The sequence below is a fragment of the Serratia sp. HNCC26DJ206 genome (genome assembly GCF_057180605.1).
In genome coordinates, this window is sequence record NZ_JBXUGP010000030.1 from 1 (window position 1) to 57,671 (window position 57,671).

General features: G+C 53.7%; 54 protein-coding genes, 1 pseudogene and 1 riboswitch (1 of these 56 running past the window's edge). Of the genes and pseudogenes, 24 read left to right on the top strand and 31 right to left on the bottom strand.

Translation table 11 applies throughout. From position 1 onward, the window contains the following. Positions 1-312: 312 nt before the first annotated feature. Both murI and btuB read right to left on the bottom strand, forming a co-directional pair. The gene (murI, locus tag AC2A1E_RS18900; protein ID WP_459400516.1) at positions 313-1,176 is read right to left on the bottom strand and encodes a glutamate racemase; all 864 of its coding nucleotides are present in this window, start codon (positions 1,174-1,176) and stop codon (positions 313-315) included. Continuing rightward, positions 1,121-3,013: a TonB-dependent vitamin B12 receptor BtuB gene (btuB, locus tag AC2A1E_RS18905; RefSeq protein WP_484385031.1), complete on the bottom strand. Its 1,893-nt coding sequence runs from the start codon at positions 3,011-3,013 to the stop codon at positions 1,121-1,123. Before btuB ends, murI begins: the two co-directional genes overlap by 56 nt. Before the next feature lie 69 nt (positions 3,014-3,082). Next, a riboswitch (cobalamin riboswitch) is annotated at positions 3,083-3,293 on the bottom strand. Positions 3,294-3,409: 116 nt separating this feature from the next. Here btuB and trmA point away from each other — a divergent pair. Beyond that, the gene (gene trmA / locus AC2A1E_RS18910; RefSeq protein ID WP_484385032.1) at positions 3,410-4,510 is read left to right on the top strand and encodes a tRNA (uridine(54)-C5)-methyltransferase TrmA; all 1,101 of its coding nucleotides are present in this window, start codon (positions 3,410-3,412) and stop codon (positions 4,508-4,510) included. Positions 4,511-4,558: 48 nt separating this feature from the next. Here trmA and AC2A1E_RS18915 read toward each other — a convergent pair whose 3' ends face one another. From AC2A1E_RS18915 to ampC, 3 genes are all read right to left on the bottom strand, one after another. Further along, a complete protein-coding gene (locus AC2A1E_RS18915; RefSeq protein ID WP_473189391.1) occupies positions 4,559-4,915 on the bottom strand; it encodes a YijD family membrane protein in 357 nt (118 codons plus the stop codon). Positions 4,916-4,928: 13 nt separating this feature from the next. Further along, a complete protein-coding gene (gene fabR, locus AC2A1E_RS18920) occupies positions 4,929-5,561 on the bottom strand; it encodes an HTH-type transcriptional repressor FabR (RefSeq protein WP_459402896.1) in 633 nt (210 codons plus the stop codon). A gap of 321 nt (positions 5,562-5,882) precedes the next feature. After that, the gene (gene ampC, locus AC2A1E_RS18925) at positions 5,883-6,968 is read right to left on the bottom strand and encodes a class C beta-lactamase (protein WP_484385033.1); all 1,086 of its coding nucleotides are present in this window, start codon (positions 6,966-6,968) and stop codon (positions 5,883-5,885) included. A 164-nt stretch (positions 6,969-7,132) separates the two neighbouring features. On the opposite strand from ampC, the gene ampR reads away from it, so the two are divergent. Together ampR and sthA are read left to right on the top strand one after the other, a co-directional pair. Then, positions 7,133-8,011 carry a LysR family transcriptional regulator AmpR gene (ampR, locus tag AC2A1E_RS18930; protein WP_484385034.1) on the top strand — a complete coding sequence of 293 codons (879 nt, stop codon included), beginning with the start codon at positions 7,133-7,135 and terminating at the stop codon, positions 8,009-8,011. A gap of 199 nt (positions 8,012-8,210) precedes the next feature. Then, positions 8,211-9,608 (top strand): Si-specific NAD(P)(+) transhydrogenase, encoded by a 1,398-nt coding sequence (sthA, locus tag AC2A1E_RS18935; RefSeq protein ID WP_484385035.1) that lies wholly within the window; start codon positions 8,211-8,213, stop codon positions 9,606-9,608. On the opposite strand, the gene oxyR is transcribed toward sthA, so the two are convergent. After that, positions 9,591-10,508 carry a DNA-binding transcriptional regulator OxyR gene (gene oxyR, locus AC2A1E_RS18940; RefSeq protein WP_459400521.1) on the bottom strand — a complete coding sequence of 306 codons (918 nt, stop codon included), beginning with the start codon at positions 10,506-10,508 and terminating at the stop codon, positions 9,591-9,593. The two genes, sthA and oxyR, sit on opposite strands and share 18 nt — an antisense overlap. A gap of 150 nt (positions 10,509-10,658) precedes the next feature. Here oxyR and AC2A1E_RS18945 point away from each other — a divergent pair, with 150 nt between their 5' ends. From AC2A1E_RS18945 to AC2A1E_RS18955, 3 genes are all read left to right on the top strand, one after another. Next, positions 10,659-11,390 (top strand): glutathione peroxidase, encoded by a 732-nt coding sequence (locus AC2A1E_RS18945; protein ID WP_484385036.1) that lies wholly within the window; start codon positions 10,659-10,661, stop codon positions 11,388-11,390. Between the two features lie 135 nt (positions 11,391-11,525). Then, positions 11,526-12,974 carry a dihydrolipoyl dehydrogenase gene (locus AC2A1E_RS18950; protein ID WP_484385037.1) on the top strand — a complete coding sequence of 483 codons (1,449 nt, stop codon included), beginning with the start codon at positions 11,526-11,528 and terminating at the stop codon, positions 12,972-12,974. A gap of 679 nt (positions 12,975-13,653) precedes the next feature. Beyond that, complete coding sequence (locus AC2A1E_RS18955; protein WP_484385038.1) at positions 13,654-13,980, top strand: type II toxin-antitoxin system HicB family antitoxin; 327 nt, start codon at positions 13,654-13,656, stop codon at positions 13,978-13,980. A 37-nt stretch (positions 13,981-14,017) separates the two neighbouring features. Here AC2A1E_RS18955 and argH read toward each other — a convergent pair whose 3' ends face one another. The 4 genes from argH to argC all read right to left on the bottom strand — a co-directional run bounded on the left by argH (position 14,018) and on the right by argC (position 18,503). Beyond that, positions 14,018-15,391 carry an argininosuccinate lyase gene (argH, locus tag AC2A1E_RS18960; RefSeq protein WP_484385039.1) on the bottom strand — a complete coding sequence of 458 codons (1,374 nt, stop codon included), beginning with the start codon at positions 15,389-15,391 and terminating at the stop codon, positions 14,018-14,020. A gap of 71 nt (positions 15,392-15,462) precedes the next feature. Further along, positions 15,463-16,680 (bottom strand): argininosuccinate synthase, encoded by a 1,218-nt coding sequence (locus AC2A1E_RS18965; RefSeq protein ID WP_459400527.1) that lies wholly within the window; start codon positions 16,678-16,680, stop codon positions 15,463-15,465. 26 nt (positions 16,681-16,706) lie between these two features. Beyond that, positions 16,707-17,480, bottom strand: coding sequence for an acetylglutamate kinase (gene argB, locus AC2A1E_RS18970; protein ID WP_459400528.1), 774 nt, complete (start codon positions 17,478-17,480; stop codon positions 16,707-16,709). A gap of 18 nt (positions 17,481-17,498) precedes the next feature. Then, positions 17,499-18,503, bottom strand: a complete 1,005-nt coding sequence (argC, locus tag AC2A1E_RS18975) for an N-acetyl-gamma-glutamyl-phosphate reductase (protein WP_484385040.1) — start codon at positions 18,501-18,503, stop codon at positions 17,499-17,501. 215 nt (positions 18,504-18,718) lie between these two features. Here argC and argE point away from each other — a divergent pair, with 215 nt between their 5' ends. After that, positions 18,719-19,864, top strand: coding sequence for an acetylornithine deacetylase (gene argE, locus AC2A1E_RS18980; protein ID WP_484385041.1), 1,146 nt, complete (start codon positions 18,719-18,721; stop codon positions 19,862-19,864). 305 nt (positions 19,865-20,169) lie between these two features. After that, the gene (gene ppc, locus AC2A1E_RS18985) at positions 20,170-22,806 is read left to right on the top strand and encodes a phosphoenolpyruvate carboxylase (protein ID WP_484385042.1); all 2,637 of its coding nucleotides are present in this window, start codon (positions 20,170-20,172) and stop codon (positions 22,804-22,806) included. A gap of 117 nt (positions 22,807-22,923) precedes the next feature. Here ppc and metF read toward each other — a convergent pair whose 3' ends face one another. From metF to metB, 3 genes are all read right to left on the bottom strand, one after another. Beyond that, the gene (gene metF, locus AC2A1E_RS18990; protein ID WP_484385043.1) at positions 22,924-23,817 is read right to left on the bottom strand and encodes a methylenetetrahydrofolate reductase; all 894 of its coding nucleotides are present in this window, start codon (positions 23,815-23,817) and stop codon (positions 22,924-22,926) included. A 214-nt stretch (positions 23,818-24,031) separates the two neighbouring features. Further along, positions 24,032-26,467, bottom strand: coding sequence for a bifunctional aspartate kinase/homoserine dehydrogenase II (locus AC2A1E_RS18995; protein ID WP_484385044.1), 2,436 nt, complete (start codon positions 26,465-26,467; stop codon positions 24,032-24,034). Between the two features lie 2 nt (positions 26,468-26,469). Next, entirely contained in the window at positions 26,470-27,630 is a 1,161-nt protein-coding gene (gene metB, locus AC2A1E_RS19000) for a cystathionine gamma-synthase (protein WP_484385045.1), read from the bottom strand. Between the two features lie 319 nt (positions 27,631-27,949). On the opposite strand from metB, the gene metJ reads away from it, so the two are divergent. After that, positions 27,950-28,267 carry a met regulon transcriptional regulator MetJ gene (gene metJ / locus AC2A1E_RS19005; RefSeq protein ID WP_024913974.1) on the top strand — a complete coding sequence of 106 codons (318 nt, stop codon included), beginning with the start codon at positions 27,950-27,952 and terminating at the stop codon, positions 28,265-28,267. A 76-nt stretch (positions 28,268-28,343) separates the two neighbouring features. Here the strand turns inward: metJ and rpmE are convergent, their stop codons facing one another. Next, positions 28,344-28,559, bottom strand: coding sequence for a 50S ribosomal protein L31 (rpmE, locus tag AC2A1E_RS19010; RefSeq protein ID WP_012147462.1), 216 nt, complete (start codon positions 28,557-28,559; stop codon positions 28,344-28,346). A 195-nt stretch (positions 28,560-28,754) separates the two neighbouring features. Here rpmE and priA point away from each other — a divergent pair, with 195 nt between their 5' ends. From priA to rraA, 7 genes are all read left to right on the top strand, one after another. Then, complete coding sequence (priA, locus tag AC2A1E_RS19015; RefSeq protein WP_484385046.1) at positions 28,755-30,950, top strand: primosomal protein N'; 2,196 nt, start codon at positions 28,755-28,757, stop codon at positions 30,948-30,950. A gap of 258 nt (positions 30,951-31,208) precedes the next feature. Further along, complete coding sequence (gene cytR / locus AC2A1E_RS19020) at positions 31,209-32,237, top strand: DNA-binding transcriptional regulator CytR (protein WP_484385047.1); 1,029 nt, start codon at positions 31,209-31,211, stop codon at positions 32,235-32,237. A gap of 153 nt (positions 32,238-32,390) precedes the next feature. Further along, positions 32,391-33,317: a cell division protein FtsN gene (ftsN, locus tag AC2A1E_RS19025; RefSeq protein WP_484385048.1), complete on the top strand. Its 927-nt coding sequence runs from the start codon at positions 32,391-32,393 to the stop codon at positions 33,315-33,317. A 102-nt stretch (positions 33,318-33,419) separates the two neighbouring features. After that, on the top strand, positions 33,420-33,950 hold the full coding sequence (gene hslV / locus AC2A1E_RS19030; RefSeq protein WP_459400538.1) for an ATP-dependent protease subunit HslV: 531 nt from the start codon (positions 33,420-33,422) through the stop codon (positions 33,948-33,950). Between the two features lie 12 nt (positions 33,951-33,962). Further along, positions 33,963-35,297, top strand: coding sequence for an ATP-dependent protease ATPase subunit HslU (gene hslU, locus AC2A1E_RS19035; protein ID WP_459400539.1), 1,335 nt, complete (start codon positions 33,963-33,965; stop codon positions 35,295-35,297). A gap of 222 nt (positions 35,298-35,519) precedes the next feature. Continuing rightward, complete coding sequence (locus AC2A1E_RS19040; RefSeq protein ID WP_484385049.1) at positions 35,520-36,437, top strand: 1,4-dihydroxy-2-naphthoate polyprenyltransferase; 918 nt, start codon at positions 35,520-35,522, stop codon at positions 36,435-36,437. A gap of 75 nt (positions 36,438-36,512) precedes the next feature. Next, on the top strand, positions 36,513-36,998 hold the full coding sequence (gene rraA / locus AC2A1E_RS19045) for a ribonuclease E activity regulator RraA (protein WP_484385050.1): 486 nt from the start codon (positions 36,513-36,515) through the stop codon (positions 36,996-36,998). A 61-nt stretch (positions 36,999-37,059) separates the two neighbouring features. Here rraA and zapB read toward each other — a convergent pair whose 3' ends face one another. Next, entirely contained in the window at positions 37,060-37,299 is a 240-nt protein-coding gene (zapB, locus tag AC2A1E_RS19050; RefSeq protein WP_459400541.1) for a septal ring assembly protein ZapB, read from the bottom strand. 515 nt (positions 37,300-37,814) lie between these two features. On the opposite strand from zapB, the gene AC2A1E_RS19055 reads away from it, so the two are divergent. The 5 genes from AC2A1E_RS19055 (at position 37,815) to fpr (ending at position 43,292) form a co-directional block, all read left to right on the top strand. Beyond that, positions 37,815-38,660 (top strand): MIP/aquaporin family protein, encoded by an 846-nt coding sequence (locus AC2A1E_RS19055; protein WP_459400542.1) that lies wholly within the window; start codon positions 37,815-37,817, stop codon positions 38,658-38,660. A 241-nt stretch (positions 38,661-38,901) separates the two neighbouring features. Further along, positions 38,902-40,410 (top strand): glycerol kinase GlpK, encoded by a 1,509-nt coding sequence (glpK, locus tag AC2A1E_RS19060; RefSeq protein ID WP_484385051.1) that lies wholly within the window; start codon positions 38,902-38,904, stop codon positions 40,408-40,410. 131 nt (positions 40,411-40,541) lie between these two features. Continuing rightward, positions 40,542-41,552 carry a class II fructose-bisphosphatase gene (glpX, locus tag AC2A1E_RS19065; RefSeq protein ID WP_484385052.1) on the top strand — a complete coding sequence of 337 codons (1,011 nt, stop codon included), beginning with the start codon at positions 40,542-40,544 and terminating at the stop codon, positions 41,550-41,552. Positions 41,553-41,916: 364 nt separating this feature from the next. After that, entirely contained in the window at positions 41,917-42,540 is a 624-nt protein-coding gene (locus AC2A1E_RS19070; RefSeq protein WP_484385053.1) for a helix-turn-helix transcriptional regulator, read from the top strand. Between the two features lie 5 nt (positions 42,541-42,545). Beyond that, the gene (fpr, locus tag AC2A1E_RS19075; RefSeq protein WP_484385054.1) at positions 42,546-43,292 is read left to right on the top strand and encodes a ferredoxin--NADP(+) reductase; all 747 of its coding nucleotides are present in this window, start codon (positions 42,546-42,548) and stop codon (positions 43,290-43,292) included. Position 43,293: 1 nt separating this feature from the next. Here the strand turns inward: fpr and AC2A1E_RS19080 are convergent, their stop codons facing one another. After that, on the bottom strand, positions 43,294-43,713 hold the full coding sequence (locus AC2A1E_RS19080; RefSeq protein WP_459400547.1) for a DUF805 domain-containing protein: 420 nt from the start codon (positions 43,711-43,713) through the stop codon (positions 43,294-43,296). Between the two features lie 167 nt (positions 43,714-43,880). Here AC2A1E_RS19080 and AC2A1E_RS19085 point away from each other — a divergent pair, with 167 nt between their 5' ends. Further along, positions 43,881-44,468 carry a DUF1454 family protein gene (locus AC2A1E_RS19085; RefSeq protein ID WP_484385055.1) on the top strand — a complete coding sequence of 196 codons (588 nt, stop codon included), beginning with the start codon at positions 43,881-43,883 and terminating at the stop codon, positions 44,466-44,468. A gap of 127 nt (positions 44,469-44,595) precedes the next feature. After that, complete coding sequence (gene tpiA, locus AC2A1E_RS19090) at positions 44,596-45,363, top strand: triose-phosphate isomerase (protein WP_484385056.1); 768 nt, start codon at positions 44,596-44,598, stop codon at positions 45,361-45,363. Between the two features lie 65 nt (positions 45,364-45,428). Here tpiA and AC2A1E_RS19095 read toward each other — a convergent pair whose 3' ends face one another. From AC2A1E_RS19095 to fieF, 3 genes are all read right to left on the bottom strand, one after another. Continuing rightward, positions 45,429-46,418, bottom strand: coding sequence for a sulfate ABC transporter substrate-binding protein (locus AC2A1E_RS19095; RefSeq protein WP_484385057.1), 990 nt, complete (start codon positions 46,416-46,418; stop codon positions 45,429-45,431). 309 nt (positions 46,419-46,727) lie between these two features. Continuing rightward, the gene (pfkA, locus tag AC2A1E_RS19100; protein WP_484385058.1) at positions 46,728-47,690 is read right to left on the bottom strand and encodes a 6-phosphofructokinase; all 963 of its coding nucleotides are present in this window, start codon (positions 47,688-47,690) and stop codon (positions 46,728-46,730) included. A 221-nt stretch (positions 47,691-47,911) separates the two neighbouring features. After that, entirely contained in the window at positions 47,912-48,814 is a 903-nt protein-coding gene (gene fieF, locus AC2A1E_RS19105; protein ID WP_484385059.1) for a CDF family cation-efflux transporter FieF, read from the bottom strand. Between the two features lie 279 nt (positions 48,815-49,093). On the opposite strand from fieF, the pseudogene AC2A1E_RS19110 reads away from it, so the two are divergent. Next, positions 49,094-49,233, top strand: a pseudogene (locus tag AC2A1E_RS19110) (IS5 family transposase); the annotation flags it as partial. A gap of 219 nt (positions 49,234-49,452) precedes the next feature. On the opposite strand, the gene AC2A1E_RS19115 reads toward AC2A1E_RS19110, so the two are convergent. The 12 genes from AC2A1E_RS19115 to AC2A1E_RS19170 form a co-directional block, all read right to left on the bottom strand. Further along, on the bottom strand, positions 49,453-50,481 hold the full coding sequence (locus AC2A1E_RS19115; RefSeq protein ID WP_484385060.1) for a virulence RhuM family protein: 1,029 nt from the start codon (positions 50,479-50,481) through the stop codon (positions 49,453-49,455). A 392-nt stretch (positions 50,482-50,873) separates the two neighbouring features. Next, the gene (locus AC2A1E_RS19120) at positions 50,874-51,689 is read right to left on the bottom strand and encodes a hypothetical protein (protein ID WP_484385061.1); all 816 of its coding nucleotides are present in this window, start codon (positions 51,687-51,689) and stop codon (positions 50,874-50,876) included. 330 nt (positions 51,690-52,019) lie between these two features. Continuing rightward, the gene (locus AC2A1E_RS19125) at positions 52,020-52,571 is read right to left on the bottom strand and encodes a hypothetical protein (RefSeq protein ID WP_484385062.1); all 552 of its coding nucleotides are present in this window, start codon (positions 52,569-52,571) and stop codon (positions 52,020-52,022) included. A gap of 331 nt (positions 52,572-52,902) precedes the next feature. Beyond that, the gene (locus AC2A1E_RS19130; RefSeq protein ID WP_484385063.1) at positions 52,903-53,757 is read right to left on the bottom strand and encodes a DUF4942 domain-containing protein; all 855 of its coding nucleotides are present in this window, start codon (positions 53,755-53,757) and stop codon (positions 52,903-52,905) included. Between the two features lie 77 nt (positions 53,758-53,834). After that, positions 53,835-54,035 carry a hypothetical protein gene (locus AC2A1E_RS19135; protein ID WP_484385078.1) on the bottom strand — a complete coding sequence of 67 codons (201 nt, stop codon included), beginning with the start codon at positions 54,033-54,035 and terminating at the stop codon, positions 53,835-53,837. Beyond that, positions 54,019-54,423, bottom strand: coding sequence for a type IV toxin-antitoxin system YeeU family antitoxin (locus AC2A1E_RS19140; protein ID WP_484385064.1), 405 nt, complete (start codon positions 54,421-54,423; stop codon positions 54,019-54,021). Before AC2A1E_RS19140 ends, AC2A1E_RS19135 begins: the two co-directional genes overlap by 17 nt. A gap of 80 nt (positions 54,424-54,503) precedes the next feature. After that, a complete protein-coding gene (locus AC2A1E_RS19145; protein WP_484385065.1) occupies positions 54,504-54,839 on the bottom strand; it encodes a TA system toxin CbtA family protein in 336 nt (111 codons plus the stop codon). A 223-nt stretch (positions 54,840-55,062) separates the two neighbouring features. Next, positions 55,063-55,380, bottom strand: coding sequence for a DUF5983 family protein (locus AC2A1E_RS19150; RefSeq protein ID WP_484385066.1), 318 nt, complete (start codon positions 55,378-55,380; stop codon positions 55,063-55,065). Next, a complete protein-coding gene (locus AC2A1E_RS19155) occupies positions 55,380-55,757 on the bottom strand; it encodes a hypothetical protein (protein ID WP_484385067.1) in 378 nt (125 codons plus the stop codon). The genes AC2A1E_RS19150 and AC2A1E_RS19155 overlap by 1 nt, the downstream gene beginning before the upstream one ends. Before the next feature lie 33 nt (positions 55,758-55,790). Further along, on the bottom strand, positions 55,791-56,276 hold the full coding sequence (gene radC, locus AC2A1E_RS19160) for a RadC family protein (protein ID WP_484385068.1): 486 nt from the start codon (positions 56,274-56,276) through the stop codon (positions 55,791-55,793). 19 nt (positions 56,277-56,295) lie between these two features. Beyond that, on the bottom strand, positions 56,296-56,742 hold the full coding sequence (locus AC2A1E_RS19165) for an antirestriction protein (protein WP_484385079.1): 447 nt from the start codon (positions 56,740-56,742) through the stop codon (positions 56,296-56,298). A 570-nt stretch (positions 56,743-57,312) separates the two neighbouring features. Continuing rightward, positions 57,313-57,671, bottom strand: the 3' portion of a protein-coding gene (locus tag AC2A1E_RS19170; protein ID WP_484385069.1) for a hypothetical protein. 268 nt of this gene lie beyond the right edge of the window; only the last 359 of its 627 coding nucleotides appear in the window; the start codon falls outside the window, past its right edge — the gene reads right to left on this strand; it ends in the stop codon at positions 57,313-57,315.

The following is a 57,671-nucleotide window of genomic DNA, read 5'->3' on the forward strand; positions in this document are numbered from 1 at the left end:
AAGTGGCTGGATATCGTCTTGTGAGTGCCCACACAGATTGTCTGATAAATTGTTAAAGAGCGTTGGTTACCGGCATGTTTCTCGGTAACGCGGGAGGTGCATATTACGCTTTCCCGCTGAAGAGTCAACCTTTTTTCTCTGCTGAGATGCGGTGTTTTCACCGGGTTGCTTCTTCCTGACTGGGCGACATTCTTTGCTATAAAGAGTTCGTTGTTCCCGGTCAGTGGAGGCGCATTATAGGGAGTTCTCAGAGCGCCGCAACCCCTAAATTCACTTTTTCTGCCGACCGTTGAATGTTTAATCAAAATGTATTTAAAGTGGCAATTTTTTCAACGATTTAAAGCCGTAGCCCTGTAAAACGGGCAACAATGCGTCAGTATCTTCATTCAGTGCCATGCAATAGGCCAGATTCTCTTCCTGGGTTGAGACCAAACCTTCTTGCGCCGAGATAAGCCAGGCAGCACGACGGGCAATGGCCGCACCGGAATCCACCAGCCGCGTTCCCTCTGGCAGGACCTGCATCAGTTCTTCAGATAAAAGAGGAAAATGGGTACATCCCAACACCACCGTATCCGGTGGCTCACGCATATTCAGCCACGGCTGCAGGATTTTCTTCAGCGCAGCCAGTGGCACTTCTTCGCCATGCAGCTTGGCTTCTGCCAGTTCCACCAGTTCCGAAGAACCCAGCAATTCGATTTTGCAATCGGTCGCGAAACGGGAAATCAGCTCATGAGTATAAGAGCGCTGAACAGTGCCACGTGTCGCCAGCAAACCAACGATGCCATTTGCCGTCAGTTTAGCCGCAGGCTTGATCGCAGGCACCACACCAACCACCGGGAAAGTAAAGCGTTCACGTAGCGCAGGCAGGCAGGCAATACTGGCGGTATTGCAGGCGATGATGACAATCGCCAGAGGATGGCGCTGCTGAACGGCACTGACGATCTCCAGCACACGTTCCACGATGAACTCTTCGGATTTCTCACCATAGGGAAATGCCACGTTATCGAAGGCATAAATATAGTGGAGATCCGGCAGCAGTTGCCGAACCTCCTGATACACCGATAACCCACCAACGCCGGAATCAAATATCAGCACCGTCGGGCGCGGTGTCACGGCGCTTTTAGAAGATATAGCTTCCAGTGAGGTAATATTCTCTTCCTGGAGTAACGTAGCCATAAGCCGTCTCGTAATCTTTATCAAACAGGTTGGCAATTCTACCACGAACTGTCAGATGAGATGTGACCGGATACGAAACTGCGAGATCCCACAGGCTGACACCGCCCAGTCTGACACGCTGCTCTGGGTAGGTGCTGTAATCAGTGTCATAGCGTTCCCCCAGATATTGATAAGTGACTGCCCAGTCGAAATCCTTGATCTGCCAATCCAGTTCGTACTTGACCTGCTGCTTAGAACGACGAACCAACACCTCATTGGTTTTGGCATTGCGCGGATCAACATAGTCATAGCTGATCTGATGGGTAAATAGCCCGGTATCAAAGGAGGCAGTGGCTTCGATACCTTTAATCGTAGCCTGATCCACATTGTAATAAGCAGGAATGGAACTGCTGGAAGTATAACCAATCAGGTTATCGATATCGTTACGATACCCCGTCACACGCCAGTTTACCGGGCCAGTCAGCCCTTCAAAGCCCCCTTCCCACTGCTGGCTCTCTTCCGGTTTCAAATTCGGATTACCAGCAAAGTCGCCATATTGCTGCCCAAGAGTCGGCGCTTTAAACGCAGTACCGTAAGAAGCAATCGCACGATAGCCTTCAACAAACTCCCAAGCGGCGCTGGTTTGCCAGGTATTGTGCCAACCAAATTGTGAGTTATCGTCACCACGCACCGCCCCTTCCAGAGTAATAGCGTCAAACTGTTGTTGTGCAGTCAGATACAGGCCGGTATTGCGCTGGCTTTTGCTGTCGGTGATATAAGCGGTGCCCGGTTCGAGCTTCTGCTCCTGCCAGTCAACGCCGGTGCTGACACTGCCTTGAGCCACCTGGAAGTGATTTCCCCACTGCACATTATATTGTGTGGCGTCATCCAGGGTTGCGGAGGGGGAATAGCGACCATATTTCGGGTCATAATTATAGTCTTTGCTGTGGCTGTAGCTGGCCGTTAACTGCGTGGCATAAATCCCCTCGCGATAACGCAGGCCGCTGTCCCACGACTGGCTATAGAGCTGGCGGGTATCGGGCAAAGCATCAGGATGCAGGGGATCTTGATAGTTATAGCTACCATCATAGGCCGTGCGGTTGTCATAGCCATAGCCACGCACAAACCCACCCAACTGCTCGGTAAACTGGTGTTGCAGTTCGCCATACAGCGATTTGCTCATGAAACCATCACGATCGGGCTGCGCCGGATTGCCAAAGCTGTCCGGCAAGTTGGCCACCACGTCAAACCCTCTGGTATAGGTATAATTGCCCGCCAAGGTAGCGACGGTATTTTGCCCCAGTTGCTGTTGCGTAGCACCGTCGTAGCCCTGATAGCCATTGGAACCGACACCGGCAGAAAGTGAGGAACCCGCCTTCTCACGGGTAGTAATGATGTTGATCACCCCACCAATGGCGTCAGAACCGTAGACGGCAGAGCGAGGCCCGCGGATAAACTCGACTTTTTGCACCAGCGAAATCGGGATTTGGCTCAGATCAGAAGAGCCACTGATACCGGCCTGATTAAGGCGGATACCGTCAATCAACAGCAGCACATGTCGGGAATCGGTACCGCGTATAAAGACAGCGGAACTCTGCCCCAGGCCGCCACTTTGTGCGATATCCACCCCCGGCAATCGGCGCATTACGTCGACTACGCTCTTGGCCTGCCAGCGATCGATATCATTGCGGGTGACAACAGAGGTCGGGGCCAGCACGGAAGAAACCGGCTGCGGGAAGCGATTGGCGCTCACCACCAGGGTATCGCTGTTGTTGGTTGTGGTGTTGTCTTGCGCCCATCCAGAAACTGCCGTCACGGAAGAGACCACCGCCAGCAGTGTATTTTTTATCATTGTCATAAAGAAAAGCATCCAAACTTAATTGGCGGATGCCGCAGGATCACAGCCGATAATTCGCGACGGCCATGGATTTTGCGACGTACACCGGCAGGTTTTCGGGCTTGGGATTTGCAGATTGCCGTGGGCAACCCAGCACCGGGCGATGACTTCCCATCCAGCAGTGGACAGTGTCTGCGTAAAAACGCTATCGCCGTGACTTCCCCATACCGCTGCGCGTCAGCTCCAGATTCACACTGGATTCCCTTTTCACTCGCTGCTTGAGGCCGGACGGCCATGCTACGATCAATAAAAATAGATGTCTAGACAGCTAATAAGGTCGCGAACCTAACAAAACTGGACTTCACGGCTTGATTCCCTACAATCCACGCTGATCCAATTTGCCTGACGAGAAGAGCCATGACGCCCGAGATTTTGCCCATTGAACGCTATGACGACCAACTGGCGGAGAAAACTGCCCGTCTGAGAACGATGATGTCACCGTTCACGGCACCTGAGCCGGAAGTGTTCCGCTCGCCCGTCAGCCACTACCGTATGCGTGCGGAATTCCGTATCTGGCATGATGAAGACGAGATGTATCACATCATGTTCGATCAGCAGACCAAACAGCGCATCCGCGTCGACAGCTTCCCAGCCGCCAGCGAACTGATTAACCAGCTGATGCACGCGTTGATCGTCGCCATCAAACCCAACCCGGTGCTGCGCCATAAACTGTTCCAGATTGATTACCTGTCCACGCAAAGCGGTAAAATCATTGCCTCGCTGCTGTATCACCGCAAGCTGGATGAACAATGGCAGCAGGATGCGGCGGCACTGCGCGATGCGCTACGCGCACAGGGCTTTGATGTGCAATTGATTGGCCGCGCGTCGAAGATGAAAATCATGCTGGATCAGGATTATGTCGATGAAGTATTGCCGGTCGCCGGTCGCGACATGATTTATCGCCAGGTAGAAAACAGTTTTACCCAACCCAACGCCGCAATGAACGTGCAGATGCTGGAATGGGCGCTGGATGTCACGCAGGATTCGCAAGGCGATCTGCTGGAACTGTATTGCGGTAACGGCAATTTCTCACTGGCGCTGGCGCGCAACTTCGAACGCGTACTGGCCACTGAAATCGCCAAGCCTTCCGTTGCCGCAGCTCAGTACAACATTGCGGCCAATCAGATCGACAACGTGCAGATCATCCGCATGGCGGCGGAGGATTTCACTCAGGCAATGAACGGCGTGCGTGAATTCAACCGGCTGAAAGGGATTGATTTAGCGAGTTATAATTGCGAGACGATTTTTGTCGATCCACCACGCAGCGGGCTGGATGACGATACTCTGAAGATGGTGCAGGCTTACCCACGCATTCTGTACATTTCCTGCAACCCGGAAACGCTGTGCGCCAACCTGGAAACACTGCAGACAACCCACAAGGTCAGCCGCCTGGCGCTGTTCGATCAGTTCCCTTACACCCACCACATGGAATGCGGTGTGTTGCTGGAACGCCGCTGATAGATTATCAGGCGGGCTCGATGCCCGCCATTTCATTGGAAATAAAGCTTATTGCGCGGCAGAATCACGTCTCTTCAATTGGAATCCAATCCAGAATACCAGTGCAACACAGACAATGGATGGCAGGAAGTTAGAGCCAATCTGCGGGTATTCCACTCGGACGATCGCACTGTACCCCAGGATACCCAGCAGGAAACAGGCGGCGGCCAGCTTCGGCATCCCCTCCGGCATGGGTCGGCTCAGGTAACGTTGATGCAGGCAATACACCGCCAGCACCAAAGCAATCAACGGGAAGATCGAGAACGGCACCACCGAGCTGAACAGCGCGGCAAAAGAGCCGTTAATCGACAGACCGGCAATTAACGCCAGCAGTAAAGTACCATTCTCACGACAGGATTTTTCCATTATTTTCACCTTGTTATACGCGGGATACAGATGCTTTTTCTTGCTCGCGACGATACCAGTAATAAGCCCCTTTGGAAATCATCCGCAATTGCAACACTAACCGTTCCTCGAGCTTCCGCCGCTGTTCGATATCCACATCCAGCGCTTCCGCACCGGCACTGAACACAATGGTCACCATCGCTTCCGCCTGCGCTTCGGTAAAGCTGCGCGGCATATGGTTTTCCAGCTCGAGATAATCTGCCAGTTCGGCAATAAAATGTTGGATTTCACGCGCTACCGCCGCGCGAAATGCCGCAGAAGTCCCGGAACGCTCACGCAGCAACAGCCGGAATGCATTGGGATTGTTACCGATAAATTCCATAAACGTGGATACCGACGTGCGGATCACGCTACCGCCTTTGGCAATGCGTTGGCGTGCCTGGCGCATCAGTTGGCGCAGCATCAGGCCGCTTTCGTCGACCATGGTGAGCCCCAGTTCATCTACGTCGCGGAAGTGGCGATAGAACGAGGTCGGCGCAATCCCGGCCTCCCGCGAGACTTCACGCAGGCTCAGGCTGGCAAAACTGCGTTCGGCACTGAGCTGGCTGAAAGCCGCTTCAATGAGGGAACGGCGCGTCCGTTCTTTTTGTTGTGCTCTGACGCCAATGTGCATATTCAGATAAATTCCATCCACTCAGTCTAACGCCGCAGAATTGGCAATATAGCAAATTTATTGCAACGGCATTTATACAAACGCGCTCTGTACGGTGCCAACGGCGCTTTATAGGGAACTGCTTAGGAAACGGTAACTATCCCACGCCAACGCGTTTTTTGTAGCAAGAGTGATGTTATACCTGATTTACCCTTCTGATTCGTCAAAATACCCCGTTACGCATGCAGACAGTTCCTGGTGCTCCTACCTACGTTCACTGTCACCCATCCTGCTCACAGGAACGACGTTAGGGGCGAAAAAATCCGCCCCTCCCGATTACTGTAATGCCTTTAAAATTTGCATCGCGGCTTTTACCCGCTCGGTATTCGGATAGTTTTTATTCGCCAGCATAACGATCCCTACCTGCTTTTCAGGGATAAAAGCGACATAGGCACCAAACCCGCCGGTTGCTCCCGTCTTGTGAACCCATGATGCATCCACACGAGGATGTGATTGCACATCCAACACCTGCTGCGGCCCGATCGCGATCGGGTTATCGGCCCCCCTCACTGCCATTGCGGCCTGAGCTGGCCAGTTAAGCATCTCCCAACCCAGCCCCTGATATAAGGCCTCGGTGCGATAAAAACGCGTTTGCGCCAGATCCAAAGCTTGCTGTAACGTGTTATCTGCGACCTGTTGCGGGTCCATATTCGCCTGCATCCAGCGCGACATATCTTTTATGGGGGACTTCACGCCATAGGATTCTGCATCTAGCATGCCCGGTGATACACGTACGGGTTTGCCATCGCGATAACCCCAGGCGTAAGAATTTTTGACCGCATCCGGTACAGTAATAAAGGTGTGATTGAGCTTAAGCGGCGTGAACACGCGTTGTTGCATGGCTTGCTCAAAGGAGAGCCCGCTGGGTTTTGCCGCTAAAACCCCAAAAAGACCGATACTGCTGTTTGCATACTGACGCGTTTTTCCCGGTGACCACTGTGGTTGCCACTGTTGATAGAAGTTTACCAGCCCATTCTCGTCAGTGACTGCGTCCGGAACCTGCAACGGCAAGCCACCTGCGCTGTAAGTCGCCAATTGCAGCAGAGTGATGTCACGCCACTGCGGTGTGTTAAGTGCCGGCCAGTATTTGCTGGCCGGATCGCTAAGCGCAATCTCGCCTTTTATCACGGCGACGCCACCCAGTACCCCGGTGAAGGTTTTGCTCACAGAGCCCAGTTCAAAGAGGGTGTCTTCTGTCACCGGACGATGCTGTGCTTCATCAGCCATACCCCAGGTAAAGTAGTAAGGCTGGCCTTTAACGATCACCGCCACCGCCATGCCGGGGATACCTTGCTGCTGCATCAGCGGTTTTATTGCCTTACTCACGGTAGTTTCCACATCAGGGGCGGCTGCAATACTCATAGAGCATACCGATGCCAATGCCGTCGCTATCAACGTTCGAGAAATTAATTTCACTGTGTTTAACCTTCCGGGTTGTTGTTTCGCGTGCAGTTTGCCCAGTTTGACAGGCCGCAACAAACTGTTAATTTTAGCGTCTGATAAAAGAAAATCTTACAGGTAAAATCGTGGTTCGCCCTTACATTCCGCTCAATGCGCTCAGATCTTTCGAAGCAGCTGCGCGTCATCTAAGCTTTACTAATGCTGCGATTGAACTGCATGTCACCCATGCGGCGGTCAGCCAGCAGGTGAAATCACTAGAACAGCTACTGGGTTGCCAATTGTTTGTGCGTGTTTCGCGCGGACTGATGTTAACCACCGAAGGCGAAAGTCTGTTGCCGGTGTTAAATGACTCTTTCGATCGTATTGCCAATACTCTGGATCGCTTCTCTGCCGGGCAAGTGCGCGAAAAACTCAAAGTGGGTGTGGTGGGGAGCTTTGCTGTAGGTTTGCTGTTGCCGCGTTTGGATGATTTCAACCGCCATCATCCGCATATTGAACTGCAACTCTCCACCCACAATAATCGCGTTGATCCGGCCGCCGAAGGCCACGATTACACCATTCGCTTCGGTAGCGGAGCCTGGCACGGCACAGAGGCACGGTTTATTTGCGATGCCCCACTGTCTCCGCTGTGCACTACAGCGATTGCCCAGCAGTTACAGCAACCTGCTGACGTGCATAAATTTACGCTGCTGCGTTCTTTTCGCCGTGATGAGTGGAGCCACTGGTTGCAGAGCATTAACGAACATCCGCCTTCGCCCGCGCACCCGGTGATGATATTCGACTCTTCCTTGACCATGATCGAAGCCGCGCTTTTGGGGACGGGTATTGCGCTCGCTCCCTGTAAGATTTTCAATCACCTGCTGCAAACGGAGAGACTTGTGCGCCCTTTTCCCGCTGCAATCAACCTTGGAGGCTACTGGCTAACGCGGTTGCAATCGCGAGCCGAAAGCGCCGCCATGATGGCGTTTTCCGGCTGGCTCAGCGCACAGTTTAGGGTGGGATAACGTGATTTCGCAGGCAACGGGTTTTTAAGCCTGCTGCCACAATAATCTTAAACTGGGGCCTGGAAAATACCGGTCATAACGCGCAGTTGATAGCCGCCTGTACAAGAAACTGTCTTGAAAAGGCTACTGGTCATTGGGCACACAGCGCTATGATGTTAAGATACCGTTGTAATCTTGTATAAGAACAGGTCTATCCTACATGCAACAGCACTATCAATTTGACGCCATTGTTATTGGCTCGGGCCCTGGTGGTGAAGGCGCCGCTATGGGGCTGGTGAAACAAGGTGCCCGCGTGGCCGTGATTGAACGGTACAACAACGTGGGCGGCGGCTGTACTCATTGGGGTACCATCCCCTCAAAAGCCCTCCGCCACGCGGTCAGCCGCATCATCGAATTCAACCAGAACCCGCTTTACAATAACTCCCGCACCCTCAGTGCCACTTTCCCTGACATTTTACGCCACGCCGACAGCGTCATTAACCAGCAAACCCGCATGCGCCAAGGCTTTTATGAGCGCAACCAATGCAAACTGTTTGCCGGCGATGCTCGCTTTATCGACGCCAATACCGTCAGCGTTCGCTATAAAGACGGCACTCAGGACACCATTCGCGCCGACAATATCGTGATCGCCTGCGGTTCACGCCCTTACCGTCCGACCAGCGTTGATTTTAAACATCCACGCATTTACGACAGCGATTCCATTCTCGAGCTGAACCACGAACCACGCCACGTGATTATCTACGGTGCTGGGGTGATTGGCTGCGAATATGCGTCGATCTTCCGCGGTTTAAACGTAAAAGTGGATTTAATCAACACGCGCGATCGTCTGCTGGCGTTTCTCGATCAGGAAATGTCGGATTCGCTGTCTTATCACTTCTGGAATAACGGCGTGGTGATTCGCCACAACGAAGAGTTCGAGAAGATCGAAGGCACGGAAGATGGCGTGATTGTGCACTTGAAGTCGGGCAAAAAAGTGAAGGCCGACTGCCTGCTGTACGCCAACGGCCGCACCGGCAATACCGATTCGCTGGGGCTGGAGAATGTTGGCCTGGAGTCTGACAGCCGTGGCCTGCTGAAGGTCAACAGCATGTATCAGACGGCGGTAGCCCATATTTACGCCGTGGGTGATGTGATCGGCTACCCAAGCCTGGCCTCAGCCGCCTACGATCAAGGCCGCATCGCCGCGCAGGCGATTTCCTCCGGTGCCGCCAGCGGGCACCTGATCGAAGATATCCCAACCGGCATTTACACCATTCCGGAAATCAGCTCCGTCGGTAAAACCGAGCAGGAGTTGACCGCCATGAAGGTGCCGTATGAGGTAGGCCGCGCCCAGTTCAAACATTTGGCCCGGGCACAGATCGCCGGGATGAGCGTCGGCAGTCTGAAGATCCTGTTCCACCGCGAAACCTTGCAGATCCTGGGGATCCACTGCTTCGGTGAACGTGCGGCAGAGATCATTCACATCGGCCAGGCGATCATGGAACAGAAAGGTGAAGGCAATACTATCGAGTATTTTGTTAATACCACCTTCAACTATCCGACCATGGCCGAAGCCTATCGCGTTGCCGCGCTGAACGGTTTAAACCGCCTGTTTTAAGGCAGTGCCGAGGTAATTCTGCATGTGCTCGCGGATCGCTTCGGCTAACTGCTCATAACGGCCACGCAGCGGGGAACCGGGGCGATACACCAACGCAATGGTGCGCTTCGGTTCCGGCTTGTAGCAATCGAGATAGCAAACACCATCACGCTCGCGCTCATTGGGCACCGCCAGCGCTGGCAACAGCGTAATTCCGCTGCCCGCCGCTACCATATTGCGCAGCGTTTCCAAACTGGTGGCGCGGAAGTGGGTATCTTCATCCGCACCGGCCTGGAAGCAGAAGCCCAACGCCTGATCGCGCAGGCAATGGCCATCTTCCAGCATCAGCAGTTTTTCCCCTGCCAAATCCGGCATCGCCACGCGATCGCGCTGCGCCCAAGGGTGATCGGAATACACGGCCAGTTTCATCGACTCGTCAAATAGCGGCACTTCAATGAAGGCTTCGGTTTCTTTCACCAACGCCAGAATCGCACAGTCCAGCTTGCCGCTGTCGAGCTGCGCCAGCAGTTGATGGGTTTGCGCTTCATGCAGGTACATTTCCAGCTTGGGAAAGGTTTTATGCAGCGTTGGGATAATCTGCGGCAGCAGATAAGGCCCCACGGTGGGGATCAGGCCGATATGCAGCGGCCCGGACATGGCTTCACCCTGCTGGCTGGCCATTTCTCTCAGAACCTTGACTTCGCGCAGCACGGTACGCGCCTGCTCCACCAGCAATAAGCCCGCCTGAGTGAATAACACTTTACGGCTGGTGCGTTCGAGCAGCATCACACCGAGTTCATCTTCCAGCTTGCGGATCTGCCCACTCAGCGTGGGCTGGCTGACGTGGCATGAGTCGGCAGCACGCCGGAAATGGCGGTGCTCAGCCAAAGCAACCAGATACTCTAAATCACGAATATTCATTATTTACCTCCTAGCCATGATAGCTCATGGCGATAGATAAGATAGCAATGAGTGATTAGATCTATCAAGCCCAAGCATGAATAATGCCCCCCAACGAAGCGATACCGCGCAAGAAGCAAAAAATTATTTTCCTAATTAAGGGGTTAATTCATGTTTACCAGTCAAGAAGGCAAAAAAGTCCCTCAGGTTACTTTCCACACCCGCCAGGGCGACCAATGGATTGATGTCACCACTGATGACCTGTTTAAAGACAAAACCGTGATCCTGTTTTCTCTGCCAGGCGCATTCACTCCAACCTGCTCTTCCAGCCATCTGCCGCGCTATAACGAGCTGTCCAGCGTGTTCAAGCAGCACGGCGTTGACAGCATCCTGTGCGTTTCGGTCAACGATACCTTCGTGATGAACGCTTGGAAGGCAGACCAGCACGCAGAAAACATTACCTTTGTGCCAGACGGCAACGGCGAATTCACCAAAGGGATGAACATGCTGGTGGAGAAGGCCGATCTGGGCTTTGGCCCACGCTCATGGCGCTATTCCATGCTGGTACGTAATGGCGTAGTGGAAAAAATGTTCGTCGAACCCAACAAGCCGGGCGACCCGTTTGAGGTCTCTGATGCTGACACCATGCTGAAATACCTGGCTCCAGAGTACAAGGTGCAGGAATCCGTCTCCCTGTTCACCAAACCGGGCTGCCCATTCTGCGCCAAAGCCAAACAAATGCTGCAAGAGCGCGGCATGCAGTACGAAGAGATCGTGCTGGGTCAAGATGCCACTACCGTCAGTCTGCGCGCTGTCAGTGGCCGCGCGACCGTGCCACAGGTATTTATCGGCGGTCGCCATATCGGTGGCAGCGACGATCTGGAAGCTTTCCTGTCAGCCTAATAAGAAAAAATACCCGACGGGTTTCATTCGGTACTCAACAATGTACCGTTTGAAAAACACGTGAACTTTTGGCGGGCACTGACCCGCCTTTTTTATACCAGATGGGCTGAAAACTCAGGGTATTCAGGAGTGGATATGAAACAGTTGAATGTTGATGTAGCAGTGATCGGCGGTGGCACAGCCGGATTGGGGGCTTATCGCGCAGCCAAACTCTCTACCCCTAATGTGGTGATGATTGAAGGCGGGCCTTATGGCACCACCTGCGCTCGCGTTGGCTGTATGCCCTCCAAACTCTTGATTGCTGCGGCAGAAGCGGTGCATCAGATTGAACGCGCACCGGGTTTTGGCGTACACCCTGCGGGCAAAACCACCATCAATGGCCGCGAAGTGATGGATCGCGTCAAACGCGAGCGCGACCGCTTTGTCGGTTTTGTGCTGGAAGGCGTCGACAGCATCCCGGCAGCCGACAAAATTCAGGGTTATGCCCGCTTTATCGACGACAATACCCTGCAGGTAGATGAACATACGCGTATTGTGGCACAGCGTATCGTGATCGCGACCGGTTCACGCCCAAGTTGGCCTGCGCCGTGGAACGAGTTGGGCGATCGCCTGATCGTCAATGACGACGTATTCAACTGGGATGATTTACCGCAGTCGGTCGCCGTGTTCGGGCCGGGTGTCATCGGGTTGGAACTGGGCCAGGCGCTGCACCGCCTCGGGGTCAACACCAAAGTGTTTGGCGTTGGTGGGGGTGTTGGTCCGCTAACTGACAGCATCGTGCGTGAATATGCCGCTAAAACGCTGGGGGAAGAGTTCTATCTCGACCCAGACGTGAAGGTAGACATCATGCAGCGCGAAGGCGAAAAAGTGTTTATCCGCTACCAGGATAAACATGGCCAGGCGCAGGAAATACTGGTGGATTACGTATTGGCCGCCACCGGCCGCCGCCCGAATGTAGACAACCTCGGTCTGGAAAATACCCGCCTGGAGCTTGATGCCAAAGGCGTGCCGCAGGCCGATCGCCTGACTATGCAAACCAGCGTACCGCATATCTTCATCGCTGGTGATGCCAGTAACCAACTGCCGCTGCTGCACGAAGCCAGCGATCAGGCGCGTATTGCCGGGCAAAATGCCGGCAGTTACCCGGAAGTTAACCCAGGCCTGCGCCGTAGCGCGATTTCTGTGGTGTTCTCCGATCCGCAAATCGCCATGGTCGGCTCCACTTTCCGCGAGCTGAGCCAGAAATTTAGCGCCTGTGGCTGCTTTGAAGTGGGTGAAGTATCGTTCGAAAATCAGGGCCGTTCCCGCGTGATGCTGCGTAATAAAGGTATTCTGCACGTCTATGGTGAACAAGGTACTGGGCGCTTTTTAGGTGCCGAGATGATCGGCCCGGATGTAGAACACATAGCTCATCTGCTAGCCTGGGCGCACCAGCAACAGATGACCATCGACCAGATGCTGGATATGCCGTTTTACCATCCGGTGATTGAAGAAGGCCTGCGCACCGCACTGCGCGATCTGCAAGCCAAGCTGAAATTGGGTGAAACCGAGGCGGAACGCTGCCAACGTTGCCCTGGTGAATAAATATTCATCTCTGCAAGACACCAGACCGGGCCACTGCGCCCGGTTTTTTGCGTAATACACTCCAGATTTATTATCCCTTGGTTGCCGAAACCCTCTTCTGCCGTCATTTTTATCCGTAGATATCTTGAATGATACTATTAATGATACTATATTGAGAGTGCACGGATGAAAGAACTCAGCGACGTTATAGCCAGTCTTCGCCAACGGCAGACCAATATCAAATTTCATGAACTGGCAAAAATCTGCAACCGTTGGTTTGGTGCCCCACGGATGAGTAGTAGTAGTCACAAAGTTTACAGCATGCCATGGCCGGGTGATCCGCGAGTTAACATCCAACGTGCAGACAGCGGTATGGCAAAGGTTTATCAAGTCAGGCAGGTGATAGCGGCATTAGGCTGTGTCCCTTAATTGCACGTGCGTGCCGCTGGCGGTCATTTGAGCGCGGGGCAAGGCGTGAACCGCGAAGTTTGGTGGACCAAATCAGCGGTGAACAACGCAGCAGCGCGCTCAAATGGCCCCAGCCCACAGGGTCGCGCCCCAAAAGCCCGTCACCGGCGTTGTCGGGCTTGAGCATAGGCCCACTATGCCCTTCACCCTCCGCCTTGCTGACGGGCTTTTGGGGTTGCGACGGCATCACGGTCAATTAAGGGACACAGCCTAGTTAGATTGGAGGAAGAAAATGACACTGCATGAGCATTACACTTACCGGATCACTTGGTCAGCAGAAGACGGCGAATACGTTGGGCTATGTACAGAATTCCCTTCTCTGTCCTGGCTGGCTCCAACCCGCACCGGTGCGCTGGATGGCATTGAACAACTGGTAGCCCAGGTGGTGGCAGACATGATCGCCAACGGCGAAACGCCACCCGAAGCGCTGGCGGAGAAAAATTTCAGTGGGAAATTGGTACTGCGCCTGACGCCAGAGCAGCATCGGCGCTTGGCGATCAGCGCTATGGAGGAAGGTGTCAGCCTGAACCGTTACCTGTGTGCCCGGTTAGCAGGGTAAATAACCAGGGGCAGCCATAAGCAGCCCCTGACACAGTTTAGAACAGACGTTTCTTCGCCTCAGAAATCGCGCTCGCGACCTGCTGCGGCGAAACACCGCCCTTGGCTGCACGCTTGTCCAGGCAAGATTGCAGCGCCAAAACCGGATATACGTCGTCACCAATCACTGGGTTGAATTTTTGCAGGTCTGCCAACGGCAGATCTTCCAGCGGCTTGCCCTGACGAATCGCCTCAACCACCGCTTCACCCACAATGTGGTGCGCTTCACGGAACGGCACGCCTTTGGCCACCAGATAATCAGCCAGTTCGGTGGAGTTGGCATAACCCTGTTGCGCCGCTTCCTGGCAACGTGGGCGTTTCACCTGAATACCGTCCAGCACCAGCGCCGCCATCTGCAAGCAGTCCATCCAGGTGTCGAGTGCATCGAACAGCCCTTCTTTGTCTTCCTGCATGTCTTTGTTGTAAGCCAGCGGCAGCCCTTTCAAAGTCATCATCATGCCGGTCAGCGCACCCTGTACGCGCCCACATTTGCCACGGATCAGCTCCAGCGCATCCGGGTTTTTCTTCTGCGGCATCAGGGATGAACCCGAAGTCACGCGATCGGAAAGCTCAACAAATGCCGCTTCGCCGCTGTTGAAGAAGATCAGGTCTTCGGCAAAGCGCGATAAATGCACCATGCTGATGGCAGCGTTGGACAACAGTTCCAGCACATGGTCACGATCGGAAACGCTATCCAAGCTATTACGGGTCGCAGAGGCAAAGCCTAACCAGCCAGCCAGTTGCTCACGGTCGATCGGATAAGCCGTCCCCGCCAGCGCACCGCAGCCCAGTGGGCTGACATCCAGGCGCTTCAGCGTATCTTGCAGTCGGCTTTCATCCCGCGCCAGCATCTCTACATAAGCCAGGCACCAGTGTGCAAAAGTAACCGGCTGCGCACGTTGAAGATGGGTATACCCCGGCATCACCGCATCTTGATTAGCCTCGGCGGTTTCTACCAGCGCTTGTTGCAGTTGGATGATCGCCTGATGCAGCTCGCTGACCTGATGTTTGCACCACAGTTTCAGATCGGTAGCCACCTGATCGTTACGGCTGCGGCCGGTATGCAGCTTCTTACCCAGATCGCCGACTTTATCGATCAGCTTCTGCTCTACCCAACTGTGAATATCTTCCGCATCGCTTTTGACGATCGCCAACGGATCGGCCTGCACTTCTACCAGCAACGCATTCAGCGCCTGTTCAAGTTGTTGTTGCTCCACCGCCGTCAGTACATTGACGGTCACCAGCGCTTTTGACCAGGCTACGGAGCCAACAATGTCCTGTTCCGCCAGGCGATAATCGAAACGCAGAGAATCGTTTAATTGTTTGAACCGCTGATCCGCTGCCTGACTGAAGCGTCCGCCCCAAAGTGCCATAATCTTGCTCCTGAATAAGTATGCGAAAGGGCGCAGCATGCTGCGCCCCTCAAATTGACGCTAAACCAAGGTTACTTTTTCTTCTCGTTCAACGCGCGAATACGGGAAGAGAGCGAGAACAAGCGGATAAAGCCGCCCGCATGGCTGTGATCGTAAACTTCGTCTTCGCCGAAGGTCGCAAACTCTTCGGAGTACAGGCTGTTGGCAGATTTTTTCTGAATCGCCGTCACCTGGCCTTTATACAGTTGCAGTACCACTTCGCCGTTCACTTCTTCGGCCAACGCTTGGGCAGAAGCCTGAATGGAGCGACGCAGCGGCGCGAACCAGCGGCCATCGTACACCACGTAAGACATTTCCAGGCCCAACTGCTCACGCCACTTGAAGCTGTCGCGATCCAACACCAGTTGCTCGACGCCACGCAGCGCAGCCACCATGATGGTGCCCCCTGGGGTTTCATAGCAACCGCGGGATTTGATGCCCACCAAGCGGTTTTCTACGATGTCGATACGGCCAACGCCATGCTTGGCACCCAGCACGTTCAGGGTTTCCAGGCATTTGTACGGGCTCATCGCTTCGCCGTTCACCGCCACCACGCAGCCTTTCGCCACGGTCACCGTCACGTGCTCAGGCTGATCCGGCGCTTCCAGCGGATCTACGGTCCACACCCAGCAATCTTTGTTCGGCGCATTCCACGGGCTTTCCAGCACGCCGCCTTCGGTTGAAATGTGCCAAGCGTTTTCATCACGGCTGTAGATTTTTTCCAGCGACGCGGTGGTCGGGATATTACGTTCTTTCAGGTAATCCAGCAGCGCTTCACGGGAACGCAGGTTCCACTCACGCCATGGCGCAACCACTTTCAGATGTGGAGCCAGCGCGGTATAGGTGGTTTCGAAACGCACCTGATCGTTGCCTTTACCGGTCGCACCGTGGCACAGCGCGTCTGCACCCACTTTCAGCGCCAGCTCAACCTGGGCTTTAGCGATGATCGGGCGCGCCATGGAGGTGCCCAACAGGTAGCTGCCTTCATACAGCGCACCGGTTTGCAGCACCGGATAAACATAGTCACGGATGAATTCTTCACGCAGATCAACCACGTGACACTCAGAGGCACCGGATTGCAGAGCTTTCTGCTCAACGCCTTCCAGATCGCTGCGCTCCTGGCCGATATCTGCCACGAAAGCTACCACTTCGCAGCCGCCGTAGTTTTCTTTCAGCCATGGAATGATGGCCGAAGTATCCAAGCCGCCAGAGTACGCCAGAACGATTTTCTTGATGCCTTTGTTTTGCATTGTGTTATTCCTTTTTAATTCTAAATTTAAGCGAGGATCCGGGTGCCAATCGACACACCATTAAACAGAGCAGGAAGCTTTTCGGCATTGCGCCAGCTGGCGATATCCACCGGGCGGCCAAGGGTACGCGCTGCATCCAGTGCCGCGTTCACCTTCACTACCATACCATCAGTAATGATGCCCTGAGCAATCAGTTGTTCTGCTTTTTGCGCCGTCATTTCCGCGATGCGCTGCCCTTTACCGTCGAGAATGCCACTGACATCCGACAGCAGGATCAAATCTGCACCTAAGGTTGCGGCCAGCGCTGTGGCGGCCTGATCGGCATTCACATTCATCAGTTGGCCTTCGGCGGTAATGCCGATGGAACTGATCACCGGCAGATAGCCAGCCGCCAGCAGCGTATTGAGCAGCGCAGGCGAACCTGGCTGTGCATTGCCAACGTGGCCCAACGCCGGGTCGAGCTGGGTTACGGCAACGCTGCCGCCGTCGGCCAGGCTCAGCCCAACCGCACTGATCTTGTGTTTAACCGCCCACGCCAGCAGAGTCTTGTTGGCAGTACCGGCTAGAGCACCGGTAATGATGTCGATCTGATCGGCAGGCGTGACGCGCAGGCCGTTCTTCTTCACCACGGGCAGAGAAAGTTGCTTCATCAGTTCATCCACCACGCAACCGCCGCCGTGGACGATCACCAGCGGGCGCTGATGTTCCTGGCGATAGATATCCAGCGCGGTAAACAAGCGCTCCAGCGCTTCTTCACTGTCCAGTAACACACCACCGAGTTTGATAATTAATGGGTTCATCGCTTTGCTCACGCTGATTTAAATTAATGATTGGGTTTCCGGGAACCCAAAACGGATATTCAGGCACTGCACCGCCTGAGCGGCTGCACCTTTCAACAGATTGTCTTCCGCTGCGACGGCGATCAGATGCTCGCCCTGCACGGCAAAACCGATATCGCAGAACGGCAGGCCCACCACCGACTTCAGCGCTGGCACACCCTTGTCGTACAACCGCACCAGCGGTTTATCGTCGTAAGCCGCGTGATAGGCCGCTGCCACATCCTGCGCGGTGACGCCCGTTTTCAGGCGGCAGGTGATGGTTTCCAGAATACCCCGCGGGAAACTACCCAGATGCGGCGTAAAGATCACCGGGATGCCCAAATGCGCGGTGATTTCTGGATGGTGACGATGGTTGAACAGGCCGTAAGGTTGCAGGCTGACTTCGCAGAAGCTGGTGGTGACGCTGGCTTTACGCCCGGCACCGCTGACGCCGCTGACGGCGTTGATTACTGGCCATTGGTCCAGATTCAGCAGTTGTTTGTCGATCAGCGGTTTCAGCGTCAACTGAGCCGCGGTTGGGTAGCAACCCGGCACGGCGATCAGCTGTGCTTCTTTGATTTTTTCGCTCTGCCACTCCGCCAGACCGTATACCGCCTTGGCCAGCCAGTCAGCATGCTGATGTTCAAAGCCATAATATTGGCGATAAAAATCGGTGTCCTGCACGCGGAACGCACCTGAGAGATCGAACACCACGCAGCCTGCCGCTAAAAACTCTGGGGCAATATCGTGGCTGACTTCGTGTGCCGTTGCCAAGAACACCACGTCGATCCCTTTTGCCGCTTCCGCCACGTTCACCAGCGGCTGCAACGGCAGATCAACGATGCCTTTTAACTGCGGATGCAGCTCAGAAAGTAATTTTCCTGCATCTGCACTTTGCGCTGAAACCGCTAAAGCGGTTATGTTCATGTGTGGGTGGCGATTCAGATAAGCCGTGAGCTCCGCTCCGGCGTAACCGCTGGCTCCAACAATCAGCGTATTCAACATGTGGCCTTTCACCTTTTTGGCTTAAAGTAGAGGCACTTGCGCCCCGTCAGCAGGGCTTGGTCGCGTTGTTGCGCCGTTCACCCACGTGGTCGAGCGTTGATGTTTTATCAACATCCAGGGTTCGTATTCCCTTACGCTCCAGCTTAATGTATTTTTATTCAGAATAAATGCATGAATATTGATACTATCCTAACCAAAGGCTGTCAACAGTGAAGATGAAATTACCCCCATTTATTGAGCTGTACCGGGCGTTGATCAGAACGAAGTCGATCAGCGCCACCGATGGTGCCCTCGATCATAGTAATGAAGCATTAATCAACTTGCTGGCCGGTTGGTTCGCCGATTTAGGCTTCCGCGTTGACGTGCAGCCAGTACCGGATACGCGCAATAAATTTAACCTGCTGGCCAGCATTGGCACGGGCAGCGGCGGCCTGCTGCTGGCGGGCCATACCGACACCGTGCCTTACGATGAAGGCCGCTGGACGCGCGATCCGTTCACCCTGACCGAGCACGACAACAAACTGTACGGGCTGGGCACCGCCGACATGAAAGGCTTCTTCGCCTTTATTCTGGACGCGGTACGGGATATTGATGCCAGCAAGCTGACCAAGCCGCTGTACATTCTGGCCACCGCAGACGAAGAAACGACCATGGCCGGAGCGCGCTATTTCGCCGCCTCCACCAAAATCCGCCCGGACTTTGCCATTATCGGTGAACCAACGTCGCTGAAACCGGTGCGCGCGCACAAAGGCCATATCTCCAATGCTATCCGCATCGTGGGTCAATCGGGCCATTCGAGCGATCCGGCACGCGGCGTCAACGCAATCGATCTGATGCATGAATCCATCGGGCATTTGATGGAACTGCGCAAAACGCTGCAAGAGCGCTACAACAACCCGGCGTTTGCCGTGCCTTATCCCACCATGAACTTCGGCCATATCAGCGGTGGAGATGCGGCCAACCGTATCTGCGCCTGCTGTGAACTGCATATGGATATCCGCCCGCTGCCGGGTATGACGCTGGATAACATCAATGAACTGCTGCACGAGGCACTGGCACCAGTCAGCCAGCGCTGGCCTGGGCGCTTGTCAATTGATGAGCTGCATCCGCCGATCCCGGGCTACGAGTGCCCAACCGATCACCATATGGTGGCGGTGATTGAGAAACTGCTGGGTTCACGTACCGAAGTGGTCAACTACTGCACCGAAGCGCCATTCGTACAGGAAGTGTGCCCAACGCTGGTGCTGGGGCCGGGTTCAATCAACCAGGCGCATCAGCCAGATGAATACCTCGACACGGCGTTTATCGAACCCACCCGCAAGCTGCTGGGGCAACTGGTCGATCACTTCTGCCAGCAATAAAAACACGTTAGGAGTAGGGAGTTTCCCTACTCTTCAGGTGCAGAAAATTAAGCCGATAAGCCAGACTGATAACCAGCAGCCCGTAATTAAATTTCACAAAATGCACCGATTTTGATGTTTTTTTGCTAAAAATAGTGTCAATTAACCATTGGGCAGGAGCGTGGTGAGATAAAACCGGCAGTCTTTACCTAACACGTGAAATTTACTTACAAGATGAAAATCAGGTACCCACAGATTTCAAGTTGTGGTTAACAACACGGCAACTTGAGTGACGGAGGTATACAGAGAATTGAGCCAGGGGTTATATGAACGAACAATATTCGGCAATGCGAAGTAATGTCAGTATGCTCGGCAAATTGCTCGGCGATACCATCAAAGACGCGCTGGGCGAGCATATTCTCGATCGCGTTGAAACTATCCGTAAGCTTTCCAAATCTTCACGTGCTGGTAATGAAGCACACCGCAAGGAACTGCTGTCGACGCTGCAAAACCTGTCCAACGACGAGTTGCTGCCGGTAGCGCGCGCGTTCAGCCAGTTCCTCAATCTGACCAACGTGGCCGAGCAGTATCACAGCATTTCGCCACACGGTGAGGCGGCGAGCAATCCGGAAGCCTTGGCGCAGCTGTTTACCCGGCTGAAAGATAAACAGCTCAGCACCAAAGATCTGCAAAAGGCGGTAGACGACATCTCTATCGAGCTGGTGCTGACCGCGCATCCGACCGAAATCACCCGCCGTACCCTGATCCACAAACTGGTTGAGGTGAATACCTGCCTCAGCCAGCTCGACCATAACGATCTGGCCGACTACGAGCGCAATAAAATCATGCGCCGTTTGCGCCAGTTGGTGGCGCAATCCTGGCATACCGACGAGATGCGCAAAAACCGCCCATCGCCGGTCGACGAAGCCAAATGGGGCTTTGCGGTAGTAGAAAACAGCCTGTGGGAAGGCGTGCCAGCGTTCCTGCGTGAATTTAACGAGCAGTTGGAAAACTCCATCGACTACCGCCTGCCGGTAGAAGCCGTGCCCATTCGCTTTACCTCCTGGATGGGCGGCGACCGCGACGGCAACCCGAACGTGACGGCAGAAATCACCCGTCATGTGCTGCTTTTAAGCCGCTGGAAAGCCTGTGACCTGTTCACCCGCGATATTCAGGTGCTGGTCTCCGAGCTGTCGATGACCGAATGTACCCCAGAACTGCGTGAACTGGCTGGTGGTGACGACGTACAGGAACCCTACCGTGAGTTGATGAAGCGCCTGCGCAGCCAACTGATGAGCTCCCAAGCCTATCTGGAAGGGCGGCTGAAAGGTGAGCGCGTGCTGCGTCCGCACGATCTGCTGGTAAACAACGAACAACTGTGGGAACCGCTGTACGCCTGTTATCAATCGCTGGTGGCCTGTGGCATGGGGATTATCGCCAACGGCCAACTGCTGGATACTCTGCGCCGCGTGCGCTGTTTCGGCGTGCCGCTGGTGCGTATCGACGTGCGTCAGGAAAGCACCCGCCATACCGAAGCCATCGCCGAACTGACCCGCTATCTGGGGCTGGGCGATTACGAAAGCTGGTCTGAGGCCGATAAACAGGCCTTCCTGATCCGCGAACTGAACTCCAAGCGCCCGCTGGTGCCATTGAAGTGGGATCCGAGCGCCGATACGCAGGAAGTGCTGGAAACCTGCCGCGTCGTCGCGGAAGCACCGCAGGGTTCGATCGCCGCCTATGTGATCTCCATGGCGCGCACGCCATCCGACGTGCTGGCCGTGCACTTGCTGCTGAAAGAAGCCGGTTGCCCATTTGCGCTGCCGGTAGCACCGCTGTTCGAAACCCTCGACGACCTGAACAATGCCGATGACGTGATGACCCAGTTGCTGAATATCGACTGGTATCGCGGCTTTATTCAGGGCAAACAGATGGTGATGATTGGCTATTCCGACTCGGCGAAAGACGCTGGCGTGATGGCGGCCTCCTGGGCGCAGTACCGTGCGCAAGATGCGCTGATCAAAACCTGTGAAAAAGCCGGCGTAGTGCTGACGCTGTTCCACGGCCGTGGCGGTTCGATCGGCCGTGGTGGCGCACCGGCCCATGCCGCTCTGCTGTCACAACCGCCGGGCAGCCTGAAAGGCGGCCTACGCGTTACCGAACAGGGCGAGATGATCCGCTTCAAGTTTGGCCTGCCAGAAGTCGCCATCAGCAGCCTGGCGCTGTATACCGGCGCGGTGCTGGAAGCCAACCTGTTGCCACCGCCAGAGCCGAAAAAAGAGTGGCGCTCGCTGATGGATGAACTGTCCGAAACCTCATGCAAAATGTATCGCGGTTACGTGCGTGAAAACCCAGACTTCGTGCCCTATTTCCGCGCCGCAACGCCGGAGCAGGAACTGGGCAAGCTGCCGCTGGGTTCGCGCCCGGCCAAGCGTCGCCCGAACGGTGGCGTTGAGAGCCTGCGTGCCATTCCGTGGATCTTCGCCTGGACGCAGAACCGCCTGATGCTACCGGCCTGGCTGGGTGCGGGGGCAGGTTTGCAGGAAGCGGTGAAGGCGGGTAAGCAAGATCAGTTGGAAGCCATGTGCCGCAACTGGCCGTTCTTCTCGACCCGTATCGCCATGTTGGAAATGGTGTTTTCCAAAACCGATCTGTGGCTGGCGGAATACTACGATCAGCGCTTGGTAGATAAATCGCTGTGGCCGTTGGGCAAGCAGCTGCGCGATCAGTTGGAAAGCGATATCAAAGTAGTATTGACCATCGCCAACGACGATAACCTGATGGCAGACCTGCCGTGGATCGCCGAATCCATTGCGCTGCGTAACGTTTACACCGATCCGCTCAACGTGCTGCAAGCCGAACTGCTGCACCGTTCACGCCAGCAGGAACACCCGGACGCACGGGTTGAACAGGCGCTGATGGTGACCATTGCCGGCGTTGCCGCCGGGATGCGTAATACCGGCTAGTTATTCCACCGGTAGAGAAAAAGCACTGCAATTTGCGGTGCTTTTTTTATTGGTAAAACCCACATAAAAAAAGCGCAGTGATTACGCACCGCGCTTTTTTCAATAACAATCCCTAGATCAGGCGATTGCTGGACGAACCCCTAACGTGTGGCAGATGGCATAGCTCATTTCCGCACGATTCAGCGTATAGAAATGGAAATCCTTCACCCCTTCTCGGCTGAGGATCTTCACCATATCCATCGCGATATTGGCACCGACCATTTTGCGGGTTTCCGGATCGTCGTCCAGCCCGGCAAACATGCTGGTCATCCAGCTTGGTACTCGCACATTGGTCATCGTGGCAAAGCGCTGTAACTGTTTGAAGTTGGAAACTGGCAGGATCCCCGGCACGATTTCTACATCAATCCCGGTCGCCACGCAGCGATCGCGGAAACGCAGGTAACTTTCCACGTCAAAGAAGAACTGAGTAATTGCCCGGTTGGCACCGGCATCAATTTTGCGCTTCAGGTTGATCAAGTCTGCCTGGGCGCTTTTCGCTTCCGGATGCACTTCCGGATAGGCCGCCACAGAGATATCGAAATCGCCGACGTCTTTCAGCAGCGTGACCAGATCGGCAGCATACATTTCCGGCTTGCCGCTGCCCGGTGGCAAATCGCCGCGCAGGGCAACGATATGGCGAATACCGCTGTTCCAGTAATCGGTAGCAATATCACGCAGTTGTGCAGGGCTGGCATCGATACAGGTCAGATGCGGTGCGGCATCCAGGCCGGTACGCTCTTTAATGCCTTTGATGATGCTGTGGGTGCGATCGCGCTCGCCAGAGTTGGCACCGTAGGTCACGGAGACAAATTTGGGTTTGAGGCTGCTCAGACGATCGATCGACTGCCACAAGGTGTCTTCCATCTCGCTGGTACGCGGCGGGAAAAACTCGAACGACACATTAATCTGGCCGCTTAACTCCGCCAGATTCTGATTCAGCGCTTCCCGCTGGTTTGCGTGAAAAAAACTCATACCCTGTCCGCCTCTTATCGATCACTGTGTTTTGCTTTATTTTAGTAAGCGTCTATACGTTTAGACGTCTAGATAGAAAATGCCGTATGTGACCTAAAGAGTCAACAGGAAAGTGAGGGTAATACGATGAGTAATCCTCACACAACATGAGAGAATTTCATGATAGTACTCACGGAGAGAGAAACCGGGCGCCATCCGTTGCGCCCGTTGAGGATTAAAGCAGTTGTGCCAAGCGGTTAAGATCCGACTGGATTGCACCGGCAGTCACATCGCGCCCCGCCCCTGGCCCACGGATCACCAGCGGGTTATCACGATACCAGCGGCTCTCGATGGCAAACACGTTGTCGCACGGTAACAGCGAAGCCAGCGGATGCTCCGTGCGTACGGCTTCTACACCGACGCGCGCTTTGCCATTGGCGTCAAAACGCGCGACGTGGCGCAGCACCAATCCCATTTCGCTGGCAGCTTCGAAGCGTTGCAGCATTTGCTGGTTCAGCGCATCACCGTTTTCGAAGAACTGATCGATGGAGCCTTGATCCGCCCCGGCAGGCACCAGCGATTCCACGCGCACCTGATTCGGTTCAATGTCGTAACCCGCCTCACGCGCCAGGATCACTAACTTGCGCATCACGTCCTGCCCAGAGAGATCGACGCGCGGATCTGGCTCCGTCAAGCCCTGTTGCCAAGCCTGATCTACCAGTTCGGTGAACGGCACCGTGCCATCAAACTGTAGGAACAGCCAAGACAGCGTGCCAGAGAAAATACCGCTGAGCGCCAGAATGCTGTCGCCGCTGTCGCGCAGATCGCGCACGGTGTGGTTCACCGGTAAACCTGCGCCCACGGTGGCGTTATACAGCCAGTGGCTGCCGGTTTTGGCGAATGCATCACGAATCTGCCGATAGTTAGCGCTGCACGAAGCGCCCGCCAGTTTGTTGGCGCTGATCACATGGAAACCGTAGCTGGCAAAGTCCAGATACTGTTCTGCCAGGTTTTCACTGGCGGTGACGTCAAGCACCACCAGATCGTCAAACGGATGGGCTCGCATCCACAGGAACAGCGATTCTTCATCCAATTCCTGGGCTTCTTCTTCAAAGAACGCCAACGCGCGGCTGGTATCCAACCCATCGTAATTCAGCAGGCTGCGGCGACTGTCCACCACCCCTGCCAAGGTGAATTCAAAACCGCTGCGCGCCGAGAGGTTCTTCTGCTCGCGGGCAAACAACTCCAGCCAGCGCGAACCGATGTTGCCCTTGCCGAACAGCACCAGACCGATGCGTTTTTCCGCGCGGAACAGCGTCTGATGCAGGCCCTGAATCAGCAGGCCAGTTGGTCCCTGACGCAGCACCGCCACCAGGCTGATGCCATCCTCCGCCTGCCAGATGAATTCTACCGGCTGATCGTTCAACTGCTGGTAAAAACGGTGGCTGTGTAACGGGTTCTTGCACACGCCAGCACCGACCAGAGCCACCAGCGCCAACCCTTCACGCAGTTGCAGTTCACCCGGCAACACCGCCTCTTGCAGAACGCGCAAGACGCTGTTCACCACTTCCGAGGTATAGCACAGTTGGATCAGGTTACGGTCAGGATGGATACCCACGGCCAGCGGTTTGATCTGTGCACGCTTCAGCACCAGCTCCAGCTCTTTCTGCGCCAGCTTGAAGTCATGCCGTGGAGCCACGCTGAATTCAATCAGGCAAACATCATCATGGCTGGTCACAATTTTGGCACCGGTGCCGGAAGCCAGCACACGTTCGATGCGTGTCGAGCCCTGTTCCGGCTGATAGCTGCAACGCAGTTGCAGATCGATGTCACTGCCGGAAACCGGCTGCAACGTGCGGGTATGCAGTACCGGTGCCGCCAGGCGAGCCAGTTCGCTGGCTTCGTCCAAGCGCAACAGCGGCAGCAGGCAGGCATCTTTCACCTTACGCGGATCGGCGCTGTAAACCCCGGCCACGTCGCTCCAGATGGTGACACGCGCCACACCGGCCAACGCGCCGATCTGCGTGGCAGAATAGTCACTGCCGTTACGCCCGAGCAGCACGGTTTCACCAGCATCGTTGCGAGAAATAAAGCCGGTCACCACCAAGCGCTTGCCTGGATGTTGCGCCAGCAACTGCTGCAATAAAGGATAGGAGCGGCCTTCGTCCACCTGCGGTTGCGCCGCACGTTCAGCGCGCAGAAAATCACGCGCATCCAGCCACACCGCCTGCATATCCTGTTTGTTCAGTACGGCAGCCATCAGGCGCGCCGACCAGATTTCACCATGGCCGACCACTTCCGCATACGCCGCATCATCAACTTTACCGTCCAACAAAGCCGCCAGGCGCTCAAGATCCTGAATAAATTCGGCAATCAGCGGTTCAGCCGTTTCCGGCGGCAACAAGCCCCCGATTAATTCGCTGTGATAACGGCGCAGCGTTTGCTGCACCTGATGTGCGGAAAGACGATCACTCTGGCTCAGCTTCAACCAACTAATCAGTTGGTTAGTGGTGCTACCGGCCGCCGAAACCACCATCATGTCACCCGGCTGGCTGTACTCGGCCATAATCCCGGCCACCCGTTGATAACACTTCACATCGGCCAGACTGCTGCCACCAAATTTGTGCAGTTGACGCCCGTTAACCGCCCCTGCTACCGCAATTGCATTCATGCTTACCTCGTTGCCGCCGCCTGGAAGGCTTGTTCCAGATCGGCAATCAAATCATCACAGTCTTCAATACCCACGGAAATACGCAGCAGGCTTTCGGAAATACCGGCTGCAGCACGGGCTTCTGGCGCCATCCCGGCGTGAGTCATGGTCGCGGCATGCGAGATCAGACTTTCTACGCCACCCAATGATTCCGCCAGCGTAAACAGTTCCAGGGCCGACAGGAAACGCCGTAACAGCGCTTCGTCACCGTCCAGTTCAAAACTGAGCATGGCACCGAACCCGAGTTGCTGACGGCATGCAATCTCATGGCCAGGGTTTTCCGGCAGTGAAGGATGATACAGCTTTTTGACCAACGGTTGCTGCTGTAAATAGCTGACAATTGCCCCGGCATTGTGCTGCGCCGCCTTGATACGCGGTGACAGAGTACGGATGCCGCGCAACAGCAGATAGCTGTCGAACGCAGCCCCGGTAACGCCAATATTATTCGCCCACCACGCCAGTTCCACCGCCAGATCCTTGTCTTTAGCGATCACCGCACCGGCAACCACGTCAGAATGGCCGTTGAGGTATTTGGTGCAAGAATGCACCACCAGATCGGCACCCAGCGTGAGCGGCTGTTGCAATGCCGGGCTGAGGAAGGTGTTATCCACTACCGTCAGCGCACCTGCCTCATGCGCCGCGTGACAGATAGCCGCAATATCCACCACGCGCAGCAGCGGGTTGCTTGGGCTTTCGATCAGCACCAGCTTCGGCTTTTGCGCCAGCGCCTGTTGCAGTTCGGCTTCATTCCCCTGATCGACAAACAGCACGCGATAGGCACCGCGCTTGCTCAGGCTATCGAACAGGCGATAGCTGCCGCCGTAACAATCGTGCGGAGCCACCAGCAGATCGCCCGGTTTCAGCAGCACGGTGGTCACCAGATGGATCGCCGACATCCCGCTGCCGGTCATGACCGCGCCTGCACCGCCTTCCAACTCCGCCAGCGCACGCTGCACCACATCACGCGTCGGGTTACCACGGCGTGAATAATCATGGGCACGAGGCTGATTGAAATCGGTGAAGTTATAAGTGCTCGAAAGGTGGATCGGCGGGACGACACAGCCGTACTGTTCGTCGTCATTCAGACCGCTACGCACGGCAATGGTGGCTGGTTTACGCGTCATAGGGTGGCTCGGCTCTCGGAAAGTGGGTAAATGAGGCCTAAAGATTACTCGCAGCGGAAATAGACGTCAATACATCTGGACATCTAAACTTCTTTGCGTATAGATTGAGCAAAGCGCCAATACCCGCTAAAATTGTAGCGGTTTGTGATGACGACAAGATGTTAATGCAAAAATGCATGCACAAGGTCTACTGAAGGTCGCAATTCGGTGAGTCTTATCGCGTAAAATTGACATTTATTAGTGAGAACAGTGAAGATCGGGCATAATTAGCCGGTTTCTAGAATGATGGTAGTTTTTCTGACAAATTTTAAGGTGTCCCATGGCTGAGTGGAACGGCGAGTATGTCAGCCCTTACGCTGAACACGGTAAAAAAAGCGAGCAAGTAAAAAAAATCACGGTCTCCATTCCGCTGAAGGTCCTGAAGATCCTGACCGATGAACGGACCCGCCGCCAGGTCAACAACCTGCGCCACGCGACCAACAGCGAATTGCTGTGCGAAGCATTCCTGCACGCTTTTACTGGCCAGCCGCTGCCGAACGATGAAGATCTGCGCAAAGAACGCAGCGATGAAATCCCGGAAGCCGCGAAAGTGCTGATGCGTGAATTGGGTGTGGATCCCGATACCTGGGATTACTGATCCCAACCTGCCAATGCAGATGGCAGAAACGAAAAAAGGCGCCGAAGGCGCCTTTTTCATCTGACGGTAAGAAATCTTATTTCTTAGCGCCTGGTACGCTGAAACGCTTGTTAAAGCGGTCAACGCGGCCACCGGTAGCAACATCACGCTGCTTGCCAGTGTAGAACGGGTGGCATTCGCCACAAACGTCCAGGTTCAGATCGTGACCCACGGTAGAGCGGATTTTGATCACGTTACCGCAAGAGCAGTTAGCAGTAACTTCTTCGTATTTTGGGTGGATACCTTGTTTCATGGGAAACCTCAGTTAAGGCCGTGTCGCTATCCAGCCCTGTTCCGCCAGACACCACACGTGGTTGATAAATTTTGATATGGAATTATATCAAAGGCGGCAAATTATACAGAATTAAATAGACTGCGCAAACGGATCCGTACATTTAGCGGCCCGCAGTGTAAACTAGCCACCACTTTTTTCTAGCTGGATCGCCACATGCCCGTTGTACAGGTTGCTTTACCGGTTCCCCTCGCCCGTACCTTCGATTATCTGCTGCCAGAAGGCTTGCAGCCGGTCATCGGCGCGCGCGTGGGTGTGCCCTGGGGAAAGCAACGGGCGATCGGGATTGTTGTCGGCTGTAGCGAAACCAGCGAACTGCCGCTGGAAAAGCTGAAACCCATCGACAGCCTGCTGGATAACGCCCCCCTGTTCTCCCCCAGCCTGTGGCGCATCCTGCTGTGGGCGGTTGAATACTACCATTACCCGATTGGTGAAGTGCTGTTCCACGCGTTGCCGATCCTGCTGCGCCAAGGTAAACCCGCGGAGACAACCCCGCTGTGGCAATGGTTTGCCACCGAACAGGGGCGCGCCACGCCACCGGAAAGCCTCAAACGAGCCCCCAAGCAGCAACAGGCGCTAGCGGCACTGCTGCAACGCCCGGTTTATCGCCACCAGGTCAGCGAACTCGAACTGACCGACAGCGCATTACAGGCATTACGCGCCAAAGGGTTAGCCGATCTCCGCGCTCAGGTATTGGCAACGCAGGACTGGCGGCCCGGTTTTGAGGTCCTCGGTGAACGACTGCGGCTCAATACCGAACAGGCCACCGCAGTGGGAGCCATCCGCAGTGAAGACGATCACTTCGCCGCTTGGCTGCTGGCGGGGGTAACTGGCTCCGGCAAGACCGAAGTTTATCTCAGCGTGCTGGAAAACATTCTGGCCAAAGGTAAACAGGCGCTGGTATTGGTGCCGGAAATCGGCCTGACGCCGCAGACCATCGCCCGCTTTCGCGAACGGTTTAACGCACCGGTGGACGTGCTGCATTCCGGCCTGAACGACAGCGAACGGCTGGCCGTTTGGCTGCGCGCCCGCAGCGGTGAAGCGGCCATTGTGATCGGCACCCGTTCAGCGCTGTTCACCCCGTTTTCGCGCCTTGGGGTGATTATCATCGATGAAGAACACGACAGCTCCTATAAACAGCAGGAAGGCTGGCGTTACCATGCCCGCGACCTGGCGGTATTCCGTGCCCACGCCGAAGATATTCCGATGGTGATGGGTTCTGCCACCCCGGCGTTGGAAACGCTGCACAACGTGCAACTGGGTAAATATCGCCAGCTTAAACTGACCCAGCGCGCAGGTAATGCCAAACCGGCCAACCAGCACCTGATCGATCTGAAGGGCCTGCCGCTAAAAGTCGGGCTGTCGCAACCGCTGCTGAAAAGCATGCAGCACCACTTGAAGAACGGCAATCAGGTGATACTGTTCCTCAACCGCCGTGGCTATGCGCCTGCGCTGTTATGCCATGAATGTGGTTGGATCGCCGAGTGCCAACGTTGTGACCACTACTACACTATCCACCAGAATCAGCGCCAGCTGCGTTGCCACCACTGCGACAGCCAGCGCCCGGTACCACACCAGTGCCCGCAGTGCGGTTCCACGCATCTGGTCTCCGTCGGCGTCGGTACCGAACAGTTGGAAAATGAGCTGGCACCGCTGTTCCCGGAAACGGCCATCACCCGTATCGATCGTGATACCACCAGCCGCAAAGGCTCGCTGGAACAACATCTGGCGGATATCCACCGCGGCGGCCCACGTATTCTGATCGGCACCCAGATGCTGGCAAAAGGCCACCACTTCCCGGATGTGACGCTGGTTGCGTTGCTGGATGTCGATGGTGCCCTGTTCTCCGCCGATTTCCGCTCTGCCGAGCGCTTCGCCCAGTTGTATACCCAGGTTTCTGGCCGCGCCGGGCGCGCGGGCAAACAGGGTGAAGTGCTGTTACAAACCCATCACCCCGAACACCCTCTGTTGCAAATCCTGTTGCAACAGGGCTATGACGCCTTCGCCAAACAGACGCTGGCGGAGCGCAACAGCGTATTTCTGCCGCCTTATACCAGCCACATTATTGTGCGTTCGGAAGATCACGATAATCAGCAGGCCCCGCTGTTCTTACAGCAACTGCGCAATCTGCTGGAAGCCAGCCCGCTGAAGGATGATTCGCTGTGGGTTATGGGCCCGGTTCCAGCATTACAGTCGAAGCGCGGTGGCCGTTTCCGTTGGCAGTTACTGCTGCAACACCCTTCCCGACGCCTGCTGCAACACCTGATGAAAACCACTCTGCCGCTGATTGGTACCCTGCCACAAGCACGCAAAGTGAAATGGATGTTGGATGTTGATCCGATCGACAGTTGAACTCAGAGCAAACTGATTCAGCGCACAAAGACCCTTGAATTTGCGAGGTAACACGAAAAAACCTTCCTAACTCACACTTTTTATGAAATTTAGGTAACAAAAGCCGAGCGTAATCTGTTTAGAATGTCGGTGCAGGCAAGCAGCATGATGGAAGCTTTGAACGTGGATGGCGCTAACAATAACAACACCACCGCACGCCAGAATGTATGAGTTTACCCAGTTGTCGCGTTGGCATGGGCCAACGCAAGGAGAAAGGCGTTGGAACACAAGAAAGAACTATCCATGGCCACCATGAAAGACGTTGCTGAAATGGCCGGCGTTTCAACGGCAACCGTGTCCCGTGCGCTGATGAATCCGGAAAAGGTGTCAACGCCAACGCGTCAGAAAGTAGAACAGGCCGTGCTGGCCGTGGGTTACTCCCCTCATGCCCTCTCACGCAATATCAAACGCAATGAATCCCGCACCATCTTGGTGATCGTTCCCGATATCTGCGATCCGTTTTTTGCCGACGTGATCCAGGGGATCGAGCAAACCGCAGCGCAACAGGGATATCTGGTCCTGATCGGCGACTGTGCGCAACAGAACCAGCAGGAACGCACTTTCGTTAACCTGATTATCACCAAGCAAATTGACGGTATGCTGCTGCTCGGCTCTAACCTGCCGTTCGACGCCAGCAAGGAAGAACAACGCAACCTGCCACCAATGGTGATGGCCAACGAATTTGCACCGGAACTGGAACTGCCGACGGTGCATATCGACAACCTGACCGCCGCCTTCGAAGCCGTGCATTATCTGCATCAGCTTGGCCACAAGCAGATCGCCTGTGTGGCGGGGCCGGAACACATGCCGCTGAGCCATTATCGGTTGCAGGGTTACATTCAGGCGCTACGCCGTAATGGTATTAGCGTTGAAAGCAGTTATATTACCCGGGGTGATTTCACCTACGAAGCGGGCGCTCAAGCCCTGAAATCGCTGATGGCCCTGCCAAAACCTCCTACAGCCATCTTCTGTCACAACGACATTATGGCTATTGGCGTACTGTTTCAGGCCAAAAAACTGGGCTTGCGGGTACCGCAGGATCTCTCCGTTGTCGGCTTTGACGATATCAAGCCAGCACAGTATTGTGATCCCCCTTTAACCACGGTGGCGCAGCCTCGTTTCCTGATCGGTCAGCAAGCCATGCTGCTACTGCTGGAACAATTGCACGGGCAGACGGTGAACAGCGGATCCCGGCTTTTGGACAGTGAATTGATTATCCGTGACAGCACTGCGGCCCCGAAACGCTAGTCAAACATTTTTGGGTTAAGTAACATGGCGGACTCAAAACCTATCAGATAGGTATAATTATTGTTGTGGTCATTTCTGCCGAAGCAGCAAAGGTGGCCAATCAAACAGCCTAGAGGATAGGCTTTAACCTCATCAGGACACAGCGGAATTATAGTGGCACAGAGAGACTATGTAAGCCGCGGGCGCTCAGGGGCAGCGCGGCGCAAGACCCCCAGCCGTAAACGCAGTTCTCCGAAGGTATCCAAAACCGTGGTGGCGCTTGCCGTTGCCCTTCTGGTTGTCTTTATCGGTGGCCTCTATTTCATTACGCACCACAAACCAGACGATGCCCCGTTGCTGCCTACGCACGGCTCTCGCCCAGGTAACGGCCTGCCGCCGAAGCCGGAAGAGCGTTGGCGCTATATTAAAGAGCTGGAGAATCGTCAGATTGGCGTGCAATCACCCACCGAACCTAGGGCCGGTGGCGATGATAATACCAAAACCCAACTGACCGCCGAACAGCGCCAGTTGCTGGAACAGATGCAGGCTGACATGCAGCAGCGCCCGACGCAGTTGTCTGAAGTGCCTTATAACGATCCGTCACAGCTGCGCGGCAATGGTCGCCAGCAGCAACAGATACCACAACAGCAAATACCGCAGCAGGTGCAACAGCAGCAGCCGGTGAGCCAACCGCGTAACCCGTTCAACAACGACGCGGCACCGGTACAGCAGCACCAACAACCGGTGCAACAGCCGAAGCCACAAGCGGTCACTCCGCCGGTACCAACCCGGCAGCCGGAACCTAAGCCGAAACCGGAAGTGAAGCCCGAAGTGAAAGCGGAAACGGCCAAGCAGGAAGCCAAGCCAGAGCAGAAACAGAAGTGGATGGTGCAATGTGGTTCGTTCCGTGCCACCGATCAGGCCGAATCGGTACGCGCACAGTTGGCGTTTGAAGGCATCGAAAGCCGCATCACGGCGGGTGGTGGTTGGAACCGCGTGATGCTCGGCCCCTACAGCAACCGGGCTGCCGCCGACAAAACCCTGGCCCGCCTGAAGGGCTCCGGCATGTCGAGTTGCATTCCCCTCGCCGTCGGGGGTTGAAAAGCGTCACTTCTCCCCCAACTATACTCTCAATATGCCCCGTTGCTTCTGTGCAAGCAGAGACAACGGGGTCTTCTTTCCGTCTGCAACGAGGGTCTGCTCGTGACAACAATTGTAAGCGTACGCCGCAACGGCCAAGTAGTGATCGGTGGCGATGGCCAGGCCACACTAGGCAACACGGTCATGAAGGGCAACGTCAAGAAAGTCCGTCGCCTGTATAACGATAAAGTGATTGCCGGTTTCGCTGGTGGTACTGCTGACGCCTTCACGCTGTTCGAGTTGTTCGAGCGCAAGCTGGAGATGCACCAAGGCCACTTGGTGAAAGCCGCCGTTGAGTTGGCGAAGGATTGGCGTACCGATCGTATGCTGCGCAAACTCGAAGCGCTGCTGGCGGTAGCAGATGAAAATGCCTCGCTGATCATCACAGGTAACGGTGATGTGGTGCAGCCAGAAAATGATTTGATCGCCATCGGCTCCGGCGGTCCCTACGCCCAGTCGGCGGCCCGCGCACTGTTGGAAAATACCGAACTGAGCGCCCGCGAAATCGTTGAGAAATCCCTCAGCATCGCCGGTGACATCTGTATTTACACCAACCAGTTCCACACTATTGAAGAATTGCCTTCCAAAGCGTAAGGATCGAATACTATGTCTGAAATGACCCCGCGCGAGATCGTCAGCGAACTGGACAGCTACATCATTGGCCAGAACAAGGCCAAACGCGCTGTTGCCATTGCCCTGCGCAACCGCTGGCGCCGGATGCAGCTCAACGAGACGCTGCGTCACGAAGTCACCCCTAAAAATATCCTGATGATCGGCCCGACCGGCGTCGGTAAAACCGAGATCGCCCGTCGTTTGGCCAAACTGGCCAATGCGCCGTTTATCAAAGTGGAAGCCACCAAGTTCACCGAAGTGGGCTATGTCGGTAAAGAAGTGGATTCCATCATCCGCGATCTGACCGATGCCGCTGTGAAAATGGTGCGCTTGCAGTCGATCGAGAAAAACCGTACCCGCGCCGAAGAGATGGCCGAAGAACGGCTGCTCGACGTACTGATCCCACCGGCCAAAAACAACTGGGGCCAGGCCGAAGAGCAGCAGGAACCTTCTGCCGCCCGTCAGGTATTTCGCAAGAAATTGCGTGAAGGCCAGTTGGACGATAAAGAAATCGAAATCGATCTGGCCGCCGCACCAATGGGCGTCGAAATCATGGCCCCTCCGGGCATGGAAGAGATGACCAACCAGTTGCAGTCGATGTTCCAGAACCTCGGCGGGCAGAAACAGAAACCCCGTAAGCTGAAGATCAAAGAAGCCTTCAAACTGCTGGTGGAAGAAGAAGCCGCCAAGCTGGTGAACCCGGAAGAGCTGAAAGAGCAGGCGGTAGAAGCCGTTGAGCAGCACGGCATCGTGTTTATCGATGAGATCGACAAAATCTGTAAGCGTGGCGGCCAAAGTTCCGGCCCGGACGTTTCCCGTGAAGGCGTGCAGCGCGATCTGCTGCCGTTGGTGGAAGGTTGTACGGTATCCACCAAGCACGGCATGGTGAAAACCGATCACATCCTGTTCATCGCTTCCGGCGCTTTCCAGACCGCCAGCCCTGCCGATCTGATCCCGGAACTGCAAGGCCGCTTGCCAATCCGCGTTGAGCTACAGGCGCTGACCACGGAAGATTTCGAACGCATCCTGACCGAACCTAGCGCATCGCTGACCGAACAATATAAAGCGCTGATGGGCACCGAAGGCGTGACAATCGACTTCACTGCCGAGGGCATCCGCCGCATCGCCGAAGCCGCCTGGCAGGTGAATGAGCGCACCGAAAACATCGGCGCACGTCGTCTGCACACCGTGTTGGAGCGTCTGATGGAAGATATTTCCTATGACGCGAGTGAAATTAACGGTCAATCCATTACAATTGACGCCGATTACGTGCGCAATCACTTGGATGAACTGGTAGCGGATGAAGATCTGAGTCGTTTTATCCTATAATTGCGCTATACCCAAGTTACTTCACGTTGCAGGAAGGCGGCAACTGAACGAAGCCCCAGGAGCTTACTCAAGTAAGTGACTGGGGTGAGCGAAGGCAGCCAACACCCCTGCAGCTTGAAGGGCGACGGGTATATCAATGTCCTGTCAGTTATCGTTGTGGGAGGCATTGCCTCCCACATTTATTTCGAACGGACACCGCCTTTTGACTTACTGAAGCGAAACATGAGCTTATCAACCCCCACCACCCCGGCTAAAGCCTGGCTGGAAAGTTTACGACCGCGTACCTTGCCGTTGGCGTTTGCCTCCATCGTTGTCGGTTCTGCTATCGCCGCCTGGCAAGGCAGCCTCAAACCGGGTGTAGCCCTGTTGGCCTTGCTGACCGCTGGCCTGTTGCAGATCCTCTCCAATCTGGCCAATGACTATGGCGACGCGGTAAAAGGCAGTGACAACGAAGATCGCATCGGCCCGCTGCGCGGTATGCAGAAAGGGATGATCACTCAGGCCCAGATGAAACGGGCGTTGGTGCTGACGGTGATCCTGATTGCCATTTCCGGTTGCTGGCTGATTGCTATCGCCTGCGAAAAACCCGGTGATGTGGTCGGTTTCCTGGTGCTGGGTGGCTTGGCGATCGTCGCCGCCATTACCTATACCGTGGGTAACAAACCCTATGGCTATTTGGGATTGGGGGATATTTCGGTTCTGGTGTTTTTCGGCTGGCTCAGCGTGGCGGGCTCGCACTATCTGCAAACACACACCTTTGACAGCATCGTGATGCTGCCAGCCACTGCCTGCGGCCTGTTGGCAGCAGCGGTACTCAACATCAATAACCTGCGTGATATCGAAAGCGACCGCGTCAACGGAAAAAATACCCTGGCGGTGCGCCTCGGGCCGCAGAAAGCACGTTACTACCACGCCTTTCTGTTGATCGCCGCCGTGGTGTGCTTCGCGCTGTTTACCCTGCTCAACCTGAATAGCCTGTGGGGTTGGCTGTTTGTGCTGGCCATACCACTGCTGTTGCGCCACGGTATGCGCGTGCTGCGCGATCCCACCGTCATCGGCATGCGCCCGATGCTGGAGCACATGGTGAAGGCAGCATTACTGGTCAACCTGTTATTCGCTATCGGCGTGGTGCTCAGTTAAAAACTGATGATTTTGCCAACAGGGCGAATAAAGGGATATACTGACTATTCCAGCGGCAAACTGACGTAAAATCCTATGAAATACGATACTTCCGAACTCTGTGATATTTATCAGGAAGAGGTCAACGTGGTTGAACCTCTGTTCTCTAATTTTGGCGGGCGTACTTCATTTGGCGGGCAAATCACTACGGTGAAATGCTTCGAGGATAACGGCCTGCTGTTCGAACTGCTCGAAGAAAACGGCCGTGGCCGCGTGTTGCTGATCGACGGTGGTGGCTCTGTGCGCCGCGCGCTGATCAACGCTGAGCTGGCACGCCTGGCAACCCAGAACGAATGGGAAGGCATCGTGATTTACGGTGCGGTACGCCAGGTGGACGATCTGGAAGAGTTGGACATCGGTATTCAGGCTATGGCCGCAATCCCGGTGGGCGCTACCAGTGAAGGCATTGGTGAGAGTGATATCCGCGTTAACTTCGGGGGCGTCACCTTCTTCTCTGGCGATCATCTCTACGCCGACAATACCGGTATCATTCTTTCCGAAGATCCTCTTGATATCGAGTAACCGCAGAATATGAAAAAGGGCGCCCAGACGCCCTTTTCTCGATCTCAGCTAACGGACCAGATTAGACCTCTTCCATTTTGCCCAGCAGTGCACGCAGGCGATCTTGCCAAACATGCTGCTCTTCTTTCAGCTGCTGATTCTCACGCGCCAGCGCTTCGTGGTTACCCGCAGCGTTCTGAACGTCCTGAGACAGAGCATTATTCTTCTCTTTCAGTTCTTCAATTTCCATCTGCAACAGAGTGATGGTATCAATCGCCTGCTGAACTTTTGCTTCCAGTTTTTCAAATACTTCAAATGACATTCTTCAGTCCCCTCATGATAGCAAGGCGTACATCTATAAGTAGCGCCGCAACATCGGCTGCAGCTACTGCGAATATGCATCGCGCCAAATGACACGCACTGTTATGGAAAACGCGCGTGTCTCAATAAAACGCTTCTTTCAATAAAAACGATTGTATGTAGCCTGCCTCTCACTGTCTAGCAACATACCGGCCCAACGCGCAGTCTGTTGCAATTTTCTTACCGCCACTTTGTCGTTGTTAACAAAAGAAAATCAAACCCATGGTCAGATCACACTTTCATGGCTCATAAAAAACACTAAATAACGCGAATTCGCTCAATTTTATGACGAAGTACACACATTTTGATTTCGCTATTTCTCGTTTATGTTCGTTAACGATAAATTCACATCACGTCCTCAATCTATAAGTGGACGAGATGAAAAAACTGTACCTCAGGCCACAACGCGAAACGCGCCAAGCCTGTATACCCAGCAGGATATAAACCTATAACCATCGTCTGCAGGACAATAATATTATGAGCCAAACCACCAGTCCGACTTTAAAAGGCCAGTGTATCGCGGAGTTCCTCGGTACCGGTCTGTTGATCTTCTTTGGCGTAGGCTGCGTTGCAGCGCTGAAACTGGCCGGTGCCAGCTTCGGTCAGTGGGAAATCAGTATCATTTGGGGTCTGGGCGTTGCCATGGCCATCTATCTGACCGCCGCGATCTCCGGCGCACACCTGAACCCGGCCGTCACGCTGGCGCTGTGGTTGTTCGCTTGCTTTGATGGCCGCAAAGTCCTCCCTTACATCGTGGCGCAGGTTGCCGGGGCCTTCTGCGCCGCAGCGCTGGTCTACGGATTGTATTACAACCTGTTCTTCGACTTTGAGAGCGCCAATCAGATGGTGCGCGGCAGTGATGAAAGCCTGGCGTTGGCCGGTATCTTCTCCACCTATCCCAATGCCCATATCTCCGTCGGCCAGGCCTTCCTGGTAGAAACAGTGATCACCGCCATTCTGATGTGCCTGATTCTGGCACTGACCGACGACGGCAACGGCATTCCGCGTGGCCCACTGGCCCCGCTGTTGATCGGTATTCTGATTGCCGTCATCGGTGCCTCTATGGGACCATTAACCGGCTTCGCACTGAACCCGGCGCGTGACTTCGGCCCGAAACTGTTCGCTTATCTGGCAGGCTGGGGCAAAGTGGCCTTCACCGGCGCACGTGATATCCCTTACTTCCTGGTACCGATCTTCGGCCCTATCGTCGGTGCCGGTCTGGGTGCTTTCGGTTACCGCGCGCTGATTGGCCGCCATCTGCCTTGCGACGTTTGCGTCGAAGAAGACCAACCCGCCGCCAAGCCAGAACAGCGTAACGCGTGATTGGCACAAAGTTCTATACCCAATGGATTTCAAGATGCAGGTAGGCGGCAACGGAGTGACAAATCGGTGATTAACCGATTTGAACAGCGCTTGCGCTGGCCCGTAGGGAGAGCCTCAAGAATGAGGCTCATAATCCCGATGAGCTTACTCAAGTAAGTGATTCGGGTGAACGAGGGCGGCCAACAACCCTGCAACTTGAAAGACGACGGGTATAACGGTTAACAACAACAGGATTAAGCTCATGACAACAGAAAAAAAATACATTGTCGCTCTCGATCAGGGAACAACCAGTTCACGTGCCGTAGTGCTCGATCACGATGCCAACATTGTTGCGGTATCACAGCGTGAATTTACCCAAATCTACCCGAAGCCCGGCTGGGTGGAACACGATCCGATGGAGATCTGGTCCTCGCAGAGTTCTACGCTGGTGGAAGTGCTGGCCAAAGCGGATATCAGTTCTGACCAGATCGCCGGTATCGGTATTACCAACCAGCGTGAAACCACCATCGTCTGGGAAAAAGAGACCGGCAAGCCGATTTATAACGCCATCGTCTGGCAGTGCCGCCGTACCGCAGAAATCTGCGAAGAGCTCAAGCGTGACGGTCTGGAGGAGTACATCCGCCACAACACCGGGCTGGTGGTTGACCCGTATTTTTCGGGTACCAAGGTCAAATGGATCCTCGATCACGTCGAAGGTGCCCGCGAGCGCGCCAAGCGCGGCGAACTGTTGTTCGGCACCGTCGACACCTGGTTGGTGTGGAAAATGACCCAAGGGCGAGTGCATGTGACCGATTACACCAACGCCTCACGCACCATGATGTTCAACATCCACCAGTTGGATTGGGACGATCGTATGCTGGAAGTGCTGGATATCCCACGCGCCATGCTGCCGAAAGTCCGCCCGTCTTCAGAAGTTTACGGCCAGACCAACATTGGTGGTAAAGGCGGTACGCGTATTCCTATTGCCGGGATCGCCGGTGACCAGCAAGCGGCGCTGTACGGCCAGCTCTGCGTCCAACCGGGCATGGCGAAAAACACCTACGGTACCGGCTGCTTCCTGCTGATGAATACCGGTACTGAAGCCGTGCGCTCCAGCCATGGCCTGCTGACCACCATCGCCTGTGGCCCGCGTGGTGAAGTGAACTATGCGCTGGAAGGTGCGGTATTTATCGGTGGTGCTTCGATCCAGTGGCTGCGCGATGAGATGAAACTGATTAGCGACGCGGCCGACTCCGAATACTTTGCCACCAAGGTCAAAGACAGCAACGGAGTGTACGTAGTACCCGCCTTTACCGGCCTGGGCGCGCCATACTGGGATCCGTATGCTCGTGGTGCCATCTTTGGCCTGACGCGCGGCGTGAACAGCAACCACATTATCCGAGCTACGCTGGAATCTATCGCCTACCAGACTCGCGACGTGTTGGATGCGATGCAGGCCGATGCCAACACCCGCCTGCAATCGCTGCGTGTGGACGGTGGCGCGGTGGCCAACAACTTCCTGATGCAGTTCCAGTCCGACATCCTCGGTACCCGTGTGGAGCGCCCTGAAGTGCGTGAAGTCACAGCGTTGGGTGCGGCTTACCTGGCAGGCCTGGCGATTGGCTACTGGAACGATCTGGACGAAGTGAAGAGCAAAGCCAACATTGAACGTGAATTCCGCCCTGGTATCGAAACCACCGAGCGCAATTTCCGTTACAGCGGCTGGAAAAAAGCCGTGGCTCGTGCGCAGGCGTGGGAAGATCACGACTAAGTTCACCGGCTGCTTTTGCCCTGACAATGCGCTGCCTGCGGGCGGCGCTTTTTTTTGCCCCGCCCGACCGCCGCCGCCCTGTGATAAACTTTGTTGATATTTTCTTCCCTTTAATCACTCACAGGTTTGCCATGAAACGTGAATTAGCCATCGAATTTTCCCGCGTTACCGAAGCCGCCGCTCTGGCGGGTTACAAATGGTTGGGGCGCGGCGACAAAAATGCTGCTGACGGAGCCGCCGTCAATGCCATGCGCATTATGCTCAATAGAGTGGATATCGATGGCCGTATTGTAATCGGCGAAGGCGAGATTGATGAAGCCCCGATGCTGTACATCGGCGAGCAGGTCGGCACCGGTCAGGGTGATGCCGTGGATATCGCCGTCGATCCGATCGAAGGCACCCGGATGACGGCCATGGGCCAGTCCAACGCGCTGGCGGTGCTGGCGGTGGGCGATCGCGGCACCTTCCTGCATGCGCCAGACATGTATATGGAAAAGCTGGTGGTTGGCCCCGAGGCGCGTGGGGCTATCGATCTCAATTTGCCGCTGGCAGAAAACCTGCACAATATCGCTGCCCGCCTTGGTAAACCGCTGAGAGAACTGACAGTGATCACGCTGGCAAAACCGCGCCACGACGCGGTGATCGCCCAGATGCAGCAGCTTGGCGTGAAAGTGTTCGCCATTCCTGACGGTGACGTGGCCGCCTCTATTCTAACCTGCATGCCGGATAGCGAAGTGGATGTGATGTATGGCATCGGCGGTGCGCCAGAAGGCGTGATATCCGCCGCAGTGATCCGCGCGCTGGATGGTGACATGCAAGCCCGCTTGCTGCCACGCCATCAGGTGAAGGGCGATAGCGCAGAAAACCGTCGGATCGGTAAGCAGGAATTGGCCCGTTGCCAAGAGATGGGCATCGAAGCCGGTAAAGTGCTGATTCTTGATGACATGGCGCGCAACGATAACGTGATTTTTTCCGCCACCGGCATCACCAAAGGCGACCTGCTGGAAGGCATCACCCGCAAAGGTAATATGGCTACCACCGAAACCCTGCTGATCCGCGGTAAATCGCGTACCATCCGCCGCATCCGCTCGACCCATTATCTGGATCGCAAAGACGCTGCGCTGCACGAATTCCTGCTGTAAATATCAAGGGCACCGTATAGGGTGCCCCGCTATTCTTGTCTGGCCGCCTCACCCTTTTCTCATTATCGTTGCTAACGTGTTCACCCTTCATTACACCCATTACCACGCAAAGTGCCAGAGATAAACCTCAGGGCACCCTCTTTGTGTCGCATAAGCGAACAAATCTGATTTTTCAGTGAATTTCAGGTAGATATTGATCATCGTCATACTGGCAAAAATCACCGCCAATTTCGTAAATTAAACTGTACGAATAGCTAGAAAGAGTTAAGAATGTCAGGGGAATTGCGGCAATCCGGCTTTAGCATTTAATCGATAATTATTTTCATCAACTTGAAATAATATGACTGCCACAGGGATTTGGTTTATGAAAACACCAGAACTTATTTTATTGCAGTTGAAAACCTTAGGACCTCACTCTGCCAAAATGTTGGCCGAACGGCTTGAGATCACGCCGATGGGTATCCGTCAGCATCTGCAGTCCCTGGAAAAGCGTGAGTTGGTTTGTTACGAGGAAACGCGTACTAAAGTAGGCCGCCCGACGCGCTACTGGTCGCTCACCCAGCAGGGCCATGCCCAGTTTGCCGATAGCCATGACCGGCTGTCGAAAACGTTGCTGGAGTCAGCCCATGAGCTGTTCGGTACCGAAGGCGTAGAGAAACTGATTCTTGCACGGGAGGAAAAGCTCTTTCGCCGCTATGCTGATGAATTGGCGGAAGAGGAAAACCCGCTTGGTAAGCTTTCTCGCCTGGTGCGCCTGCGCCAGCACGACGGTTACATGGCGGAACTGCTTGAGCACCCGCAGGGTATGCTGCTGGTGGAAAACCACTGCCCCATCGGCGTGGCGGCCAATGCTTGCAGCAAACTGTGCAACTCGGAACTGCAACTGTTCCATCGCCTGCTTGGTCAGGGTTACCGGATAGAGCGCACGGCACATGCCATTTCCGGCTCACGACATTGTGCTTATTTGATTCAAACGCAGGAGCTTTAAACCGTATGGCTGAATGGGTTAATGGCAAAGTCACGCAGATCACACACTGGACAGACGGATTGTTCAGCATCACCGTCAATGCCCCAATCGACAGCTTCAGCGCCGGGCAGTTTGCCAAACTGGCGCTGGAGATCGACGGTGAACGCGTTCAGCGCGCCTATTCGTATGTTAACGCCCCCAGCGATCCCAACCTGGAGTTCTATCTGGTTACCGTGCCGGAAGGGAAACTCAGCCCAAGACTCCACCAGTTGCAACCGGGTGCCGACGTGATGGTCACCAAAGAGGCCGCCGGTTTCTTTGTGCTAGAAGAGGTGCCGGATTGCGACACGCTGTGGATGCTGGCTACCGGTACCGCCATTGGCCCTTATCTGTCGATTCTGCAACAAGGCCAGGGGCTGGATCGATTCAACAACCTGGTGCTGGTTCATGCAGCGCGCTTTGCCCGCGATCTCAGCTACCTGCCATTGATGCAGCAACTTCAACAGCGCTATCACGGCAAGTTACGCATTCAAACCATAGTCAGCCGCGAAGAAGTAACCGGATCGTTAACCGGGCGTGTGCCAGCGCTGATCGAAGATGGGCGGCTGGAAGCGGCCGTGGGGTTAACCCTCAATGCCGAAACCAGCCATGTGATGTTGTGCGGTAACCCGCAGATGGTGCGTGACACCCAGCAAACGCTGAAAGAACGCCATCAGATGCGCAAGCACCTGCGCCGCAAACCAGGGCATATCACCAGCGAGCATTACTGGTAATTCAGCGGAATTTTACCGGCTCGGCTTCCGGGCCGAATCGGTTATCCCCTGGAGTGCCGACAAAAGCGCCCAGATCGAGCGCCATCATCACCATAATCAGCGACGGGATAAACCGGCCGACGCCCCACTGCCAGATCGGTGCCAGCATCTGCCAGTTCCCCGCCGCCAGTATCCATGCCAGGATCAGCAGCAACGCCCACCAACCCGCCTTGTTGCGATCGTGAAGGCGTTTAACCAGCACCGCCGCCGTTGGCCATAGCAATACCACAATAAAAAAGGCAATCGACTGGATCGCAACCAGATGATAGTTGGCCAGCGTGAAAGCAGCAGCCATCAGCGCCAGCCAGATACCGATCCAGATCCAGAAATCACGCCGCCCGATGCGGCCCTTAAATGAGAAACACCACTGTTGTAAGGTCATTGATTCATGCACTCTTGGCCTGCCCATATTCAGCGACGCAGTGTAACATAGGCCATACCGGGTTGAGATTTCTGCCCGGCAGAAAGCGGGCCATCGCACATGCAACTTGAAGTATGACGAGTATATCGCTTTAATCGGAGTCATCCTTGTTACCGATACCGCCTATAATGCTGAGAAAAATCATCGCTATTGCCTGCCTGTTATTCGGTATCGGCAATGCTTGGGCCGATCCGCCAGATGCCGTTGCTGGTGCTCCTCCGAACGCGCCTTATCTGCTGGCCGGAGCACCGACATTTGATTTGACGGTGGTGCAATTTCGCGAAAAATATAACCGTGATAATCCGATGTTACCGATCGGCGAGTTCCGCGCGATTGCCTCCAAGGAAGACGATTCCCCGCTGTTGACCCGCGCCGCCAGTAAGCTGAACGAAAATCTGTATGCCTCTACCGCGCTGGAAAAAGGCACCGGTAAAATCAAAACGTTGCAAATCACCCATTTGCCCTTGCAGGGCAGCGAAGAAAAGGCCGCACGGGCGATCTCGGTCAACTACATGGCCGCCCTGATGCGCCAGTTCGAACCCGCGCTGACCGTAGAAGAAAGCATCATCAAGGTGAGTAATTTGCTGGAAAAAGGCAAAGGTCTGCATTTTTATCAGCATCAGATTGGCGCAATACGCTATGTGGTGGCAGATAACGGCGATCAGGGGGTCACCTTCGCGGTTGAACCGATTAAGCTGTCGCTATCTGAACCCTGATACCCCGGCAATTAATGATAAAAAGCAAAGCCTTTGCGTTTATTCATCTCTATACTGTTGGGCAGGTAAATTGCCGGTCCGGCAGTGGTTATTTCGACTCTCGCGTCCCTTTTTTGGAGAAAAACACATGCGTCATCCATTAGTTATGGGTAACTGGAAGCTTAACGGCAGCACCAATATGGTCAATGAACTGATCGCTGGCCTGCGCAAAGAACTGAGCAGCGTTGACGGTTGTGGCGTTGCCATCGCACCTCCGGTGATGTATCTGGATCAGGCCAAGCACGCGCTGGGCGGTAGCCGCATCGCGCTGGGCGCACAAAACGTTGACGTTAATCTGTCCGGCGCTTTCACCGGTGAAGTCTCTGCCGACATGCTGAAAGACATCGGTGCGCAATACATCATTATCGGCCACTCTGAGCGCCGGACTTATCACAAAGAAACTGATGCTGCGATCGCTGAGAAATTTGCCGTGCTGAAAACAGCTGGCCTGATCCCAGTGCTGTGCATCGGTGAAACCGAAGCAGAAAACGAAGCGGGTAAAACCGAAGAAGTTTGCGCACGCCAGCTCGACGCCGTGCTGAAAGCCCAAGGGGCTGAAGCCTTCAAAGGTACCGTGATCGCGTATGAGCCAGTCTGGGCCATCGGTACCGGCAAATCTGCTACCCCTGCGCAGGCACAGGCAGTACACAAATTTATCCGCGATCATATCGCCAAGCAGGATGCTGCCGTGGCCGCTGAAGTGATCATCCAGTACGGCGGTTCTGTGAACGACAAAAATGCCGCAGAACTGTTTGCTCAGCCAGATATCGATGGCGCGCTGGTTGGTGGTGCATCACTGAAGGCTGACGCTTTCGCCGTGATCGTCAAAGCCGCTGCCGCAGCGAAAAAAGCCTGATTTTTTCCGGCCTGAAATAGCAAAACCCCGGCGCGCCGGGGTTTTTTGTTTCTATCTTCAATGAATTACCGCTTACTGATCTCGTCAAACACGCCGCCGGTCGCAAAATGGACCTTCTGTGCGCTGGTCCAGCCGCCGAACGTATCATCCACGGTGAACAATTTCAGCTTCGGGAACTGCTCGGCAAATTTGGCGGCAACCGCCTCATCACGTGGGCGATAGTAATTCTTCGCGGCAATAGTCTGGCCTTCGGTAGAATACAGATATTTCAAGTAGGCATTGGCCACCTCACGGGTGCCGCGCTTATCCACCACTTTGTCGACCACCGACACGGTTGGCTCAGCCAAAACCGACTCGCTCGGGGTAATGATTTCAAATTTGTCTTTCCCCAGCTCTTTTTCCGCCAATAACGCTTCATTTTCCCAGGCGATCAGCACATCACCGATCCCACGCTCAACAAAGGTGTTGGTTGCGCCACGCGCACCGGAATCCAGCACTTCAACGTTCTTGTACAGGTTTTTGACAAATTCCTGTGCCTTGGCTTTATCGCCATTATTGTGATGCAGGGCATAGCCCCAAGCCGCCAGATAGTTCCAGCGTGCACCACCGGAGGTTTTTGGGTTCGGCGTAATCACCGATACGCCTGACTTTACCAGATCGGGCCAATCATGGATCTGCTTGGGATTGTCTTTACGCACCAGGAATACGATGGTGGAAGTATAGGGTGCTGAGTTGTCTGGCAGGCGCTTGATCCACTCTTTATCGATACGACCGCGCTCGGCAATGGCATCCACGTCATAAGCCAACGCCAGCGTCACCACATCGGCCTCAATGCCGTTGATTACCGAGGTGGCTTGCTTGCCGGAACCACCGTGTGACTGACGCACCGTGACGTTATCGCCGGTCTGCTGTTGCCAGTATTTACCAAAAGCGGTGTTGTATTCCTGATAGTACTCACGCGTTGGATCGTATGAAACGTTCAGTAATTGAATATCTTTCGCCATGGCACCGGATGCCGACAGCAGCAAAGTCACACCTACACCCCATTTACGCATTGCCTACTCCCCCAGAAAAATGACGATACCCAATGGATTTCGAGATGCAGGTAGGCGGCAAGGGAAATCATCCCGATGAGCTTACTCAAGTAAGTGATTCGGGTGAGTGAGCGCAGCCAACACCCCCTGCATCTTGAAAGACTACGGGCATACAACCTCAGTAGGTTGATTGAGCATTAGAGCCTGCCAGAAATTTCCCTCACCATTAAAGAATAAAAAATTTTCTGCTAGACCATTCTGGAATATGACGGCAACGCATAAAAAAAGCCTCCGGTAAACGAAGGCTTGTTTGCAGCAAATAAATACGTATCAGTACAGCTTTTTCGCCGTTTCCAGCCAGTCCATGTTGAACGGACGCTTCATGTTTTCGATAGCGTCGATGATGTCATGGTGCACCATCTTCTCGTTCTGAATGCCCACGCAACGGCCGCCGTAACCTTGCAGCAGCAGTTCAATGGCGTAAGCACCCATGCGAGACGCCAGGATACGGTCATAAGCCACTGGCGAACCGCCACGCTGGATATGGCCCAACACGGTCGCACGGGTTTCACGACCGGTTTCCTGCTCGATATAGCGCGCCAGTTCGTCGATATCACAGATGTGCTCGGTGATGGCCACGATGGCATGCTTTTTACCTCTGGCAATACCGGCTTTGATTTCATCAACCAGATCGTCACGGCTGAATTCGATTTCCGGCAGCACGATAAATTCACAGCCCCCGGCAATAGCAGCAGACAGCGTCAACTCACCGCAGTAACGACCCATCACTTCAACGATGGAGATACGCTGGTGTGATGAAGAGGTATCACGCAGGCGGTCAATCGCTTCCACCACGGTTTCCAGCGCGGTGAAATAACCGATGGTGTAGTCAGTGCCCGCCACATCGTTATCGATGGTGCCCGGCAGACCGATACAAGGGAAGCCCTCTTCGGTCAGGCGCTTCGCCCCCATATAGGAACCGTCACCGCCGATGACAACCAGCGCATCAATACCGCGCTTTTTCAGGTTTTCAATCGCCTTGGTACGTACGTTTTCATCTCTGAATTCAGGGAAACGCGCAGAACCCAAGAAGGTACCACCGCGGTTGATCATGTCAGACACGCTGTAGCGGTCCAATTTATCCATGCGATCTTCGTACAAACCAAGGTAGCCATCGTAAATACCAAAAACTTCCAGACCTTCTGTGAGTGCAGCACGCACAACGCCGCGAATGGCAGCGTTCATACCTGGCGCATCGCCGCCACTCGTCAGTACACCGATTTTCTTGATCATGACTACCTCTGAACTTGTAAAGAATTCTGTATTCGCCGATTACCCTGGACTCTTTCCGACTGCAGAAAACCAGCTTTACGGCTTTTATTGCTGGATATTATAACAAAAAGACTTAGCTGAATTGATTCAGGTCACGCAATATCGAGGAAAAAACCGCGTATAGCACACCGAGCTAAGGTGATATTCCCGCAATATCCACCCTATTGACCCAAATCAACTAATTATAGTTCCCAATGACCCTGCCGGCCTACTGGCACTACAGAGCAGGGATCCTGGTGGATAATCACATCCGCCCCCGGAAAACGGTGCAACAGCGCCTGCTCAACCTGCTCAGCCAGAACATGCGCCTGCATCAGCGGCAGCGAATCTTCCATTTCCAGATGCAACTGAATAAACCGCGTCGGCCCGGACTGCCGGGTACGCAAGTCGTGCGCCCCCTTTACCCCTGGCCAGGAGGATACCACGTCGATAATCGCCTGGCGCTCTTCATCCGGCAAGGCGCGATCCAACAGAGATTGCACCGCTTCATACCCCATCCGCAGTGCACTGTAGAGGATATAGACCCCGATCCCCAAAGCAAACAGCGCATCCGCACGGTGAAATCCGTACCAGCTGAGCCCCAGCGCCACTAGAATAGCACCATTCATCAGGACATCTGACTGATAATGCAGCATATCTGCTCGTATTGCCTGGCTGCGGGTTTTTCTTACCACCCAGCGCTGATAGGTGACCAGAACCAGAGTACTCACCAGCGCGATGACCGTCACCGCAATACCGATACCGAGATCGTTGAGTGGCTGTGGTGAGAAAAGGTGCTGGAAACCGGTCAGAAACAGGAACAGCGCAGAACCGGAAATAAACATGCTCTGCGCCAGCGCCGCCAATGACTCGGCCTTACCGTGACCAAAAGCATGTTCCTCGTCCGCAGGTTGCAATGAGTAGCGCACTACGAACAGGTTGGTTAACGAAGCAGCGATATCAACCAGAGAATCCACCAGCGCCGCCAGCAAACTCACCGACCCGGTGAGATACCAGGCAACGATTTTGATTATCAGCAAAACAGAAGCCATCGCGGTGGCGGCTAAAGCAGCAGATTTCACCAGACGCGCATATTGCTGTTCCATAAAGAACCCCAACTAAAACTCATGGCGTTAGTATAACGGAATGTCAGGTAGAAAAAGCCAGCTCGTAAGATTGATCCAGACTGTTGACGAACCCCTGATTTTTTGATGGAGGTCTGTCAATAATCTAAACCCTGTTGAAAGTATGGGGTTTTCTTTTGCTGCCTCAGGCCAACCCAAAAAATTATATTAATAAGTTCGTGTGTGATCAGAAGTGGTCTAGGCTATGTCCCTCAATTAAAAATGATATGCTAATCAGCTAATTTTCAAAAAGTTATCGCTATGGCTCGCTACGATTTTCCTGATGCTGCATGGGCACTCTCCTGACATTATTACCTCCAGAACGTTCTCAGCGCCCTGAGCATCCCTATATTGAACACCGTAAAGTCATCAATGGCATGTTTTGGGTTCTGTGTTCTGGCTACTAGATGGCATCGGCGTTCTTAGAAAAAAGGGTTTGATGAAGCGTCGAGGCAAGGCGATTCTTGCTGATAAAGCCTATTCAAACAAGGCGACCACAGGAGTCGCATTTGATAGCTAGTGCTATTGAATTTACTTAATTTTATCGTGTTGGATTTTGCTTGATGCCCCCTATTGTGCCCCCAAATGATTTTGTTTGTGGAAACTGGGAGCATTGGAGGCTATTTCTTGTTGCTGGTTTTCCACCGCAGTAAACCGGCGATATCCTTTTCCCCTTCAGCTTCTTTTAAGCGGCGTTGCTGCTCAGCAAATTGGATGTATTCAGCCTGTGCTTTTTCATCTGCCATTTTCTTACTGACAGTACCAGCATCCTGTAGAACTTCACGGTCGTTAAATTGCAGGAATTGATCCAGCTTTTCCTGCCAGTCACGCAGGAACACCTGCTGGCGACGCCGGGCCTGATCCTCGGCAAAATCCAGCCACATGTTGACCACGCGGTTAAGTTCGCTGACTTCATCCTGGTTGAGGTAGTTTTTCGCCACCGTCACATCGCTTTTACGCACCTCTTCGCCTTTATAGCTGCTCAAGCCCATATGAGGCTGGCTGGCATCGGCACGCTGATGGATCAGTTCGGCAGCGGTATGACCGGTGCAGGCAAAGTGCAGTTTGTTCTGGATAGTTTGAAAAAATAGCGTTGTTTCTTTGAGTGAAGGTTGGTAGTCGGCGGCTAACGCAAAGATCTCCCGAACCCGCAAATAAACCCGCCGTTCGCTGGCACGAATATCACGGATGCGTTCCAGCATCTCATCGAAATAGTCAGGTACAGCCGATGAACCCACGGGCGGATTTTTCAGCCGCTCATCGTCCATCACAAAACCTTTGATCAGGTATTCCTGGAGCGTTTGGGTTGCCCATTGGCGGAATTGGGTGCCTCGGACGGAACGGACGCGGTAGCCGACAGCGAGTACCATCGGCAGACTAAAATATTGAACCTGATAGTTTTTCCCGTCACTGGCAGTTGTTCGGTAAAACCGAACAACTGAATTTTCGATCAGCTCGCCGTCTTCAAAGATATTCTTGATGTGTTCGCTAATAGTCGCTTTAGCTTTGCCGTAAAGTTCGCAGATCATTGCCTGGGATAGCCACAGGGTATCGCTTTCAAAACGACACTCAACGCGCACTTTTCCATCACCGCTGGCAAACATAACAAATTCGCCTGCCGGGGATTGGGTTAAGTGTTTATCTGTCATGCCGCCTCCGCTTTGATCCGACTTACAATGCTGTATCTGCGTAGTATGCCAGAGATCTGCGTTTAAACTCATTACGTGCTGAGATGAGAGTACACATTTTTATCATCTTCTTGCTTGCGAATGGAGATAACCCACCGGATGTATTGCGAAACTAAAGAAATACTGCTTTACCCATAACCCTAGCTTCAGTCGTCGCGTTCTATCAAGGTGCAATCTGATTTGACCGTCGGCTAAGTGCCAATAACAGATATTGCTAATATACAGGTGTATTAATCAATGGGAGCAGGTCAGCAGCGCTGAAACTCTTATTTGTCAGACTGCTTCATCATGGGCATGTTTTTGACAAAAAAACCGACGGCATCAATACGGTCAGCTTCTTTTTCAGGATGAGCTTATTCCCGCGTCAATTCAAAAACACTTTTATCACCATCAATCTCGATAATCATACGCATTTTATCATTGGGCAATAGACGGATTTGAGTCGGAATTTGTGATTTGTGGAACGGGTGATCAAACAGCTCAGGCCTCTCGGAATAAGCATAGCTGTTGAAATTCAACTCTTCGCCGACCCAATGTACATTATTAAACAGGTAACGCCAATTATTATCTGCCGCATGGAACAGTGTAAATCGACCCTGTTTATCCTTAACGATCTCTAACTGAATAGCCTTTTTCAACTGCCATTTGCCAACGAATTTCTCGAGATCCTTATGCTCAGGTATCGCCGGAGCCGCAATAAAATCGCCGGGCTTAAAGACCGTCTTTTGACTTTTTTCCTCTGGTTTATACATCCCACACAAGGGCTTGACTTGCGCCACTTTCAGATAGAAAAAGGTCAGGCTTTCATTCTCAAAATCAATAAGCTGTTTCAGTTTCATCACCCGCCCAATCATACCAAGAATCTTCAGTTGGGATGTATGGTCTGACGATGTCAGACGAATAGTCTGGCTGCTTTTGTTAACCGCATAGTGAGATTGCTCAACCCCCATTTTTATCTGTGGGTTTTCACAGTTAAATGAATGTAGCAACACTTGGTCATCGGCGCGGAAATCAACAACATTAGCGATACCGTTTTTTAATGGCAGCATCGCCCAGATTCCGATAAGAGCCTTTTCATCAACAGCAGAAGGCGTGGCAGGCTGAGCGGTTGGACGAACACAGCCACTAAGTAGGGTCACAAACAATAAAATAATCATGTGTTTAAACATGGTATATCCTGTAAGGGGACAGCGAAAAAAGATCACTATAAACAAGTCCGGGGAAAGATATAACAAACATAGCAAAGTTTTCTTCAGCCATGCTGACGGTAGTCTGGCTCAAAATTTATTATGATTTTCATATCGTTTTGCATACACCCTTAATGCCTGACCAGACTGGAGTGCCTTAAGCACTTTGTCGAAATCGAAGGACGGGGACATGTGTCATTCCTTTTTGTTTATATATTACTGGAATGACACAGAATTTCTAACACTACCGAAGAATCACTGGAGCAGACTCGTGTCGCACTACAGAATAATAATCGCCCCCTCCTTCCCAGATTAATCTATTGTACGATATCCAAAAATATCTGGGCAAACGTTGTGTATATTCCAGCCCTTAACCAGAGCAGGATTTCTGGTGGCTTCATTCATATCTTCTGTTGTAACACTATGAATATCTTTATTTTCGGATAATTTTACTATCGTGTTAGATAATACAGCATACCGTCCATTCAACTCGGGTATAAAACTACGGTAAACAAACTTACCGGGTTGTTGATTCCCAATAGCATAATACTCCCCGGCCTTGACCTTATATTCATACACCTCCTGACCAGAACCTTTCAGTGCCAGGTTTCTGGTAAGCAGTCTTCTTTCTTTTTTCTCATAACAACTGTCTTTCGTCAAATTAAATGTATATATGGAATAGTTATATCCATCATCCTTCACATACAAAACTGCCGAATCACTCCCTTGATAGCTTGTAAATTTTGGATATAAAGAGTTAAATCCTGTGCAAGATATCAGAATAGGAGAGAACAAAATAACCCCAATCAATTTAATATTGAGATTGATTGTAAATGTAGCATTTTTTAAATAAATAGAAATCATTAAATATATCCTTTCAACGATAGATCCTGACTGAAAATTTTATATTTTTCAGCTTGTACATAAAACTATTCAATATGCATCAAGGTAGCAAGACACAAAGTTCACAGGTACATAGCCCATTCTGTGACAGAGATGAACGGCTCCAGGCAACTTGAGGCATAATGAGTATATACGTGTAACAACCTATGATCAAAACCCTCTGGTTTGAAACGACTTTATTAGATAACCCATAATCGGTCATGAGCACGTGCCGTGCGCCACAATGTCATCTGATTCTCTCTGGTGCTCGGTATGAACTTTACCAAAGTGATGCAAATACATTAAATTCAGTTTATACCCGTTCCGGCAACACGCCAGGGTAATGTTTGGCGATGATATCGTTCATCTTATCCATCAACTCAGGCTTTCTAAATGTCAGATGCGCTGAGCCCTTCATGAAATATTTGATTGAAAAATACTCATCCTCATACACCTTCGCCATCTGCGGATTGGCACGGATATGCTCATAAAGCCGAGCAGTGAGATCTGCCCGGTTATCAGGCAGCGGTTTGCCATCCAGTAAATGCAGCATCCTCTCCAGATCGGCCAGTTGGTCACGCCGATAACTGTGGTTCAGTGAAAATCCCCACTGGTTGTAACTCACCAAACCGTTGATGATCACTTTCTTGCCGAAATGACATGGGCTGTTGGTCTTGTAATGCCAAGAGAGTGATTTAAATACGTTGATCACTCCCCGTTCAAACACTTCCCCCTTATCGCGATGCAACTGCTCGAACGTGCTGTAAATACTTTGCTCGCTGATGGCGGGAATATTATCGCCCTCCAGGTTTCTGTCCCACTGGTCGCGGGCCTTGGCGTCCATCAGACTCAGCATACCGGAGCGCTTCATCAGGTCTCGCCATATGTCGCGATCAAGATGGCGGGTGATCACGGGCATGGCCGTTTCTGCTTTCTCCATCAACCAGCAACCGCAGCGGAAGTCTTGTTTCATAGCCCAGTCCCTTGCTACTCCACCGCCAATGCTGCTAGTGATGGCCGAGATATCTTCAAGCTGGTGAATCAGGGCTTCAATTTGCGTCAGCGCGGTGTTACGTCCAGTGACGATACGTTCAATGCTGGTGGAACAAATCACTTCAGTGTGATCGGTTAACACTTCAGGTTCGGTAATAACAATGTGTTCTGACATGGTTTTCGTCCTTTATAGAAAAGCAAAACGCCAGCCGGTAAGCGCTGGCGCTGATATGAGTGAGCGGTGAATACGGGCTAGGTTGATGTTTCGTTTTGCAACAGCCCGAGATGGCGAAGATCCCAAACCGCGTTCCGCGCTTGCTGAACCAGCGGCAACAAGGTGGCGGAATCGGTTTTATCCTCGTCGTTATCGAAAATGAGTGACGAGCCGCAGTCAATATTGTCTTGCAGCCAGTCAATGAGGATGTCCAGCCCTTGCTCAGTGGTTAACGTCATGGTCATGAGTGCGCACCAATAGAGGGGGGAACGTCTGATAAACCGCCAGATAGACATGCCCAAAACTGCCCAACGTATCTGCCTCGCAACTAAAACCGGCGTGCTGTACCGTGACGCAATGCTGACGACGCGGGTCGAGTTCACCCGATCGCAACCGGGCCTCCAACTGTTCGATCAACACTGGGAAAGCGACATCCAGCGTTTTAAGCGCATCAGGGGAGAACGTACCGACAAAACCGGCGCGGTCGGCCAGAAAGTGCAGGTGATCGCCCTGTTGCACCAATCTGGCACCTAATCTTGGCGTGATGGCACACCGTAAACCCCAGATCGGGGTAATGTCGTCGTGGATGCTCAGGTTTGCGTGGTTATCGGTATCGGTGTCTTTCATGGTGGAAGGTCCTTATTAATGTACAACGCCAGCGCGGAGGCTGGAGTGTTCGCAGGTGATGGTGAGGTGAACAGGTACTATCAGGTCAGGCGGCGAATGACCGGGCTTCGCAGCCCTAGCGCACTGCGGGCACGAAGCAAATCGATACCGTTCAAGGTGGGATCTTGTGCCATCATGCTGAAACCGGGGCGATCAATGCGTACCAGGTCAAATTTCTCCACCAGTTCATTGACAGTTTTACGTACCGTGACGCCATGCTCAATCTGCTGGGCTATCGCCAGTTCGTCGTGATACGGCGTATCGTTAAGCTCTAGGCCGTAACAGTGCCTCAGCAACCATGCCAACAGTTGTTGGTATTCGCTCTGTGCCCGGTTGGTGCTGGATGAGGTTTGAGGTGTTTTGTCGAAGGTTTTCATGCAGACAGTTCCTTAACACAATGGAGAAACCGGTAGCTTGCAGGGGTAGGTCAGCCAGTGACCTATGGCCTGGCATAGCCTCTGCCAGTTGTGTAATAAGACGGCGTTGTGCTGGAGAAAATGAAATACGCCAGGCACGGATGATGCACTCGTGTTCATGAGAGAATGTCCTTTGAAAAATAAATGGATAACGTGAGGGTGGAGCGTTGAATGTGGGGCTGTATTACCAGTCGAAGGTGGTAAAGTCGGGTAATACCTCACCCAGGGCATCAATATGCAGGTAGCTCAGTTGATAGCGTTTCATTAGCGTGGTGACCAATCGGCGGCAGGTTTTAGAAAGCCCCAGCCGTTTGAGTTGCAATACCGGGTGGGTCCACGCATCCAGTCGCAGCAAATAACCCGTGCCCGAAAAGTGTATCCATTCCCCGTCGCTAAACTCATCCTGACAGTGTGAAATCCGGTACAGCACCACATTATCCTCCTCGCTGATATGTGCCGAACTGCATTGCAGGCCGAAACGCAAAAGTGGCGTGGTTGCCATCACTTGCCTCCTTCCTTTACCGCACCCCATTGCGAGTAGCGGCGCTGGTGATGTGCCAATACCTTTTCACGCCATGCCGGGGATTGCACCGGAACCATCGTCAGATAGCGCTTTGGGCACGAATAATAGTAAGGTTGCATCGACTCATCCATCGGTTTATATCCCCATTCCCCTTTGGAGCCTTGCAGCAGGTCACAGCCGATAAAGGTACGAATCTCCCCTGTCGGAGCCTTGGGGGTCAGTTGGATAACAGACCAGAGCACATTGCCACGCAGGGTATAGGTGAGGGTTTCACGCCAGTAGTGTTCTGATTCGCTGCGCCGGGTCAGTTCAGCGATCAGCTCACGGCGGGATTGCTGGGAGAAATACCAGCCCATAGGAAATGTTCCTTATAAAGAGAGAGATTGCTATCAGCCAGGTAACCAGCCGCGTTCGACAAAGGACACGATATCGAGCCCACCTACGACCAGGTGATCCAGCACTCTCACATCCACCAATTCCAGCGCGGTCTTTATCCTGTCGGTGATCTGTCGATCGGCCTGACTGGGCTCGGCCAACTGGGATGGATGATTGTGTGCCAGTACGGCACTCGCCGCATTGTGCTTCATGGCCGACTTCACCAGCTCACGCGGGTGAACGGTGGTGCTGTTGATGGTGCCGGTAAACAATGTTTCCTGTGCCAGCAGACGGTTTTGATTGTCGAGCCACAGCACGACGAAGACTTCGCGCTCCAGCCCGGTCAGATGCAGGCGCAGCCAGTCGCGGGTCATGCTGGTGGAGGTAAACGCCACACCTGGCTCCTGCAACTGTTTTGCCAGCAGGTTCAGGGCGCGTCGGATGGTACGTTGTTCGCCGGGTAACATTTTAGCCACCGTGGGGGATAACGTGATTTTCATGGTGAGAGGTCCTTGTTGCTCAATCAATCAGGGAGAAAATGGAAAGACTTTCAGGATGGTGCAGTGCGTATTCCCGCAGGCGATAGAAATGTTCGGTCATCGCTTCGCTCTCGGTGCGGCAGGCGTGGTGACTGTAGGCCATCAGACAGGCGGTAATGCCCGCCGCCTGAGCACTCATTTCGGCACCATTACCATTCATGTGGTTGAACAGCGTCCACTTTTCATCGCTATCGGCTTGGGGAGCCATAAATGCCCCGCCGTTACTGAGTGTGTAAAACTCCCACTGTCCCCCGTGGTAATCGGTACACAGGCGATCCAGCCAGCCAAAAACGTGAGGCTCCAGAATGAGCCATTGCGGTATGTTGCCAAAGTGCTGTGGCCAGAAGTACGAGCGCTGGTTGTCAGGCACGACAGTGGCGCTCAGCGTTGTTGCTTGAGAGGGGGGTGTAGACAGTTCAAAATGCATGTTCATGAAAATATCCTTATTGATGAGATAAATAGCAAAACAGGCCCCACCGGAAACCGGGGAGCCTGTTGGTGGTATATAGATAGTGTGAGTGGGTAGTGGCAGGCGATCTGGGCATATCGGTCATGCCTCGACTGCATAAAGCCCAACTCCCTTTTATCGGGAATTGGGCTGCGTTGAGGTTGATTTATTTTTTACACAAATGTCGTAATACTATGGATAACAAACCGAAAGGGGGAAACCATAAAAGGATGGGGGTTTATGAAGTGTATTAATACGTCAGTATTAATACCTCCTTTTGTGTTAAATAATGAGTAACCAACAACACAGGAAGGTGATAACCTTCCTGATAGCCAGAAGAATTAAACTATTATTGATAGGCAAGTAGAACATCAGGCCCGATGGCAAATACCTTCGGGCCATGAATATCAGAAATCCAGCCCGATTTTATAGACAAATTTCGGTGTTCCCCATTTTACTCGTCATAAACTCCTGTAAAAAGGCGAGCTGATTAACAGTACTCGCCATAATGAATCGATGTGAAAGAACGAATGAGAAAATGCCATCAAATCACTGACTGAACATTGACAGTATTTCTCTGGTATAAAACCGATTCAGTGGGAAAGTATTATTCTGCACTGCATATAACCGTTCTGCCGGATACAGCAATTTGTAGCTGATGGCATCAATCGCATTATTAACGTCCAGCGTATTGGCCACCTCGGTGATAACCTTGTCTTTGGTGTCATATACGGTGAAAACTACCGTTCCGGTTACCGTACGGGAATCCATCATGCGCATGGCCGTGGCGTTGATATTGTCGATAAAGAGATGAAATTCGCTGTAACTTGACCAGCCTTTTGCCATACCCTCAATGACCCCCAGGGTGCGCTTCAACCGGGCCTTTTCCTTGTCCGAATACACCGCCG

What these genes read in the sequence shown, in the direction of transcription:
- oxyR (WP_459400521.1), bottom strand. Translation starts at nt 10,508, where the DNA reads ATGAATATTCGTGATTTAGAGTATCTGGTTGCTTTGGCTGAGCACCGC.
- AC2A1E_RS19150 (WP_484385066.1), bottom strand. Translation starts at nt 55,380, where the DNA reads ATGGCAACCACGCCACTTTTGCGTTTCGGCCTGCAATGCAGTTCGGCA.
- AC2A1E_RS19155 (WP_484385067.1), bottom strand. Translation starts at nt 55,757, where the DNA reads ATGGGCTGGTATTTCTCCCAGCAATCCCGCCGTGAGCTGATCGCTGAA.
- AC2A1E_RS19135 (WP_484385078.1), bottom strand. Translation starts at nt 54,035, where the DNA reads ATGACGTTAACCACTGAGCAAGGGCTGGACATCCTCATTGACTGGCTG.
- AC2A1E_RS18950 (WP_484385037.1), top strand. Translation starts at nt 11,526, where the DNA reads ATGAAACAGTTGAATGTTGATGTAGCAGTGATCGGCGGTGGCACAGCC.
- AC2A1E_RS18955 (WP_484385038.1), top strand. Translation starts at nt 13,654, where the DNA reads ATGACACTGCATGAGCATTACACTTACCGGATCACTTGGTCAGCAGAA.
- argB (WP_459400528.1), bottom strand. Translation starts at nt 17,480, where the DNA reads ATGAACCCATTAATTATCAAACTCGGTGGTGTGTTACTGGACAGTGAA.
- AC2A1E_RS19085 (WP_484385055.1), top strand. Translation starts at nt 43,881, where the DNA reads ATGCTGAGAAAAATCATCGCTATTGCCTGCCTGTTATTCGGTATCGGC.
- AC2A1E_RS19070 (WP_484385053.1), top strand. Translation starts at nt 41,917, where the DNA reads ATGAAAACACCAGAACTTATTTTATTGCAGTTGAAAACCTTAGGACCT.
- tpiA (WP_484385056.1), top strand. Translation starts at nt 44,596, where the DNA reads ATGCGTCATCCATTAGTTATGGGTAACTGGAAGCTTAACGGCAGCACC.
- sthA (WP_484385035.1), top strand. Translation starts at nt 8,211, where the DNA reads ATGCAACAGCACTATCAATTTGACGCCATTGTTATTGGCTCGGGCCCT.
- AC2A1E_RS19080 (WP_459400547.1), bottom strand. Translation starts at nt 43,713, where the DNA reads ATGACCTTACAACAGTGGTGTTTCTCATTTAAGGGCCGCATCGGGCGG.
- argC (WP_484385040.1), bottom strand. Translation starts at nt 18,503, where the DNA reads ATGTTGAATACGCTGATTGTTGGAGCCAGCGGTTACGCCGGAGCGGAG.
- metF (WP_484385043.1), bottom strand. Translation starts at nt 23,817, where the DNA reads ATGAGTTTTTTTCACGCAAACCAGCGGGAAGCGCTGAATCAGAATCTG.
- AC2A1E_RS19120 (WP_484385061.1), bottom strand. Translation starts at nt 51,689, where the DNA reads ATGTTTAAACACATGATTATTTTATTGTTTGTGACCCTACTTAGTGGC.
- argE (WP_484385041.1), top strand. Translation starts at nt 18,719, where the DNA reads ATGAAATTACCCCCATTTATTGAGCTGTACCGGGCGTTGATCAGAACG.
- argH (WP_484385039.1), bottom strand. Translation starts at nt 15,391, where the DNA reads ATGGCACTTTGGGGCGGACGCTTCAGTCAGGCAGCGGATCAGCGGTTC.
- priA (WP_484385046.1), top strand. Translation starts at nt 28,755, where the DNA reads ATGCCCGTTGTACAGGTTGCTTTACCGGTTCCCCTCGCCCGTACCTTC.
- btuB (WP_484385031.1), bottom strand. Translation starts at nt 3,013, where the DNA reads ATGACAATGATAAAAAATACACTGCTGGCGGTGGTCTCTTCCGTGACG.
- AC2A1E_RS19115 (WP_484385060.1), bottom strand. Translation starts at nt 50,481, where the DNA reads ATGACAGATAAACACTTAACCCAATCCCCGGCAGGCGAATTTGTTATG.
- ampC (WP_484385033.1), bottom strand. Translation starts at nt 6,968, where the DNA reads ATGAGTATTGCAGCCGCCCCTGATGTGGAAACTACCGTGAGTAAGGCA.
- metJ (WP_024913974.1), top strand. Translation starts at nt 27,950, where the DNA reads ATGGCTGAGTGGAACGGCGAGTATGTCAGCCCTTACGCTGAACACGGT.
- AC2A1E_RS18965 (WP_459400527.1), bottom strand. Translation starts at nt 16,680, where the DNA reads ATGCAAAACAAAGGCATCAAGAAAATCGTTCTGGCGTACTCTGGCGGC.
- metB (WP_484385045.1), bottom strand. Translation starts at nt 27,630, where the DNA reads ATGACGCGTAAACCAGCCACCATTGCCGTGCGTAGCGGTCTGAATGAC.
- AC2A1E_RS18915 (WP_473189391.1), bottom strand. Translation starts at nt 4,915, where the DNA reads ATGGAAAAATCCTGTCGTGAGAATGGTACTTTACTGCTGGCGTTAATT.
- AC2A1E_RS19095 (WP_484385057.1), bottom strand. Translation starts at nt 46,418, where the DNA reads ATGCGTAAATGGGGTGTAGGTGTGACTTTGCTGCTGTCGGCATCCGGT.
- AC2A1E_RS19165 (WP_484385079.1), bottom strand. Translation starts at nt 56,742, where the DNA reads ATGCATTTTGAACTGTCTACACCCCCCTCTCAAGCAACAACGCTGAGC.
- trmA (WP_484385032.1), top strand. Translation starts at nt 3,410, where the DNA reads ATGACGCCCGAGATTTTGCCCATTGAACGCTATGACGACCAACTGGCG.
- AC2A1E_RS19125 (WP_484385062.1), bottom strand. Translation starts at nt 52,571, where the DNA reads ATGATTTCTATTTATTTAAAAAATGCTACATTTACAATCAATCTCAAT.
- rpmE (WP_012147462.1), bottom strand. Translation starts at nt 28,559, where the DNA reads ATGAAACAAGGTATCCACCCAAAATACGAAGAAGTTACTGCTAACTGC.
- fpr (WP_484385054.1), top strand. Translation starts at nt 42,546, where the DNA reads ATGGCTGAATGGGTTAATGGCAAAGTCACGCAGATCACACACTGGACA.
- AC2A1E_RS19040 (WP_484385049.1), top strand. Translation starts at nt 35,520, where the DNA reads ATGAGCTTATCAACCCCCACCACCCCGGCTAAAGCCTGGCTGGAAAGT.
- AC2A1E_RS18995 (WP_484385044.1), bottom strand. Translation starts at nt 26,467, where the DNA reads ATGAATGCAATTGCGGTAGCAGGGGCGGTTAACGGGCGTCAACTGCAC.
- zapB (WP_459400541.1), bottom strand. Translation starts at nt 37,299, where the DNA reads ATGTCATTTGAAGTATTTGAAAAACTGGAAGCAAAAGTTCAGCAGGCG.
- AC2A1E_RS18945 (WP_484385036.1), top strand. Translation starts at nt 10,659, where the DNA reads ATGTTTACCAGTCAAGAAGGCAAAAAAGTCCCTCAGGTTACTTTCCAC.
- rraA (WP_484385050.1), top strand. Translation starts at nt 36,513, where the DNA reads ATGAAATACGATACTTCCGAACTCTGTGATATTTATCAGGAAGAGGTC.
- ppc (WP_484385042.1), top strand. Translation starts at nt 20,170, where the DNA reads ATGAACGAACAATATTCGGCAATGCGAAGTAATGTCAGTATGCTCGGC.
- fieF (WP_484385059.1), bottom strand. Translation starts at nt 48,814, where the DNA reads ATGGAACAGCAATATGCGCGTCTGGTGAAATCTGCTGCTTTAGCCGCC.
- AC2A1E_RS19055 (WP_459400542.1), top strand. Translation starts at nt 37,815, where the DNA reads ATGAGCCAAACCACCAGTCCGACTTTAAAAGGCCAGTGTATCGCGGAG.
- pfkA (WP_484385058.1), bottom strand. Translation starts at nt 47,690, where the DNA reads ATGATCAAGAAAATCGGTGTACTGACGAGTGGCGGCGATGCGCCAGGT.
- AC2A1E_RS19140 (WP_484385064.1), bottom strand. Translation starts at nt 54,423, where the DNA reads ATGAAAGACACCGATACCGATAACCACGCAAACCTGAGCATCCACGAC.
- radC (WP_484385068.1), bottom strand. Translation starts at nt 56,276, where the DNA reads ATGAAAATCACGTTATCCCCCACGGTGGCTAAAATGTTACCCGGCGAA.
- glpK (WP_484385051.1), top strand. Translation starts at nt 38,902, where the DNA reads ATGACAACAGAAAAAAAATACATTGTCGCTCTCGATCAGGGAACAACC.
- murI (WP_459400516.1), bottom strand. Translation starts at nt 1,176, where the DNA reads ATGGCTACGTTACTCCAGGAAGAGAATATTACCTCACTGGAAGCTATA.
- hslU (WP_459400539.1), top strand. Translation starts at nt 33,963, where the DNA reads ATGTCTGAAATGACCCCGCGCGAGATCGTCAGCGAACTGGACAGCTAC.
- glpX (WP_484385052.1), top strand. Translation starts at nt 40,542, where the DNA reads ATGAAACGTGAATTAGCCATCGAATTTTCCCGCGTTACCGAAGCCGCC.
- AC2A1E_RS19130 (WP_484385063.1), bottom strand. Translation starts at nt 53,757, where the DNA reads ATGTCAGAACACATTGTTATTACCGAACCTGAAGTGTTAACCGATCAC.
- AC2A1E_RS19145 (WP_484385065.1), bottom strand. Translation starts at nt 54,839, where the DNA reads ATGAAAACCTTCGACAAAACACCTCAAACCTCATCCAGCACCAACCGG.